We start from the raw sequence: 43,589 nt of genomic DNA, 5'->3' as shown, positions 1-43,589 counted from the left end.
GGAGGGCATCTCGCTACTGCTTCTGGACAACGTGTAAGACCGTCTAAGGGCACTGCCTTTAGAGGCGACGTTGGTTGAAAGAAGAATCTCCGCCGTTTTACTGCGGGGAGTTGTCAACTTAGCCCTTGTGCATTTCATTCAACTTGATTGAGGCATTCAGCTACAAACCTCTCAACCTTTGATTTTTGAGTATCGTTTGTGTACTCGGTGATAACGTACCCTTCATGGTTTCTCTTCGACTACGGTAAATCTACAGGATTAAGAGGTTTATAAATCAAAAATATCTAATAATTCTTGTGGGTTAAGCCTTTCACGCGATAAGAAACTGCATAATTTATTTCTTAATTATTTCTAAATATTTGCAAATTTGAGATTTTTGCTGTTTTTGCTTCACTTGTATCTATTTATATTTTTGACAATAGGTAGCTTCTTAAGTCAAAGCTGCTACTCTCTTGAGCGCAGCAAGTTGATGACTATGTATTCATCACCGAGCATTTTGTCAAAAATACTGCTTCTTCAGAATTTCCTCAGAATTATCTTTTAGTCTTTGATGCTAGAGAGTGACGAACTCAGGTATTAACTTTTTTGTTTCTACTATTGCGAGTGGATATGCACTCTCGCTTTGACTTGAGAAAAAACGAATAAAAATCGGTTCAACAAAGCAATAAATAGCGTATCAATTCTTTTAGAAGGTAGATAAATTTATGTCAGTTCAACTTGGAGTTCAAAAAATCGAAAATAGCTACTCTCTACCATACAAAAATTTGAGTTTGCTCAATCAAAAACAACCAAATTTTGCCAAGCAGACAATGAATTGCCCTCTATGTGGCTATGCCCGGACTCGCAAGCACGGTAAGACTAGTAAAGGCAGTCAGCGCTTTTTCTGCCCCAGTTGTCGCCAAACTTTTAGTGAAACATTAAATACCCTTTATTATCGCCGCCAAGTTAATAAAGAAGACATCCAAATTGTCCTGCAATCTTATGCAGAAGGGATGAGCTTTAGAGGCATTAGTCGGATTAGCGGTTTAGCTTACAACACTGTAGTCAGAATTATTCAGGCTGCTAACCAAAAGACAAATCCTGCTAATACAGAAGATTAATTATTAACTAATAAGTTATTCAACCACAGCGTCAATAAACTACCTGTTTTCAACCCAAGGAAACGCTTACGCTGTATATGTGTTTGAATTTTGGATTCCGCGAAGCGGTACTAGTGGCTCATCGTCAAAGTTTTGATGATTTGGCTGCCAACACAAAACGTGTTGGGTAAATTCATCGGCTGAGTTCTGCAATTAGAAATCATTCTCCCCATGAAATTAATGCGATGAACCACTGGCTTATTCCAAATTTCAGAGATTTTCTGATTGAGCGTTCAGATCCCTCGCAGTTTGGCTAATAATGAAGAAAGATTAAGTTTCGTTTAGCAAACTCACAATGAGCCAAACTGCCCTGAATTTGATTGCCATATCTATTTTTTTGATGACTCTCTCGGCGTTGTTGGGGCCATTACTAAACATTTCGCCAACATTACCAGCGATCGCCACCTTTACAATTTTAGGAATAGCAACCTTCGATAGTTTCAGTTTGCAGGGAAGGGGTGGTTCGCTGCTGTTAGATTGGATTGCTGGTTTTTCTCCTTCCCATCGCGATCGCATTATCCATCATGAAGCTGGTCATTTTCTCGTCGCCCACCTTTTAGGTATTCCCGTTACTGGCTATACTCTCAACGCCTGGGAAGCTTGGAAACAGGGACAACTCGGACAAGGTGGTGTCAGTTTTGATGATAGTGAATTAGCGTCAGAATTGGAATTAGGTAAAATTAGCGCTCAAAGCTTGGATCGCTACTGTACTGTATGGATGGCTGGAATTGCTGCCGAAAATTTAGTTTTCCAAAATGCTGAAGGTGGTGCTGACGATCGCCTCAAGCTCGCAGAGGTGTTGACAAAATTAGGCTTTTCTGGTAATATAAGCCAACAAAAACAGCGTTTTCATGCACTACAAGCCAAAACTCTGTTACAAGAAAATTGGTCAAGTTACCAAGCTTTAGTCACAGCTATGCAGCAACGTGCCTCAGTGGCTGATTGTCAAAAGGTAATTGGTTAATGGTCAGTTGTTAGAGACGCGATTAATCGCGTCTGTACAAGTGTCAGTTGTCAGTTGTCAGTTGTTATAAATGCCCAATGCCCCATGCCCCATGCCCCATGCCCCATTATGATGACGCAGCTTTAAGATAGGGCATATCAGATAAATCATAGGAGCTAATCACTTTATTTCTGCCTGTGGATTTAGCTTCTAGGAGACATTGATCGGCACGATGTAATAAACTGATACCTTGCTCATCATCATCGCTTTGTAGGGAAGCTGTACCTAAGCTAATGGTGACGTTAATAGTTTGATGGCTGTTGATCGCAAAGGGTTGTTCGCTGACTATGCGATTGAGACGCTTGGCGACAATGAAGGCTTCCTCTCCAGTTGTATTGGCTAGAAGAATCACAAATTCTTCGCCGCCATAACGGAAGGGTGTATCTTGAAAGCGTAAATTATGTTTTAACCGAACACATAATAACTGTAAAAGGCGATCGCCTACTAAATGCCCGTAGGTATCATTAACTTTTTTAAAGAAATCTACATCTAAAATAATTAAACTAAAAGGAAGGGTTTGTTCGCGGGCTTTTTTAATTTGTCTGGGTAAGTCCCATTCTAAAGCACGACGGTTATTGATTTCGGTCAAAGAGTCAGCTAGAGCGATCGCGGAAAGTAAATCGTTCGTGCGAATTAAATCGCGGTACTTTTTCGCTTTGCGCAAACCAACTGTTAATTGCGCCAGAATCAGGCGATGATTAGCAGTCACCTCGGCTAAGGTATAATCTGTTTTACTTTCTGGAAGTTGCCAAATATAAGCATCAGCGCCTTGTTTTAAGGCTGAGGAAGTCATTTCTAATTCCCACTCCCAGCCATATTGATCTCTATCAATTATCTGCTGACAACGATCTTCTAGAAGAATGCAGTATATCCAAGATAACTTTGGCTGGTCTTTCAACCAACTGCACAGATCCATACTCCCATCTCGGCTAGCCTGGATAAATATAATATCTGGCGGTGATGCTTGAATATAAGAAATTGCTCGATCGAGATCGCCAACTACCTCTACACTAAAAGCGGTTGCATAACGGATCTGATCTGGAAGCGTGGAGATAAATTTATGACTTCCAAAGACCAGAAGGGAAATATTCATTGCTTTGCTTTTTGCCCTATTTGAATTTTCAAGATATGAACCTGTTAAACTAAGCGCTTACTTAATTAATACTGAATACGTCCGTATTTTTGGCTAGGGAAGATTCCCCTGTGATTAATTGTTGTACTGCAAAATACATAATTGATTGACAATTTTAATCTCCTTTTAAGGATTGACCTCAACTTCAGTTACTTGCTGATTAACTTCTGACCCTACTTTCGGCTTTTCTATATTTTTTTTAAAACAGTAAAAATACTGAATCTTATTGTTGGAGACAAAAGTTTTTCTGTATTTTCCTGGGATGAGACATTGGGAATAATGATGATAGCTATTAGTTTCTAATAACCAGCATATATTAAATCAAAAAAATTACTGAGCTTGAATATTTAAAACTTTATAAAGTTTAGATTCCCCGTAAAAACCGATATCTTCATTGGATTTACATAGTTCTATATCCTTGAAAACACGTCATTAACCCATTGAATATCTCTAGGATCTAAAGGCGAGAGCTATAGCTTTATCCTTGTACATCTAGGATTAAGTGATGATTTTCAATATAGCAAACATCAGTTGTGTAGTTCTATATTATTTATTAGTTATTCATCAATTTTTTAAAAAGACTTCAGTAAATATACATAAATCCTGACTCCGTACTCTTCCCTAAAAACAAAATTATATTATTTAAATACACGATCGTCCCCCCCGATTCAGGACGGACGATCGCAACTAGGATGTATGTAAATCTCATGAGATTTCAATCGAGTTTTGGCAACAAGTGTGGTAATAATTAATAACCAGCTATTTTGTAGCCAGCAGCAACAATTATTTGCTTAATGGATTCCTCAGAAGCTGCGGATTCTACGCTGACAGTTTTAGCTTGGACATCCACATCTACTTTTGCATCTGGTTCCATCACATGAATAGAATTCTCAATTTTTGCGGCACAGTCTTCACAAGCTATGTCCGGTACATTCAGTTTTAATGCCATTGCTGACCTCTGAAACAAAACTTAATATCTTCTTAATAATCAATCTTAGCCTTGATAATGTGCTGACTCATCGTCCTCAAGTTAGGTGCATGTATGGAACGTAGGGTATAGATTTTCTGGTATGGTGTACTGTTGACAGTTGACGGTTGACTGGGAAGAGAGTTTTTCTTCCTGGTTTGTCTGGACAAGTAAATTGACCAATAAAATAGGAATTGATTTATCTGTCGGCTGTACTTAAGGCTAAACTCGTAAGCAAAAACCTGTAGTAGCAATCCCTTACTGTCTAGGCGTGGGGATTGTGAATGCGGCATACTTTCTCTGTAGAAGAAACGATCCTTTGTCGGCCTTCCCAATTTTATTGAGATTATTGTTGTAAAACCCATGTCTTCTAATCCCCAGTCCCTCAGTGGTAACGAAATTCGCACCTTATTCTTGAACTTCTTTGCTGAACGAGGACACCAGATTCTCCCAAGTGCTTCTCTTGTACCTGAAGATCCGACGGTGCTGCTGACGATCGCGGGGATGCTACCATTTAAACCGATATTCTTAGGGCAACGCACGCCAGAATTTAATCGCGCTACCACATCGCAAAAGTGTATCCGCACCAATGATATTGAAAATGTCGGACGCACCAAACGCCACCATACGTTTTTTGAGATGTTGGGTAACTTCAGCTTTGGTGATTATTTTAAAGAACAAGCGATCGCTTGGGGATGGGAAATTTCTACCCAAATCTTTGGTTTCTCCCCCAACAACCTTGTCGTCAGCGTGTTTGAGGAAGACGACGAAGCTTTTGCCATTTGGCGCGATCAAATCGGCGTTCCCGAAGCCAGAATCAAGCGCATGGGTGCAGATGATAACTTTTGGGCATCCGGCCCCACTGGCCCATGTGGCCCTTGTTCTGAGATATACTATGATTTCCACCCAGAACGGGGTGATGAAAACATTGATTTAGAAGATGATTCCCGGTTTATCGAATTCTACAACCTGGTATTCATGCAATATAACCAGGATGCAGAAGGGAATTTAACACCTCTGCAAAAAAAGAATATTGATACTGGCATGGGTTTGGAAAGAATGGCGCAAATCCTGCAAAAAGTAGCGAATAATTACGAAACTGATTTAATATTCCCGATTATCGAGACAGCAGCTAAAATTGCGGGAATTGACTACCATAAGAGCGACGAGAAAACCAAAGTCTCCCTAAAAGTCATCGGGGATCACGTGCGTGCTGTCGTCCACATGATCGCTGATGAAATTCGCGCTTCTAATGTAGGACGGGGTTACATATTGCGGCGCTTAATTCGCCGGGTGGTGCGTCACGGGCGATTAATTGGGATTGGTGGTGAATTTATTACCCAAGTTGCAGAAACTGCGATCGCACTTTCGGAATCAGCTTACCCTAATGTCAGACAACGGGAAGCCGCAATTAAGGCAGAATTGCAACGAGAAGAAACCAATTTCTTAAGAACTCTCGACAGAGGCGAAAAACTGCTTGAGGAAATTATTCAACAGGTGAAACAGCAAGGAAAAACCGTAATTAGCGGTGAAAGTGCTTTTACCCTGTATGATACCTACGGTTTCCCCCTAGAACTTACCCAAGAAGTCGCTGCGGAAAACAACCTCACCGTTGATGAAGCCGGATTTGATGTGGAAATGCAAAAGCAGGTGGAACGTGCCAAAGCAGCCCATGAAACCATCGATTTAACCGTGCAGGGTTCTTTGGATAAACTGGCAGAACATATCCACGCAACGGAATTTTTAGGTTATACCCAGCCAGCAGCCACGGCGAAAGTGGAAGTATTGCTCGTGGGTGGTGTGGCGCAAGAAGCAGCCGAAGCGGGTACAGATGTGCAAATTGTCCTGAATCAGACCCCATTTTATGCTGAATCTGGGGGACAAATTGGCGATCGCGGTTATATCACAGGCGATGGTGTTTCGGCTTCGCTCAACACAGGTGTGGTGATTCGCGTTGATGATGTGAAAAAAGAATCTGATTTCTTTGTGCATTTCGGACGCATCGAACGCGGTACAATCCGAGTAGGAGATACTGTGACTGCACAAATCGACCGCGCTTGTCGGCGTCGTTTGCAAGCTAACCATACAGCAACTCACCTGTTACAAGCAGCGTTAAAGAAAATTGTCGATGAGGGTATATCTCAAGCAGGTTCCTTAGTTTCCTTTGATAGATTGCGCTTTGACTTCAACTGTCCCCGTGCGTTGACAGCAGAAGAAGTCCAGCAAATAGAGGAACAGGTAAATACTTGGATTGCGGAAGCACACAGTGCAAAGATAGAAATATTACCTTTAGCAGAAGCCAAAGCTAGAGGCGCTGTGGCTATGTTTGGCGAGAAATACGGCGAAGAAGTGCGAGTAATTGACTTTCCTAGCGTATCAATGGAACTGTGCGGTGGAACTCATGTAAGTAATACTGCGGAGATTGGCGTTTTTAAGGTAATTTCTGAGGCTGGTGTAGCTTCGGGAGTGCGGCGGATTGAAGCTGTTTCCGGCCCGGCGGTGTTGGATTACCTGAATTTGCGGGATAAAGTAGTTAAAGATTTAAGCGATCGCTTTAAAGTTAAACCCGAAGAACTACCAGAGAGAATCACAACTCTGCAAAACGAACTGCGAACCAGTCAAAAACAACTGGATGTATTGAAAGGACAATTAGCGATCGCAAAATCCGACAGCTTGCTGCAAACAGCCGAATCTGTAGGCGATTATAAAATCATCGTCGCCCAATTGGATGATGTCGATGCCGAATCCTTGAAAACCGCAGCCGAAAGGTTATTACAAAAACTAGGTAACGGTGCGGTAGTGCTAGGTTCAGTTCCCGAAGCTGGGAAGGTGAGTATAGTAGCAGCCTTTAGTGCAGAGGTGAACAAGAAAGGTTTGCAAGCAGGTAAATTTGTCGGTGCTGTTGCCAAAATTTGCGGCGGTGGCGGTGGTGGAAGACCAAATTTAGCCCAAGCCGGCGGACGCGATGCGAGTAAGTTACCAGAGGCTTTAGAACAGGCGCTGAGTGATTTAAAAGCTGGATTGAGTTAAATCGTCTGATGAAAGGAAAGGGAGAAGTACTTTGCTAGCTTTTCTCCCTTTTCGATAACAATCTTTAAGTTTTTCATATTCCTGAAGATACACTTCTAAGATTCGTGGGTTATCGTTACTCATAAGGATTTCCTAACAGACACAGTGAATATTTTAGAAATAAATTGAAAATGAAAAGCTAACGGTTTAGATTTCTTGGTTCAAGAGGTCGGTCAAGAAGAAAATGTCTGGTATAGCCAGCCGCAACTGAAGCAGCATAGAGATGCCACTCACTATTTTTGCTAGAATCAGCAAAATCGGAAATTGCTCTGATAACCAAGTGGCGTACTCGCTCAAAGCTTTGCCAAGCAGCCTTGCTTACACCGTATCCTTCCATTTCAATTGCTACTATTTTTCTATGCCCAGCAGCTATAGCATCACGCATTGTTGCGTCAGCTATTACCCTTTCTCCAGAAGCAATTATCCCAGGATGAATCTTCGGAATAGTGTCCGTATCGTCAGGTCTTAAGACTGAAATAATTCCATTCCACTTAGGAAGAGAAATAATTCGGCTCCATAATGTTGGATCAACAGGATATTGGTATGGTTCAGGTTTTAAACCATCAGGTGTAATTTTTCCTCGTTCATAGTAGTAAACAGCATTTCCCACAACAATATCCCCTAATCCTTGCTCCTGAGTTGCTGCTGCTGCTATGCCAACCATTAACATAGCTGCTGGATGCCAGTGATGAATTGTGTCAGACGCTAAAAGCGCTACATCCACATTAGCCATATCAGGAGATTGTGCAACTACGATTTCATAATAATCACCGTTTTGAAGTTCAATGCGTTTGCGCCAGTATACACGCGAACCTTCTTTAACTCGATTTTCTGGCGTAATTTGGAAAGCTTCACATACAGCCTCTCTTTCTGTTTCAATAGCTGTAATAATTGCAAAATCTATCAGAGGTTCTTTAGAGTTAATTTTTGCCTCTTGATATTCAGTGTTCGGCTGCTGTGAAGAAAGTGACATTTTATTTTTTATTTGCGATTGTTTAGGTTTTGCTTTTACTCCAAGCATATCAAGCCACTCTTCAGTAGTAACAATATTATCGAAAGCCTCTTCTGCTAGTGGATCTATTACTTTTTCAATAAGGGAACGTTTCTCATATAGCTTTTTCTTTATACTTTCTTCTATGGTGTCTCGCATCCAAAAGCTATAAACAGTTAATTTATTTGCTTGTCCAATTCTGTGCGCTCTATCTTCTGCTTGCTGCATTACCGCTGGATTCCACCAATGGTCGAAATGTATTACATAAGATGCTTCAGTTAGGGTTAAACCAAAGCCAACAGCCTTAAATGTGCCTATAAATGCACAAATATCTGACCTGTTTTTAAAATCACTGATAGCTTGACTTTTATGCTGTTCAGACATGCCACCTTTATATGAAACAAAGCCAATTCCTTTTTTTCGTAAAAGGTTCTCCAGCTTATCAATTCCTTCTGGCACATACTGAGAAAAAATCAAAACTTTTTCACCATTTGCAGCTATTGTTTCGATATACTCAATTAAAATCTCAGTTTTTGGGCTAGTTGATTTGCTATTAGCAAAGTTACAGATTTGCTTTAGCTTAGTAATCAGCGCAAAAATATGAGTTCTAACTTGAGAATCAGTTTCAGTGTGGATAGAAGTTTCAAGTTTACTGCGACCAACATTTAAAGCATTTTCGTACTCTGCTTTCTGATCAGGATCAAGTTCTAGCCAGTCTTCTTGATGAATCTTTTCTGGTAAATCCTTCAAAACATCTCGCTTTAACCGGCGAAGCATATATGGCGCAATAGAAATTTTAACTTGCTGTGCTGAATAATCAATTCCTGATTGAAAAAGACCTGGTTTGACAAATTCAAAGATTGATATTATGTCATCAATGCTGTTTTCTATAGGTGTACCAGTTAAAGCAAAACGGTATTTAGGTAATAATTTACGCACAGATTGTGATAGCTTAGAACTTTTATTTTTTATTTTTTGAGCTTCATCTATGACTACACAATCAAATTTTCTACAATCAGTTTCTTTTAATATTTGATCTCTTAAGTCGTTGCGAAGAGTTTCATAAGTCGTAATGTAAATATGAGCAGGTGTTTTCCAATCAATTTTACGTTGTTCGCGATTATCTCTAATAACTGTAACTAAAAGTTCCTTTGCCCAATTGTAAAGATGTCCATCCCAACCTTCTGATTGTCCTGTTTCTTCACTCAGGTAAGCACTACCAACAACTGCTGGAGGACAAATTATCAAAGCACAACGTATTTTTCTTTGCCTAAAAAGAATACGTAAAGCGTTTACTGTTTGAACCGTTTTTCCGGTTCCCATTTCGTCAGCGAGTAAAGCAGACGTATTTTGAACCAAGAAGTTGATTCCCTCTACTTGATAATTACGCAATTGTCGAAAAAAATCGATATCAGCAAAGTCAAAAAGTAGAGGTGGACAGAGTGATGGATAAAGTAGGTTCCATTTATCTAATCCTACAACTTGGGAAGAAGCCTTACGTATTTTTGGAATGGATTGTAATTTATCTGTTTGACCTTTAACAGGACTATAAAAAATTTTACCTTCTATATTTGGTTCTTTAATTGGTTCAAATAAATTATCTGAAAAACATATGTGTTTAAGTCTAAATATATCTTGATAATCTACTATTTGAGGATAAAGGATTGATATTACATAAGAATAATCATTTATTTTAAATAAACTGAAAGACCAATTTACGAATGGTTCATAAGTGTTGATTATTGATAATGGTTCATGATTTGTAAATATTTCAGGATAAACAAGCAACAAATTATCTGAAATTACTATCCGTGAAATACTCAAGCAAATATTATCTGATACTAAAACAGGTGTTATCAGGCAATTTTTTCTATGATGATTGGGAAGAGATATCTTCCAGTCTTCAACCGTCTTCTGAGGTAGAATAGTAAATTTTGAAAATAATTTAATTGTTGTTATAGCAAGAAATTTTAATACCATTGAGATTATGATAAGATTAAGCTTTTATTTGTTCGCAAGTATTATAAATTCTTTGAAATGGTTCGAGTAAGTCTCTAGATGCATACATTTGTTCTAAATGCTTTTTTGCATCTATTAATTTTTCTTCTAATTCTTTTATTGTTGTGATGCGTAGTGTGGGAAACTTAGAAGATGTTATTTCTTGAATAGAGTTTGTTTTATATGTTATGTCCTCTTCTTTGAGTATTTGGATAGCAGGAATTTCTTGTTTTTTATTAATATCCATTAATAAGGTTTCTTCAATCATAACAATATTAGGTTTTTCTTGTAGAGCTTTAAGTAAAGGAATTGCTATTAGCTCTACAAGGATATAATCATATAAAATTTCCCCATAAAGCGTTCTCTGGATTTTTGTAGGACGCACTGGTTCAGTCACACGAAACTCCAGTGGTTTTGTTTCTTTATCTGTGACTAATACTGCTCCTCGCATCGCATCCTGATCAACTTGATGTTTTGCAAGAAAGGCTATTTTGAAGTTGTCCATAATGTAAATTGATGTTACTTTATACTAGTAAAAGTAATGTAAGTGATTCGTCTAAAAGTATTATATACTACATCTGTCTCAAGAGATGCTGAATGCATTTTAAGGGGAAAAATTATTCTAGACACTTAGCTGCGAAGCGCGATCGCAATTTTAATAGTATCTGTGTACTAAAGAGATAAAACTTCAGTTATAATAATATATATAAGTTCCTCTAAAAACTTGCTAATTGCACATCTGAGTTATGATTGATTGCCTCAATGTAGCTCGTTACTTTATCGTCAAAGCTTATGAGGATGGTATAGAAGCTGAAATGACCAATATGAAGGTGCAAAAGCTACTATATTATTCACAAAGTTTGCATTTGGCACTGTATGATGAGCCATTATTTGATGAAGAAATCCAAGCTTGGCGATATGGCCCGGTTTGTCCGCCTGCGTACAGATTTTATAGTGAATTTGAAGCCAATCAGTTACCTGTTCCTAGTAAAGATTTTTTATTACAAATTTCTGATGAACAGAAAAAACTTTTAGAAGAGATTTGGGAACATTTTGGCGGCTATCATGCATATCGATTGAGTGATATGACTCATGGAGAGTTTCCGTGGAAAAAGGCTCGTAAGGGTTTACCACCTCAAGCTAGTTCAACTGAGCCAATTCGCTTTGAGGATATGAAAGCTTTGGGTTATCAAAAGCTAGACATCATCGAGAGAGAAAACCCTGCTTATGAATCGGTAATGTCTAAAACTGTAGAGGAAGCTATTAATTCGGAATCCTCAACTCGTGTTTCTAAAGGAGAAGTGCGTGACTGGCTTAAATCCCTTCTCGATTGAGGAATCTGATAATTTTAGGCGTTCTTTTAAGAAAATTGCCAAAGCTTTAGGAAGCGATTTTGTTGAGCTTTTAGGGGAAGTTTTAGAAAATTTAATTAACGATCCTTATCCGGTAAATTCCCGGAATGAACCTTTACCCGCAAAGATTCAGTTACCTGAAGGATGGACATTTCACAAACTAGAGTTAAAGGCTGGTAAGGGAGCTTCTGGGCAAGTAAGATTGATGTACTTGGTGAACACGATTGACCAAGTAATCAAACTCGTCTGGATTTATAATCATGAGCAGTTTGCAAAACGTCCAGCCGAAAAAGACTTAAAGGGTATTATCAAAGAAATCTTAGAGTCTTAATTATAAAAAAACTGCGATCGCATCATGCATAAACAGCTTTTGAAACCCCTGAAAATACCAAATGAGAGTGCATTGTCAAATATCAGGATGTAGGTTGGGTTGAGGAACGAAACCCAACAATATAAAGTATTGTAATTGTTTGTATAACCAAAAAAATTAACAATTAAATAAACCCATCATGCGGCGAGATACCATTTTTTACAAATTATTCAAGCAATTTCCTGGCTTATTGTTTGAATTAGTAGACGAACCACCCCCAGAAGCAGACAATTATCAGTTTGAATCGGTAGAAGTGAAAGAAACCGCATTCCGAATTGATGGAGTATTTCTACCTCCAGCTAACGCAGCTTCTCAAGTAGTATTTTTTGCCGAAGTGCAATTCCAAAAAGATGAAGATTTATATTTTCGCTTCTTTTCGGAAGTATCCTTATTTCTGCACCGCCACCCCATCCGTTATCATGACTGGATGGGCGTGATAATTTTTGGCTCTCGCAACTTAGAACCGTCAAATTTAAGGATTCATCGTTCTTTATTAGCAGGCGATCAAGTTCAGCGAATATATCTAGATGAATTGGGCGATGTACAACAGCAACCATTAGGATTAGGCTTAATGTTGCTGACGATTAAAGAAGGAACAGAAGCCATAGAAACAGCTAGGTTTCTACTGGAACAAGCGCAGGAACAATCAGAAATAGCGATAATAGATTTAATTGCGACTATTATTGTTTACAAATTTAGCAACCTTAGTAGAGAGGAGATTATAAATATGTTAGGACTAGATGTAGAAGAACCAAGAGCTTTGCGAGAAGCGAAAGAAGAAGGGCGAAAACAAGAAGGTACATCCCTGGTAATCAGACAGTTAAATCGACGGTTGGGTGGAATTCCTGAGCAGTATTTGTCACAAATTCAACAGTTGTCTTTATCACAAATTGAGGCTTTAGGTGAGGAGTTGTTAGATTTTTCGACTGTGGCGGATTTGGAAAGATGGTTACAGTCTAATTTAGGTTAAAAATGGGCATTGGGCATTGGGCATTGGGCATGGGAGAGCCAAGCACTGCAAATAGCTGACTTTTGCATAAGCTCTCAAACATGAGATATATATCACAGTAAATCTTCGCAGACAATCTGCATTGTAGCTATGCGTCGTCGTTATCGCCCAATCGCTTCTAGTCTCCAAAGTCTAAGTGTTGCATCTTTGGCGCTGTACCTGACATTTCCCTTGGGAACATTCATTGCGCCATTGAGAATATCGCCGGTATTGGCGCAAAGTTCCAGCGATCGCCAAATCGAAGCTGATAAACTACTCAAACAAGGTGAAGATTTAGTCAATCGCAATCAATCTCAAGCAGCTTTACCACTGTTTGAGCAAGCTTTGACAATTTATCGTCAAATCAAAAACCGACAGGGAGAAGGAAGAACTCTCAAGGGGATAGGGAATGTTTACTATGATTTGGGCGACTACAAACAAGCAATTACCTATCAACAACAAGCTTTAGACATCGCTCAAGCTATCAACGATCGCGATTTAGCAGCTAGAGCCTTGAATAATCTCGGTAGTAATTATAGAGCTTTGGGGGATTTGCCGCAAGCGATCGCCTATTATCAACAAGCATTAGCGATCGCGCGTCAAATTCAGGATCTCGAACGAGAAACCAATACATTGGAAAATCTCGGTTATGTCTATGCTACTGTCGATCTGACTCAGGCGATTGATTTTTTAGCACAAGCTTTGGTACTGTTACGCAAACAATCTGCTGATTCTCCACAAAAGCAGCTAAATCTCCGCAAGCAGGAAACGGATATTCTCATCGCTTTGGCGAGGAATTATTATCTCTTTGGTGTTGACAAAGGTATAGGTGAAGGAAAATCACCTGATGAAGCTTTCAATAAAGCAATTGAGATTTATCAACAAGCGGTGAGTCTAGGGAAACAAACAGGCGATCGCTCTCAACTTGCAAACGCACTCTTAGGGCTTGGTAATATGTACAATGCCAAGAGTAAGTATAACGAAGCTGTCGCCACACTCCAGCAAGCTTTGCAGATTTTCCAAACAGATAAAAAATCACCAATTAAACTGCGCGATACTTTATCTAAATTAGGTGAAGTTTATCAAGGTTTGCGTCAACCAGAACAAGCATTAACATATTATCAACAAGCATTAGAAATTGCTAAACAAATCACCGCTAGTTCTCCTTTTGCGAATCTAGAAAAAGATAAAGAGCAAGGATTAATCATGGTTAATCTTGCTAATATTTATGCAGAAACAGGTAAGTATGAGAAAGCGATTCAAAATTATCAAGATGGGTTAGTAATTTTACAATCAAGTCTCAAGCAAGCTGAACAAATTACCGATCCGGCGAAAAAGTTTTTGCTGGATTTAGCCAAGCAACAACTGAATCAAGTAATTAAATTTAGTTATGTACGCATGTGTGCTATTTATAAAACTTTAGGTCAATCAGCAGAAGCTAAACAAGCTTGTGCAGGAACTTCTCCTAATGTTAAAAGTCTCACATCTGCAAATAAAACTTCGCCAGAATTAGAAGCAGCGCTGAAAAAATTAAATCAAGCACAAGCATTAGGAAAACCGGAAATGATAGCCTATGCTTTAGCTGAAATTGCTGATGCTTACGCCGATTTACAAGAAAGCGATCGCGCTTGGGAATACTATCAAAAAGCTATTGCATTAGCTGAAGAATATCCGCAGTTTCAGCAATACATCTATTTTAAAGTAGGAGGTTTTTACGAAAATCAGAAAAAATACGATTTAGCGATAAAATTTTACAAAAAAGCGGCATTATCTGCGAGAAAAGCCCAGCAGAAATTTGATGAAGTTTTTATGTTAAATCAACTTGCAAATACTAGCTACACAGCAGGTAAGCTAACAGAAGCAACAGAGGCTTTATATGAGGCGATTAAAGTTTATGAAAGTCTGCGTATAGACCTCACAGATAAAAGTCAAATCTCTATTTTTGAAACCCAAGCTCAAACTTATAGTTTATTACAGAAAATTCTGATTACACAAAATAAAGTTAACGAAGCTTTAGAAGTAGCTGAACGCAGTCGTGCTAGAGCATTTGTCAATTTATTAACTTCACGACTTTCTGCAACGCAAAATCGGCAATTAACTGCGGATTTACCAACAATTGAGAAAATTAGAAAAATTGCTCAAGTGCAAAATGCAACAATTGTGTCATATTCGCTGGTTAATTATTCCCAAAATAACGATAAAAAAAAATTGCAAACATCAGAAATATATATTTGGGTAATTAAACCTCAGGGTGAAATCACTTTTAAATCAGTTAATCTGCAATCTCTCAATCAACCTCTGACAGATATTATTAATCAAAGCCGTGTATCCCTTGGTGCAGGTGGTAGGGGAATTAAAATCGAACCTAATGATGAATCTTTGCAAAAACAATACTTACAAGAATTATATCAAATACTCATTGCCCCAATTGCGTCATTACTGCCTAATAATCCCAATGAAAGAGTAATTTTTATTCCTCATCAATCGCTGTTTTTAGTTCCCTTTCCTGCATTGCAAGCCAAAAACGATAAATATTTAATTGAAAAACATACTATTTTAACTGCACCAGCAATTCAAGTTTTAGAATTGACTCGTCAACAAAGACAAAAAGTTAAAGGTAAAGATGTATTAGTGATTGGTAATCCTACCATGCCAAAAGTAGGAACTCCATCGGTGCAATTACAACCATTGTCGGGTGCAGAAATAGAAGCTGTAACAATTGCTAATTTACTCAAAACTCAAGCTATTACTGGCGAAGAGGCCACAAAAACCGCTTTCAAACAAAAGTTAGCTTCGGCGAGAATCATTCATTTAGCAACACATGGATTACTCGACGATCCTACTAAGGGTATCAAAACTGCGATCGCACTTGCTCCAACTGCTAACGATGACGGTTTGCTCACCCCTGCGGAAATCGTCAATTTACCCATCAATGCAGAACTGGTAGTTTTGAGTGCTTGTGACACTGGTAGAGGCGCAATTACAGGTGATGGCGTCATTGGTTTATCCCGTTCCTTAATTACTGCTGGTGCTACCAGTGTCATTGTCTCCTTATGGTCAGTTCCCGATTCACCCACCTCAGAATTAATGACTGAATTTTATCAGCAATGGCAGCAAAATCCCGATAAAGCCGTTGCATTGCGCAACGCCATGCTAGACACCATGAAAAAATACCCCAATCCTGTCAACTGGGCTGCATTTACCTTAATCGGCGAAGCGATTTAAAAATTGGGCATGGGGCATTGGGCATGGGGCATTGGGCATGGAAGGAGAAGGGGCAGCTGCGACAATTGTAGAGACGCGATTCATCGCGTCTCTATTGACATTGACCACCCCAAAGATAGATAAAATATTTGCAAATTTTAGCCACAATTAATATATAATTTTGCGCCATTGCTTATCAATATCATAATTGATATTTTTTGCCCAAAAAATATAGTAATTAGCTATAAATTGCCTAAAAATCTAGTAAATTCCCAGTTGATTGATCAACCACTATCAAGATAGCAGACTGATACTGCCATCTCAGCTTTTATTAATTAAATTAATAGCTTGATAATTGCCAGATGGTATGGTAGTTTTATTTTCCAACAAACAAGTGGAACTAACAAAACCAGTACAGCAAAAATCTATCTGTCAATAGGGATAGATAAAAGCACAATACTTGATTTTGTCTCTAACCACAAGCTTACTACCAAAGTGGTAAATATTTTAACTGTGTAAAGTTTACTGGTAAATTTAACTATTAGCTTGACACAGATACTGACAGTAGTAAAATCTACTCTAAATAAACCAACAATCAGGGCGGTGAGTTAGTACTGGTGTGGAATACCACAAATTCTACACACTAAGTTTTGCATCTATTCGGATCACACATTTCCAGGATAGTATATATGACTTAGCGATGCCTGATTCGATATCCATATTGAATTTTTGAATGTTTATGGACCAGAGTCCACAAGACGGTAGTATTAGCCTCCTCTGAGCTGGCGGGAAAGTCTCCCAGCGCGGGGGAGACCATTAGGAGGGAGGTATTATGCTCATGCAAGATTTGCGCAATTCTATTGTTGGGGTTGCTGACTTAAACCAACTCAAATGGGATTTGAATCATTTACAACCCGTTGATGTTGGTGAATATATTACAAAACTGCCTACAAATCAGCGAGCGATCGCCTTTCGCTTGCTCAATAAAGCCCAAGCAATTGATGTTTTTGAATATCTACCAACAGAGGTACAAGAAGAACTAATCAATTCGCTCCACGATGTTCAAGTAGTACAAATTGTTGAGGCGATGAGTCCTGATGAAAGGGCAGAATTATTTGATGAATTACCAGCCGGAGTAATTAAACGGTTATTACAAGAATTAAGCCCCGAACAAAGACAAGCAACTGCAACAATTCTCGGCTATCCTGAAGGCACAGCTGGGCGGGTAATGACTACAGAATATGTCCGGTTGCGGGAAGGATTAACTGTCGGTGAAGCTCTAAGTAAAATCCGTCGTCAGGATGAAGATAAAGAGACGATTTACTATGCTTATGTCACAGATGATAACCGCACGTTGGTGAGAGTAGTTTCTCTGCGGCAATTATTATTTACTTTTCCTGATGTCTTTATTAGAGATATAGCTAGCGATCGCGTAATTAAAGTCAGAACCGAAACCCCCCAAGAAGAAGTGGCGCAAATTATGAAGCGCTATGACTTAATCGCTATCCCGGTTGTTGATAGGGAAGATAGATTAGTGGGGATTATTACCATTGATGACGTAGTTGATATTTTAGAAGAAGAAGCTACAGAAGATATTCAAAAATTAGCCGGTGTCAGTGGTGATGAAGCAGCTTTATCTTCACCTTTACTGACCATTCGCAATCGCCTACCTTGGTTGTTGGGAATTATGGCTTTGTATATTGGTGCAGCTAGTGCGATCGCACCTTTTCAATCAGTAATTTCCGCCGTCCCTGTTCTCGCTGTCATCATGCCAATTTTTTCTAACACTGGCGGAACTGTGGGGATTCAAGCATTGACAGTCACAATCAGAGGTTTAGGTGTCGGTGAAGTTACAGCCAAAGACACCCTGAAAATTCTTCGTAAAGAACTGCTTGCGGGTGTAGGTACAGCCATAGCTTTAGCCATAACCATGATTATGCTTTCCTTAATTTGGGCACAACCGCAAGAACGATGGGTAGCGTTAATTGCTGGATCGGTGATGGCGACAAATACCCTAGTAGCAGTCACCCTGGGAACTTTACTACCGATGGGTTTGAAACAGTTAAAGCTAGATCCGGCTTTAGTGAGCGGGCCATTAGTCACCACTATGTTAGATACAATAGGCTTTCTAACTTTCCTCTCCCTGATTTCTGTAGCTTTAAACGTCTTCCATTTACCAACCTAGTAGGGGCTAGGAGCTAGGAAGGGGGACAAGGAGGACAAGGGGGACAATTGTAGAGACGCGATTCATCGCGTCTGTGCCCCATGCCCAATGCCCCATGCCCCATGCCCAATGCCCCATGCCCAATACCTAATTCCCCTTTCCGAAATTCATCAATGTGCAAGTGTATTCACTAATATCAGGTTTCTAAGTTGAAGACTTATGAATCGCTTTGCATCTTTGATTATCGCAGGAACAATCGCATCTATAGCCACGTTGGCGATCGCTCAAACTACTGACGCTAATACATGCACAATCTACCAAAATTGTCAATATCGTACATTTGACACATATCAGCCTCAGATTCAAAGCAGTGTCAACAAAAATATCTACAAAACTAGTATTTTGAGCGTGTTTATCATTCTTGTCACTACAAAAATAGCTAATACTGCTTTAGAGTCTTGGCTGAAGAAATCATAAAGAGGGCATGGCATTGCCACTGCCCCTACAATCAACGATATCTGTACCTCACTAACTGGCAATTTACTGTATTTATTTCACAAATTAAGTATTAATCCTATATCTATCATCAACACTATTTAATTTGAGGCTACCTTTCGTCGAATTTAGGAATAGTGAAGTAAAAAGTACTACCTTTGCCTAAAGCACTTTCTACCCAAATTTTGCCCCCATGCTGTTGAACAATACCGCGACAGATAGCTAATCCTAAACCTGTGCCACCTTTTTGTCGAGAATCGCTAGCATCAACCTGTTGAAATCGGCCAAAAATACTTTCTAGCATCGTCTCAGGAATGCCTCGCCCTTGATCTTGAACTTTAAATAAAACGCGATCGCTTAATTCTTCTACAGTTACAGTTACTTGGCTATTAGCTGGAGAAAATTTGATTGCATTGCCAATTAAATTCACCAGGGTTTGCATAATTCTGTCTGAATCTACCCAAATTTGCACAGAACTGGGCACCATAACTAAAGAAACATCATTTTCTGTGGCTAGCGGCTTCACAGCTTCTACAGATTGGCGCAGAATCGTTGCAGTATCGCACCACTGCTTGACTAAATTAAATTTGTTGGATTCTAAATGTTCTAAGTCTAAAATGTCATTAACCAACCTCACTAGGCGTTCTGTATCGCTGTAAGCAATATCTAACATTTGTTGAGCTGTTTCTGGTTGGGTTTTGAGAACTCCAGAGGATAGCAAACCTAAAGCACCACGAATAGAAGCTAAGGGTGTGCGTAATTCATGGCTGACAATGGAGATAAATTCTTTCTTCATTGTCTCAATCGCTCGACTTTCTGTAATATCTTCAATTGTGCCAACATAGCCCATTAATTCATTGCTATCCGCCAGCAAGGGAACGATGGTAATGCGACAAAAACGCCAAGTTGCATCGCGCAGAATGTAACGGATTTCAGTATAGAATTCTTGATTTGCTGTGGTTAATGCATGTAACCGGGGTAAAAATTCGGCTAAATCTTCTGGATGAATAAATTGCATCCAGCGATCGCCTAGAGATTCTGCAAAGCTCAAGCCGCAAATTGCTTGAAAGCGGGGATTGGTATAAATATTTTTACCTTGAGCATCGGTTCTAAAAATGCCGATGGGTGCAGAATCGCTGAGAGTCCGGAATAAAGTTTCGTTTTGACGCACTGCTTCTTCTGCTCGTTTGCGATCGCTAATATCAATGCTGACACCAATTACTACCCAGCCATCACCAGTTTCTTGACGATAAGCAGAATAAGTAGTAGAAATCCAGCGCAGAGAATCATCTTTGTGGCGGAATCGATACTCTATAGTACAAGCACCTTCAGAAATACTGTGGAGAAATCGCGAATATCTGACTTTTTCTCGATCTTCCGGAAATACTCTGGAAAGCCACAGCATTTTGTCGGTGAGGAGTTCTGCGGGAGTATAACCAAAAATGATTTCGCTAGCTTTAGATTGATACTCATATTCCCATTCCTGGCTGCTAGTCATGCGAAAACTAAAAATTGAAGCGCTAGCTGTGGAAAGAATATTATTTAAACGTTTTTCGGAAGTTTGCAAAGCTAGCTCTAAGCGTTTGCGATCGCTAATATCAACGCTAACGCCTGTGACAATCCAGCAATCAGCCGCTTCATCTCGATGGGAAGTGTAAGTTGCAGAAATCCAACGCAGAGAACCATCTTTATGATAAAATCTAAATTCTACATTAGTAGTCCGTTCCGCAAAAATATCTCCGAACAAAGGGTAGAGAACTGTATCCCGATCCTCAGCAAATACCTGTGACATCCACAGCTGCTTATCAGAGATAATTTCTTCTGGGCTATAGCCAAACAGACTTTCGCTACCAATAGACTGATATTCATATTCCCAGTCGTAATTTGCAAAGGCGCGAAAACTGACAATAGAGGCGTTAGCTGTAGTCAGGATACTTTGTAAGCGAATTTCCGAAGCTCGTAAAGCTAGTTCTAATTTTTTGCGATCGCTAATATTAAAGGCAATACCTTGGAGAATCGGAGTTTTACCATCTGGCGCTATGACTAAGCTAGCTTGATCGCGAACCCAAATGATTTGCCCATCGCGAGTTAACATGCGATACTCAGCCAGTAAAGGTTCTCCCGTCTTAATTGTATGTTCAAAACTATTTTTGACGCGATCGCCATCGTCTGGATATATATAATCTGACCAAGTATTTAAATGTCCCGCAACCCATTCTTCAGCAGGAATCTGCAATAACTGGTAAATTTGCGGACTGATGTAAGCAAATTCAGCCGTAGCTGTAATTGGTGCAGTATATACAACTCCGGGGATTTGTTCCAATAAATTTCTGTAGCGTAATTCCGCTTGTCTGAGTTTTTCTTCTGCTTGTTTGCGATCGCTAATTTCTATGCTGCTACCAATAATCCGATACACCCGTGATTGTTCGTTAAATAAAGGCGTTAAACTAGTAATCCACCAAGTATCTTCTCCTTGAAATGGTAAACATTCCTCATAGCTAATCGTTTTTCCTGCTGCAATACAAGCTTGATAATGCTGGCGAATTGATAATGCAATTTCCGCAGGAAAGATATTTTCTGGAGTTTTACCTTGGATCTCTAGAGAACTGATACCTGAAAGTCTTTCCGCCAGTGGATTCAACCCTGCAAAGCGAAAGTCATTATCTTCAAGAATATCCACCACAAAAATACATTGTTCAACACCGTTATAAATACTGCGTAAAAACTTTTCTTGTTCTTGCAAAGCTTTTTGTGCTAAGAATCTTTCTGTAATATCTTGAGCAGTGCCATAAATCCGAATTACCTGCCCATCAGCGTTAAATTCTGCTTGTCCGGTACCTTCAATATAGCAGGGAGGCTTACCGGTTGCGGTGTTACGTCGCAGGATGAGTTTATAGGATTCCCCTGTGGTAATTGATATTTCCACAGCTTTGGACAATCTTGCCGCAGATTCTGGGTGATACAATTCTAAAAGATCCTCATAATTAGGTTCCCCTAATCCTGGATCTCGCTCAAAGATATGAAATAATTCTTCTGTCCAAGTAATTTTTTGTCTAATTAAATCAAATTCCCAATTGCCAATTTTTGCTACTTTTTGCGCTTCTGTAAGTAAAGCCTTACTTTTACGCAGAGTTTCTTCAGTATTTTTTAAGTCAGTAATATCAAATCGGATACCATCCCAACAAATCCGCCCATCATCCATCCGGCGAGGCGATGAGCAGACACGCACCCAACGGATATCTCCCTCTGGGGAATATTCCCTTACCTGGACATCAAATACTGACATATTAGCGGCAGATTCCTGCTGCTTCTGGAGCATATAAGCCAGATCTTCTGGGACAATAATGTTAAAAAGTAGGCTGGAATCAGCTAAGATGGCTTCGGGTTTAAAGCCATTTGTTTGTTCAACACCAGCACTTACATAATAAAAGCGATTGCTACCATCTAATTCTTGCACTAACTGGTAGATGTAGCCCTTGGGAACGCGATCGCCAATTCCTCTGAGAAAAGCTTCTCGTTCTTGTAAAGCTAGTTCGGCGCGTTTGCGATCGCTAATATCGCGGTGAATACCAATCATTCTTAATGGCTGACCGCAATTATCCCACATCACCACCTTGCCGTGGTTAGCAATCCATTTCCACTCGCCGGATTTAGTTTGCATTTGATATTCAAAGCTGTAGGGAATCGAACTGTCTTGGAGGTGAGATTGCAAAACATTCATCACCCAGGATCGATCGTCGGGATGAATCAATTGTTCCCAAGTACTCAAATTATGGTATAATTCGTCGGCGCTATAGCCAAGCATTTCACACCAGCGATCGCTCAGATAAACTTCTCCCGTCAGCAAATTCCAATCCCACAGTCCATCTCCTGAAGCTGCTAAGGCTAATTGCAATCTTTCTTCACTTTCTCGCAAAGCTGCTGCTGTCTGCGCTTGCTGCTGATGTTGTATTTCTACCAGCTGTTCGTAACGTGCAATTTTCTGGGGTAGCGCTTGTTGAATACTTTGATGTGTAATCACACCTAAAAGTTGTCCTTGCGCATCCAAAACTGGAAGATGGGATATTTGCTGCTCTTGTAGTAAAGAGATAACGCTATATATATTGCCTAACTCTGATTCTTTCACAGTCATGACATCACCAGTCATGACATCAGCTAGGGTAGTTATAGTCAAGTTTAACCCTGAGGCGATCGCCTTGACTAACTCCTGTGTGGAGAAAATTCCCAGAATTTGATGTTGCTCTACAACTAAAACATAGCTTGTGCTTTCCTGGCTCATCATTTGCACCGCAAACTCAACTGATGTCTCTGGTGCTAAGGTGATTGCACGCTTTTGGATAAATTGAGTTTGGGAAAATGGCGGCATAATACGGGAAATAGCAATGTGCGAAAATATTTTGTTTACAGCCAACTATAGCTGTCATACAGAAGGCGGATATTTAATTTAAGCTCGACATTTAAGAACTGACAAACACATTTAAGCATTTCCCAGACAGAATTTGATTCCAGGCGCTTCAAACATGCTCAGGAGCGAGGGGTTAGGGGCTAGGAAGGGGGACAAATAACAATTGTACAGACGCGATTAATCGCGTCTCTCATGTACAGACGCGATTAATCGCGTCTCTAACAAATGACCAGTTTTTCTTATACATTGTATTAGGCTTTACTATGAACTGAATAATTAGCAAAGTCAACAATCAACTTTGCTTACCAAGCATGGATTTACGCAAATTCTGTATCTGCTGTAACAAAAATATTTGAGCAAAAGATTAAGTATAAGTAACTACAATACATAAAGTGTTTTTGTACCAAAATTAACCATGAGACTGGATGTTGCTAGCAATTAACTGCGTATACCATGACAGAGTAATTACTTATTTAGGCATACGTATATAAATACGCTTAGATATTAATAATAATCAAATATTGATGCATTTCCAGATCTATCAAACTGCATATTCTCAAAAACCATATTTAATAGCAGCCGCTCTATCGCAAGCATTAAAATTAAATATCACGTTAGATATATAAATAAATTAAATCTAAATAGTAAGAAAAAACTTTATTCCTCGCAGCAGATACATAAAACCATTTGACGTATTAATTTAGAATAAAGTTTAATTAAAGTCTTAAATGATTGCCTAAAACTGCTAGGCAGAAATGTTGGATTGATTTGTCTGAAACTTTTTTAAATTCAAGAACAACAACAAACTATGAACGCTACCTCTGAAAAACGCATTGCTTTAATTTCAGTTCACGGCGATCCAGCGATTGAAATTGGTAAAGAAGAAGCTGGCGGACAAAATGTTTATGTGCGCAAAGTTGGTGAGGCTCTAGGGCGCTTGGGATGGCAAGTTGATATGTTTACCCGCCAAGTAAGTGCAGACCAACAACAGATTGTGCAGCATAGTGAAAATTGTCGTACTATCCGCTTTCAAGCAGGCGCTTTAGAGTTTGTCCCCAGAGATAATCTATTTGATTATTTACCAGAATTTATTGAGAAGTTTTTAGCATTTCAAAAAGAAAATAACATCACCTATCAATTAATTCACACTAACTACTGGCTTTCTAGTTGGGTAGGAATGCAACTGAAGAAGATTCAAGGAAGCAAACAAGTTCACACATATCATTCTTTAGGAGCAGTTAAATACAACACTATTGAGAATATTCCCTCAATTGCAACTAAAAGATTAGCCGTAGAAAAAGAAGTTTTAGAGACAGCTGAAACAATAGTGGCGACGAGTCCCCAAGAAAAACAACACATGCGATCGCTCGTTTCCAAAAAAGGTAATATTGACATTATTCCCTGCGGTACAGATGTGCAGCAGTTTGGCTCGGTCGATAGAGAAACAGCAAGAGCGAAATTAAATATCGACCCAGAAGCGAAAGTTGTGTTATATGTGGGCAGATTTGACCCCCGCAAAGGCATAGAAACAGTAGTGCGTGCGGTGGGTGCATCCCAGTTGCGCGAGTCGCAAAAACTCCACTTAATTATTGGTGGTGGTAGTACTCCAGGTAATAGCGACGGTATCGAACGCGATCGCATTGAAGGTATAATTAACGAATTAGGTATGAGCGACATCACCAACTTACCCGGTCGTCTCTGTCAAACAGTTCTACCCACTTACTACGCTGCTGCTGATGTTTGCGTTGTTCCCAGCCACTATGAACCCTTTGGACTAGTAGCTATTGAAGCAATGGCGAGTGGAACCCCAGTAGTCGCCAGCGATGTTGGTGGGTTGCAATTTACTGTAGTTCCCGAAGTCACTGGTTTATTAGCACCACCGCAAGATGTCCCCGCCTTTACAAAGGCTATTGACCGAATTCTCATGGATCAACAATGGCGCAATGAATTAGGTCAAGCTGCTAGAGAACGAGTAATTAACAAGTTTAGCTGGGATGGTGTAGCGGCTCAACTGAGCGAACTCTACACCCAACTGTTAGCACAGCCTGGAACAAAATCTTTAGTGCAGACTTTAGAACAAACCTTAGAACAACCTGCTGTACCACCTGCGGTGGAATCTACCAAGCAACCAGCTTTACTCAGCTAGGAATTTTCTCAGCAGTTGCTGTTAGTCAAGATCCCCCACTTCTTGAAGGATGCTGCTGGTGAATTAGTGGTAAAACCCCTCACTTATCCCAAAATCCCGCCGTCACCCTAGAAGGGTGCGGCTAACCGAACAAAGCCTGCCTCCGCAGGCTGTATTTCTCTAGCCTGCGGAGGCAGGCTTTGTAGCGTTAGCCACAGGCTTATAGCCTGTGAGCGGTGTGTCGGGTAAGCGAGAGAACAGTTTATATCAAGTGTTGATGGGTCTGACCCCTAATTCGCTAGCTGTATCCTTGAAAAAGTCGGGGATATTGCAACTCAAGTAGATAATTGCCAACCTAAAGTTGTCGCCACTAAATCTGACAGCCGCAAAGGATCGAATGGTTTAGAAATTACCCCTGCAACTCCCAAGCGAGAAAATTCATTTAAATCTACCTTCTGTACTTTAGCTGTTAGCAAAATTACCGGAATTTTTTTAGTAGCTAAATTAGCTTGTAATCGATTAAACAATGCCAAACCATCAATGTCTGGCATCATCACATCTAAAAGAATAGCATCAGGATGTTCGTTATCGGCTAAAGTCAAGCCTTCACTACCAGACTCAGCTATCAGTACTTGCCAACGACCGATATTTTCTAAACAAGCTTTAATGACAGTACAGAGATTCTTTTCATCATCAATTACTAAGATGCGTTTTGCTGGCATATTCTTTAACAGACTCGTGCTGATTATTGATGTAATAACTTTTTACTTAAATGTGTTCTTTCTAACCTATTTAATATCCGGGCAACTAATTCTGGTTCGATAATTGGTTTTCTCACATAGTCATCGGCTCCTACTGCGTATACTTTATATAGTATTTCCGATTCAAAATGAGCGGAAAGAAATAATATTGGTAAATGGTTCCAATAGCTATCATTACGGATAACTTGGCATAAATCTATACCATTAAAATCTGGCATTTCAATATCTAATATCAATAAATCAGGTTTAGTCGATTCTAAAATTTCCCAAAAGCGTTGCGATTCTTGTAATGGTGTGACTTGCAGCCCCCAAGGAGATAGTAAAGTAGTTACTTGGTGAAGAATCACCGGATCGTCATCCACAACTAAAACTTTGGCATCGGTGCTAGTTTGTTGGTTGAGCGCAACATTAACTGCTGTGAGAACTTCCACAGCAGACATCGTTTTATTTAAAAAGCTATGTGCGCCTAAACGTGCAGCTTCTACTCTATTAGGTAGTTGATTGCTACTAGTCAACACAAGAATAGGAATGTCTGGGTGATTTTGGGTGATTTCTCCTAGTAAGGTAAAACCATTTTCCTCTTGGTCAGGAAATGATAAATCTAGTAAGATAACTTCGGGAGGATTTGAGGCTATCTTGGATCTGGCTGTTTTTGGCTCGCCTGCTACCTCTACTTGAAAACCCCAAAATACCGCTTCTAATTTAATTCTTTCAGTTAGGGTAGTATCGTCATCGACAATTAATAGTCTTGCTGATGTTATGGCCGTTTTGCTAGCACTGGCTGGTGAAGATGGTTGCTGTTGTAATGTCTGTTTCAACAATTTGACTAATTCGGTTAACTGCAAAGCTGTACTTTGCGGTTTATCGGTGTGGTTTTCTAACAACTGTTCGATTTCTCGCGCTACGTTGGAACCCTCTACATAGCCATAACAACCTAAGGAACCTGCAAGGCGGTGAGCCTCTGCTTGTGCTTGTTTAATTATACGTTTATCTGGACTTTTAGTTGATAATTGCGCGATCGCCTGTTGCAATAAATCATACTTTTCCGAGAAACTCTTTTGAAACTCTTCCCGCATTTTGGCGACTACAGCCATAATCTTGGCTTCCGCTTGGCTATTATCCTGTTGCGGTTCGGAAGTTACATTGGTTTTTCCTTCGGATTTTTTTTGTTCTTCCTTTTTTTGTTCTTCCTTGAGGCGGTAACCCAAGCCATAAACTGTTTCGATTAAATCTACCTTCATCCCCACAGCTTTGAGCTTTTGACGCAAACCCTTAATATGGGTTGTCACCGCTTCTTCACCAGGAAATTCATCAGCTGACCAAATTCTATCTAATAGAACGCTTCTACTAAATATCCGCCGGGGATTTTCTAGGAAAAGTTCTAGTAAGCCATATTCCTTCGGCGTAAGGTGTAGCCGTTTCCCCCCATAGGTAACTTCTTTACTATTAGGATCTAATTGTAAATTCTCCCAAACTAACAATTTAGCTACCGTTGTCCTACCACGCCGCATTAACGCGCGAATTCTGGCGATTAGCTCTGGTAATTCAAATGGCTTGACAATATAATCATCAGCACCAGCTTCTAAGCCAATGACGCGGGCGCTAATGTCTTTGTTAGCCGTTAGCATCAAAATCGGCATTTCATAGCCTGCTAGGCGAATTTGCCGACAGAGATTGATTCCATCTAGTCTAGGAAGAATGACATCCAAGATTAGCAGGTCATATTCATAGGTTTTGACCAAATCTAAACCACTTTGACCGTCGTTAGTAGTCTCAATCTGGTAATTCAGAGTCGAAAAGGCCTCTACCAGCAACGAAGTTATCTGTTTGTCATCTTCTATTAAAAGAATTTTCACAAAATTTTCCCTGAAACAGGTATTAAATTTTATAAGTAATAATTTTAACTAGGAAATAGGAAAATGACAGAACTTTAGTAGCTGTCTCCTCCGTTAGCTTGTCTGTTAGGAATCTCCTGTTCTGTAACTTGGCTGTGTGATGATACCAAGGGTGTTCGCTCGGCACAAATCCTAGTATAATCATGCTTCTGTATGCAATCTTCTCAAGATGAGCGATCGCTATATTATGAGTTAAATTTCTCGGTTAATAACTCTCGGCAGAGAAAAATAAATTTTAATAAATTTTAAAGACTTTTTTGGGCAGAATATGTGAATATGTGCTGCAAATTCCAAATCAGGTTTTATCACCTACTATTCCTCCGATCGATGAATAAACTAGCCGAGTCATCGAATCATTGGACTAAACTTTGTCACTGGTTACAGCTAAAAACTAGCAAGCTACTAACCGGCGACAACTTGAGAAATATTAATTTGCTTGGATAGTTAATCAGATTTTTTCTATTTGTTATCAATACTGGTTAGCATTGCTTACAGGAATCCATGTTTAGTCAAGCAGGGAAACAGGTTTTTGCAGAAAAACTTATTTTTGATTATACAAAAACTGGACTCCTCCAGAGCAATGCACACACAAGCAATAACCGCTTGAACAACTCATCACATCACAAACATGCAAATTTAACTTGCATTTAGACAATTAAAAATTAAAAATCAGTATTTTTGTGATTTTTAATTTTTAATTAGACTACTTGAGAGATTAATTTGTTGTTTGTGCCGCCAACATTTGTTTGAGCTTTTCTAATTCAGAAGCCCAACGGGGATCTGGACGAATCGCATCAGAATCAGATGTTGAGGTAGTTTCGCGTCCAGCATTGCTGCTACCACCGCGCCGAGACTTCTTAGAACTTTTCTCACGGCGACTACCTTCTTTTTGTGCTGGGGGAGCTGAGTTACCGCCACCAGCATGTTGTACTGGTTTGGGTGGTTGCTCTTCTCCTTCTTCTCCCTTATTGCGAGGTAATGCTTTTTCTAGCTTAATGGGAGTTTCTTTGAACAGCTGACCGTTATATTTTTCAATAATTTGATCGGCTTGTTCGTCATTATTCACCGTGAGAAAACCAAAGCCACGACATTTACCTGTCTTGCGGTCTTTGATCAGTTTAGTGGTGACTGCATCACCTTCAGCAGCAAAAACTGCTTGTAGTTCTTGACGATCTATTTCTTCTTTTGGCAAATTGCCTATATATAGGCGAACAGACATGAACTATACCTCCAGAGTTGAATGAAAATGGCAAGGTGATAAAACAATGAATTGGCTGTGGCTTGAAATACATGCTATTCAGCAAAAAGTGCCATAACCCATTTTTTTACTCAAAACTGTCAACCTATACAATACAATTTTTCGTTGGGATCAAGCTTGCTTAATACAAAAGCGCACACAACGCTAATTTTACATACCACCTTAATTCTAAGAATTATAAATCTAATAGCTTACCACCCGATCGAGTAAACTTTTTTTGATGTACACCTGTTTGCCGAATAAAACACCATTCCTTACATTATCATGGTATTTTCTACGTAGCTAGTTCAGTGCAGACATTTCTAGCATACTCGTCACGAAAATTGTAACAGAAATTACTTTTTTTTCTCAACATGGTGATATTTGGAAACAAAAACCAGCCTGTGGCTGGTTAGGTTACTGCTGTGTTGGGAGAATAACAAAGATAGATATATTGGCGCAAGGGTTGGCGATAAATAACTCAGCAATCTAGCTTAGTTATGTTTATGGGTTGGGATTATGTAAATAAATGTAACACTGGCAGAAAGATTTTGCAATGTTTCTTTACATAATGGGGCATTGGGCATGGGGCATGGGGCATTGGGCATTGGGTGAATAGTGAGCAGAGGGAGAAGAGACGCAGAGGGGCAGAGGGAGAGCATCTATATAATTTTCCTCCTCTGCACCCCTGCTTCCTCTGCTTCCTCTGCTTCCTCTGCTTCCTTGTCTCCCTTTCCTTGTCCCCCTTCACCCCTTGAGAAAAATAAAGGCTCCCCAGGCTTGGGCGGCTACTGCGAGGATAGTTGACCAAATGGGATGGGCGCTGTTGATGATTTGACCATTTTGTGTTTGGATGGTTTGGATATCAATCCAAGGGGTTGCGCCGCGTCGGAACCAACCGACAATGGTAATTTGGCGGCCGATTAAGTCTTGGGGATTGATTGATTGTCCTAGCCAGGGGATATGATGCAATTTCACTAAACCAATGTGCGATTGCAGCATTAAGTCTTGTCCCAGGCTGTTACCTACACCCGGACGACCGATGAGTCTACCTGCAAGGCACACATTTATGCTATCGATGGGAATAGCAGATGGATTGGCTAAGAGGTTAGGTAAGCGATCGTCGGTTTGCAAATTAGCAGGTCTAATATCGGGAAATAAAGAATTCATCCGCAAAATCATGCCGATGCTAAAGCCGATAAGTAAACAACCTGTAACAAATGACCAATCTTCATAGATCCATTTCAGGTTTAAAATCTTCATGGCGTAGGCAATTTGCCACACCAACCAAATTAAACCTGCAAATAATAAACCCAGAGGAATACCCAGCCAAGGAGCTATTTGTAAGAGAAAAGGCTGATGGTTACCGCGTAAGGCTTGTTCGTTGACTAAATGTAGTTCGGTTTCTAAATGCCAATGGCGGGCGATTTTGCAGAGGCGTTGAATGCGATCGCCAATTAAAGGGTGACTATTATTAAATGTAAACCAACGGCGATAGGGGTTAAAATTATCCCACATCAACAGGGATGTAAACGGAATATGTCCGGCTAAACTCCCCATAGATATACTTTGTTGATAGCTGACAGGCGCGAGGAGATTCAAGCTTTCTAACTGCCAACTGGTGTGTTCTTGTTTGCCAATATCGCCAGCGACACCAATGGTAATTTTCAGTAAGGCGCGAATTAGGGCGTTAGGATTGCCAGTAATTTCCGCAGCCGTGCGATCGCTATAATAAACTCGCAACTTAGATAACCATAAAGCCGGGCCTGTCAGCAAACACCAAATACCGTAGGTGAAACTTGCTAAAATTATCCCTGGCCAGCGACCAAAACCAGAAAATTTATTACCCCATTCCGAAAATAGCTGATATAACCTGTAAACAGGCAAAGTTACCAGCAGTATCAAAGACATGACGAGATAATCTTTCTGGATAATTTGCCCTAGCTGGGTGGCGTAGATAACGGCAATTTCATCATCGGCTAATTGCTCTAATAATCCTTGACTGACGACTATTCGGGCATTACGGGCGAGATTACCATAAGTAAAAGCAATAGGGGCGTTTATGGGCAAAATTCGCAGTTTAGGAAACTGCCAACGGCGTTGTTGACAAGCGCGCTGGAGTACGCGAATAGTTTCGCGACTGTGACCATTTAAAACTTCTTTAGATAACTCGCGTTGCTGATAAAATTTTCCTAATAGCCAATCTAATAACCAAGGTGATAAAGCAATTGCGATCGCTAAAACTACAAGTACAAGTACAGTCGGATTGCGATTGAATAATGGTAATGGGCGTAAGTGAGCTAGCTTGATGAAAATTTGATTGGTTAAAGTCATTGTCAGCTGAAGCATTTCCCTGATGACCCAAAACAGAGCCATAAAGGTACCAGCTGCCAGTAATTTTAAAGGTAATAAATTAAGTTTATGCAGGGGTTGCCAAACTTTCGCCCTGGGAGCATGTCGCCAATAAATTTGAAATGATTTAGCTGCTGTGCGATAACCAGAGGCGACTAAACCATTGACGCCGATAGTTTCTACATGAGAATTTCTCAGACTACCTGCGGGAACGGCGGAACTATTGGTTTTTGTAATTGTTTGCTGTGATGCATTAGTTCCATTACTATGGGTACTATCGGCAGTGACATGTCCATTGGCAGAATTTTTGGCTGTATTTTGCCGTTTTTGGCGTTTTTTTAAATGTCCAAGTGCGCGTTCTGCCCATTCTTGCACTTGGGGATTAGGACTATCAAGCAGATTTTGACAAAGGGCGATCGCTTTAGAAACTTGACCCATGCGCGCATAAGCCATGACTAAACCGACTTGAGCCTGTAAGCCAGCAGTAGTATTTTTTTGACTACTAGCAACAGGCTCTAACTGGGCGATCGCCGTTTGATAATTCCCCTGCTTGAGAGCAACTAAACCAGCCTCCAAAGACAATTCGGCATGTGAAGGCATAGAAATTCTGGCACTCCCATCTGTTCTAATTAATCCAAGGTAACGCTTTAGCGCCTAAATTTAGATACCTGCTGTGGCAAATCACATCCGGAATTATCCAGTGTTAACTTTCTATAGGTTGTTTACCTGCTCCGAAGGAACAGGTAACGGGTAACGGGCAATAGTAGACTGTCTAGACTAAAGTAGTGCATTAGTCAAACTCTTGTGGGGTGGACATCTTGTCCGCCCAGGACGGGCGAGACGCCCATCCCACAAGAAAATTATATTGCCACATTTTAGCCTAGACACGCTAATAGGCAAGATTTTTAGCGAGATGGGGAAATTGTTGATAGTTATTTCCTTTCACGCCAGGTTTTGGCACAACCAAGTATGAAAATTTATTTTCCCTGTTCCCTGTTGCCCTTTAACCTGCCCCCTGCCCCTTTTCCTCTTGTTGACCAGAATAAACTGGGGCGATCGCGCTTAATGCCAACTCTGGATGATCGCCCTGTAATTGTTGACAATTCCATTCGTTGCGGAATAGCAATACCGGGCGTCCCATGCTGTCTTTAACGGTGGTGGTATTAAAAATACGTCCCACCTTATTTAAAGCTTCCCAGCCACCTTCTACCCAACGAGCGACGCTGTAGGGCAGCAAATCGAGGATAGTTTCCACCCCATACTCATTTTGTAAGCGAAACTGTACGACTTCAAACTGCAATTGACCGACAGCCGCTAAAATGGGGTCGCGCTTGGCTTCATCGGTGGAGTACATAATTTGTACTGCACCTTCTTCCCGCAATTCGGAAATGCCTTTTTGAAATTGCTTAAATTTAGAAGGGTTAGGATTTCTCAGGGTAGCAAACAATTCCGGGGAGAAGTAGGGAATGCCTTCATATTCCAACTTTTGCCCGGTGTAAATTGTATCCCCAATCGCAAATACACCAGGATTATTTAAACCAATTACATCCCCAGGATAAGCTTCATCAATGGATTCTCGTTCTTGGGCAAATAATTTTTGCGGGCGGGACAGGCGAACTACTTTACCAGTACGGGCGTGAGTTACCGTCATATCCTTTTCAAACCGACCCGTACAGACGCGAATAAATGCCACGCGATCGCGGTGTTTCGGGTCCATGTTAGCTTGGAGTTTGAAGACGAAGCCAGAAAATTCTGGATAAGTAGGGGGAACTTCACCAACACTGCTATTGTGGCTACCGGGTTTGAGAGCGTATTCTAAGAAGGAATTTAAGAATAGCTCCACCCCGAAATTAGTCATGGCACTACCAAAGAACACTGGCGTCATTTTGCCTTGATGTACCAAATCTAAATCAAGTTCTGGGCCGACACCTTCTAACAGTTCTAAGTCGTTTTTCAGTTGGAAGTAAAGATCCTGTTCTAGGAGTTCTTCAATTCTCGCATCGCCCAAATCGACTATGGTATCTCTAGCTTCGCGGCTACCGTGGGCGCTACGTTCAAACAAGTGAATTTGTTGTTTATCGCGATCGAATACACCTTTAAAGCGATCGCCCATGCCAATCGGCCAATTCACCGCATAGGTCTGCAATCCTAATTCTTGCTCGATTTCGTCCAATAATTCTAAAGGTTCTCGCCCCGGACGGTCGAGTTTGTTTACAAAGGTAAAAATGGGAATACCGCGTAACTTACAAACTTCAAATAACTTGCGAGTTTGCGGTTCCAAACCTTTCGCCACATCAATCAGCATCACCGCATTATCGGCGGCGGCGAGGGTGCGATAAGTATCTTCACTAAAATCTTGGTGTCCGGGGGTATCTAATAAATTTACCTGACAGTTACGATAGGCAAATTGCAGTACTGTAGATGTAATGGAAATACCCCGTTGCTGTTCCATTGCCATCCAGTCAGAGGTAGCTTTACGCTGCGCCCGTCGCGCCTTCACCGCTCCAGCTTCGTGAATTGCTCCTCCGTATAACAGTAACTTTTCTGTCAGCGTCGTTTTCCCTGCGTCTGGGTGAGAAATAATTGCAAAGTTGCGGCGAAGTTCAACTGCTTGTTGCAAATCTACCTGTAGTTCAGTTGACATATTTGTATTTGTCTGCTTCCTGTTAACTTAATGTAATTTTTTTTTAACTTGGTAAGTCTTTTAATCTTAGAACAAGGACGGACGCGATCGGGTCGATTGGGGAGGCAAGGGAGACAAGGGGGACAAACAATTCAAAATTCAAAATTCAAAATTCAAAATTAAGAATTCTATTTGGCTTTTGCCCAATGCCCAATGCCCAATGCCCACTCGCCCTGAGCGAAGCCGAAGGGATGCCCAATGCCCATCACCTAAAGAATCTATTAACTTACAGTTAAATGTATAGGTTTATGGAAGAATATATGGCAGCATTGCTTGAGCTACACTTTGGATTTATAACTCCCCTAACAGTTATCGGGTATCTACTCAACTAAAGGCTGACTATTTGGCTCATTTTTGTGGTAATTAGCCCTAGTAAGTACTTCAAAGATACAAAATTGATTGCTTGAAGTCTTGACTACAAACTGAATCACTCAATGAACCTTACCATTATTACGTTTTGTTTCAGAATCTTTTAACGTCAATAGTGGTAATTATAAGTGATTAATTTTCGTTTGGTAATTGACAATTGTTTGCTTATCTGTAAGGCAAATAATTCTTATTTCTCCCTCTTCTTCATTCCTTAGTCATTAATATTGACAAATGACAATTGTATAGACAAGGGTTCATCGCGTCTCTGACCAATGACTAATGACAAATTCATGGCAGATATTTGAGGGGATTTGTAATCTTTTTTTTGTAGCTTGTCTAACAGATGTCTGCCACGCTGTACAATACGAAATTGCCCCACAGCTTCATCAACAGTAGGGCAAAGGACAGTTAAGCACTGCTCGTAGTCTGTCCTAGCTGAGTAAGGTTTTTCCTTGCTTTTGTGACGCTTTATTTTGTGTCCATTTGCGTTGTAATTCTTCATAAAACTTTATGTTTCCAACTCACCGCCCCCGCCGTCTGCGTACCCATCCCCAACTGCGCCGGATGGTACGAGAAAACAGTTTATCGACAAGTGATTTAATTTACCCCTTATTTGCAGTACCTGGTGAGGGAATTGCCAATGAAGTTAAATCAATGCCTGGAGTTTATCAACTTTCGGTAGATAAAATTGTCGAAGAGGCGAAGGAAGTTTATGACTTAGGAATTCCAGCGATCATTCTGTTTGGTATTCCTGCTGATAAAGATGTAGATGCTACTGGTGCTTGGCATGATTGCGGGATTGTACAAAAAGCAGCTACTGCGGTGAAGGAAGCAGTACCAGATTTAATTGTGATTGCTGATACTTGTCTGTGTGAATATACTAGTCATGGTCATTGCGGCTACTTAGAAGTAGGCGATTTAACAGGCAGAGTATTAAACGATCCAACTTTAGAATTACTCAAGAAAACAGCAGTTTCTCAAGCGAAAGCTGGCGCGGATATTATTGCACCTTCGGGGATGATGGACGGTTTTGTGCAAGCTATTCGTGCTGGCTTAGATGAAGCTGGTTTCCAAGATACGCCGATTTTATCTTATGCGGCTAAATATGCCTCTGCTTATTATGGCCCGTTTAGAGATGCGGCGGAGTCTACACCACAATTTGGCGATCGCAGAACTTACCAAATGGACCCTGGTAACGCCCGCGAAGCAATTAAAGAAATTGAATTGGATATCGCTGAAGGTGCTGATATGCTAATGGTGAAGCCAGCTTTAGCCTATATGGATGTGATTTGGCGAGTTAAGGAAGCCAGCAACCTACCAGTAGCTGCTTATAACGTTTCTGGCGAATATTCTATGGTGAAAGCTGCTGCCCTCAACGGCTGGGTTGACGAACAGCGCATAGTCATGGAAACTTTAACCGGCTTTAAACGTGCTGGCGCAGATTTAATTTTGACTTACCACGCCAAAGACGCAGCCCGTTGGTTAGAGTCTAGCAGGTAAATTAGAGAGAGCGATCGCTCTTTTGTTAACTAATCTCACGCATAGGTACAAAGGTGCTAATTAGATTGAGTATCTTGGTATCTCAGCGTGAGATTATTGTGGGAATATATTCAGGTTTTTGTTGAAGAATAAACTTAACAGCATATTTCAGGTAAATGAGGTACGCGCTTTGGGGCATGGCAGTGCCAGTGCCCCTACAATCAACGATTATCTGTACCTCACCAACTTGCAATTCGCTGTAAATTCTTGGTCAAACTTGTGTCAAGCTGAAAAAACTAAAAAAGCCCCATTAACTATACAGCTTGAGGGGCTAGTAAAACTTTTACTGGCATCACTGAACTACCACACTTTCATAAGCGATTCCAGATGCATTAAGCAATAAATCTCAACAATTAAAATGTTTAGGTGATGACTGTCGATTATTTATTAGAAATTTACCGAGTGAAATCCTTACAGACACAACATTTACCCTAATTAGAATATTTACGGACATGAGCAATCGCGGACATGAAAACAAGTCAAATATATCCGCGATAGTACATAAATATCGGGTGGTTTCATTTGCCAGATTCGCGGGCGATCGCTTATAAAAGAATATAGTTAATAAAATTTCCGTAATCGACATTTAATGTCAGCCGATTTAATAAATACAATCTAAGTTTTTCTAGGGAGCATGAGATATGGATATGCAAGTCCTGAGAGAACGCGCTGGCCTTAGCCGTGCAGAGGTTGCCTTCAGGCTTGCAATCAGTGAAACTAGTGTGCGCAACTGGGAAGCTGGGCGTACTGAACCGACAATGACACCGAAAAAATATTTAGATGCGTTGCGTCTATTTAAATGCACACCAGAAGAGTTAGCAGCAGCTAGCGAAAAATCAATTAACCAACGCCATAAACGCAAACCAGGTAGACCAAAACGCTTCCCAGAAGTTGTCACGCAAGTAGCTGATTCGCCAGTTTGTACTTAGCTTAGGGGCTAGGGACAAGGGAAGGGGGACAAGGAGGACAAGGGAGACAAGGAATATTAGATTTTAGATTTTAGATTTTAGATTTTAGATTTTAGATTCAAACCCAATCCAAAATCGCAAATCCGTCTTGAAAAGTTCAGATCGCCGGAAGCCGGCGCTCCGACTTTTCGCAAAATCCAAAATTGTTTCAATGCCCAATGCCCAATGCCCAATGCCCAATGCCCAATTACAAATGACTTTTTCAACTAGTGCGATCGCTGACGGTATTTGCCACGGCGGCGCGATAAGATTCTATAGCAACAGTTGTATTTAAGATTTAAATGGCAGAGACTCTTTTCTTTAACGCCCTCCGTGAAGCCATTGATGAAGAAATGGCGCGTGATTCTAGTGTATTTGTGCTAGGTGAAGACGTAGGACATTATGGCGGTTCCTACAAGGTTACCAAAGACCTGTATAAAAAGTATGGCGATTTAAGAGTTCTGGATACCCCCATCGCCGAAAATAGCTTTACAGGTTTGGCTGTGGGTGCAGCGATGACTGGTTTAAGACCAATCATCGAAGGTATGAATATGGGTTTCTTGCTGTTGGCATTTAACCAAATCTCCAACAACGCGGGAATGCTGCGTTATACTTCCGGCGGTAACTTTAAAATCCCGATGGTGATTCGCGGCCCTGGTGGTGTAGGTAGACAGCTAGGTGCAGAACATTCCCAACGCTTAGAAACTTACTTCCAAGCAGTTCCTGGGTTAAAAATTGTCGCTTGCTCTACACCTTACAACGCTAAAGGTTTATTGAAAGCAGCAATCCGCGATGACAATCCCGTATTGTTCTTTGAACATGTTTTACTTTACAACTTAAAAGAAGACCTGCCAGAAGAAGAATATGTATTACCTTTAGATAAAGCAGAAGTTGTGCGTCGCGGTAAAGATGTCACAATTCTCACCTATTCACGGATGCGTCATCACGTGATGCAAGCTGTGAAAACTTTAGAAAAACAAGGTTACGACCCCGAAGTCATTGATTTAATATCACTGAAACCTTTAGATTTTGATACCATCGGTGCTTCGATTCGCAAAACTCATCGCGTCATTGTTGTAGAAGAGGCTATGCGTACAGCAGGTATTGGCGCAGAAGTTATCGCTTCCATTAATGACCGCTTATTTGATGAGTTAGATGCGCCTGTATTGCGTCTTTCATCTCAAGATATTCCCACACCATACAACGGCAACCTCGAGCGTCTGACAATTGTTCAACCAGAACAAATTGTAGAAGCCGTACAGAAAATGGTGGCTATGCGCGTTTAATAATAAAGGCAGAGGGCAGGAGGTGAGCCACTGCGGTGGACGGGTTTCCCGGCATAAAGCAAGTGGCGTTAGCGCAGCGTTAGCGACGAAGGAGCGTCACCCGAAGGGCAGATAGCAGAAGGAATGAAGTTAATCAGCATTCAATTTGCATCATCCCTAGCCTCAGAAAGATGCAGGGATGCAATTGACAGGATTATTTAGCTTACTGTCCTCTGTTTTGTGCGATCGCCAATGGGAAATTTGCTGGCTCTAATTCAGATATGAGGTGAAATTTCCAGGTGAACCAAACCTTCTGCCCTCTGCCCTCTGCCATCTGCCTTCTTTTACAATAAAAGTTACCACTCTTAACCAATAACTCATAACGATGGAAAAGAACGCTATTATAGCGTTTGTCAGTTGCGAGTGATGGTTATGGTATGCAAAAACAGCGATCGCTATTAGCGTTGATTGTCGTTTTGATTATTGCTGCTATTGCGGTGATTCTCACAATTCCCATTCCCTTAGGGTTGGATTTGCGGGGAGGTTCACAGTTAACAATTCAGGTGAAACCGACGGCAGAAATTAAGCAAATCACCGAAAATGAATTAGAAGGTGTGAAGAAAGTTGTCGAAGGCCGGATTAACGGACTCGGCGTTTCTGAACCAGTAATTCAAACTGTGGGTACAGATAAAATTTTAGTGCAACTTCCAGGGGTAAACGATCCAGAACAAGCTGAAAGAATTCTTGGTGGTACAGCAGAATTAGAATTTCGCAAACAAAAACCGAGTACAGAACCTCAACTATTTGCTTTTAGAGCTTCGCGAGCTGAATTGAAGAAAAAGCAAGATGAATTGAGAAATAGCAAAGATGCGGCAGCGATCGCGAAAAATCAAGAAGAGTTGGAGAAAAATAATCAAGCGATCGCGGAATTATTTGAAAGTACCAATCCGCCCCTCATTGGTAAGTATCTAGAAAATGCCTATGGTGAACCCACCCAACAAGGTAATAATTGGAATGTGGCCATTCGCTTCAAACCCAAAGGTGGCGAACTGTTTGCGGAACTGACAAAAAATCTCGCCGGTACTGGACGGGCGATTGGGATTTTTCTCGATAATGAATTAATCAGTTCTCCTAGCGTCGGCCCAGAATTTGCAGCTACCGGGATTACTGGTGGTTCAGCTGTAATTACAGGTACTTTTACCCCCCAAGAAGCCAATGATTTAGGCGTACAGCTACGCGGTGGTGCATTACCCGTACCCGTAGAAATTGCCGAAATCCGCACAGTTGGCGCTACCTTAGGTAAAGACAGTATTCAAAGCAGTATTTATGCGGGGATTGGCGGTCTAATTTTAGTCTTAATCTTTATGGTGGTCTATTACCGCCTACCGGGTTTAATTGCCGATGTCGCCTTGATTGTTTACGCTTTGTTAACCTGGGCTAGCTTTGCTTTGTTAGGTGTCACCCTGACTTTACCAGGCATTGCTGGGTTTATCTTGAGTATTGGTATGGCAGTGGATGCCAATGTACTAATTTTTGAACGCACAAGAGAAGAATTACAAGCAGGTAAAAGCTTATATCGTTCTGTAGAATCTGGCTTTTATCGCGCCTTTTCTAGTATTCTTGATGGCAACGTCACCACAGTGATTGCCTGTGCTGCACTATTCTGGTTAGGTTCTGGCTTGGTTAAAGGTTTTGCTGTCACCTTGGCTTTAGGGGTAGCGATGAGTATGTTTAGTGCTATTACCTGTAGCCGCACCTTAATGTTTGTCGCAATTTCCATTTCCTCACTACGCAAACCAGAATTATACTGTCCCAACCTGCCAACATCAAATAAGGCAGAGGTAGCGCCATGAAACTAAGTATTAACAAATCGCGATCGCTTTGGTGGACTGTTTCGTCTGCCATTACCATAGCGGGTATTGTCGCAATGGTAATTTCCTGGCAAAATCCCAACATTAAAGCACCCCTGCGTCCCAGTTTAGATTTTGTCGGCGGTACAAGATTGCTCTTAGAACGGGACTGTGGTAAACCTGGTAACTGCGACCAACCAATTGATATTAATGTCGTCAGAGATGTAGCTAAGGCTAAGGGACTGGGAGATAGCAGTATCCAAATTGTCGCAGACAGAGAAACTAAAGCCGAAAATGGCATCTTAATCCGAACAAAAACCTTAGATCGCGAACAGCGTATTCAGCTACAAACTGCTTTAAGCGAAAAAATTGGTGCTTTTGATGACGCCAAAAACCAAATTGATACCGTAGGCCCATCTTTAGGACAAGAGTTGTTTAGATCGGGAATCATTGCCCTGATTGTTTCATTTATAGGTATCATTGTTTACTTAACATTTCGCTTTCAGTTGGACTATGCTGTATTTGCCATTGTGGCGCTATTTCATGATGTGTTCATTACAGCCGGGATTTTTTCGATATTTGGTTTAACAATCGGTACGGAAGTAGACAGTTTGTTTGTTGTTGCTCTGTTGACAATTACAGGATTTTCTGTGAACGATACCGTAGTAATTTACGATCGCATTCGCGAAACCCTGAAAATTAATCCCAACCGTCCCATAGCGGAAATTGTGGATGATGCGGTTAACCAAACCTTAGGCCGATCCATCAACACCACATTAACAACTATGTTGCCGTTGTTAGCTATCTTATTTTTTGGGGGAGAAACCCTGAAAAACTTTGCCTTAGCTTTACTAATTGGCTTCGGTGCGGGGGCTTATTCGAGTATTTTCATCGCCAGTACTTTACTAACTCTCTGGCGAGAACGTACTGGTAAATCTAGTGGCGGAGCTAGTGCGGAGATGCTCGATACTTCTGCTGGTTCCCAAAATACCTAAACTTGCCGCTATTTTCTAGTTGGGTGAATTTGCGATAAATTGGATGATTTGCGATTGGTGGCATATCTTCAACAACAGTATCCCCAATCAAAAATCGCAAATCCGCAATTCCCATTAATATCACCCATATTCTCCCGTTTTCAGCCCTATGGATCAATCGGAACAACCGTCACTTAATGGCGATAACTTGCACAATCCTGACCCAACTTTTGCTCAACAAGTGCAAAGGCTACATCAGCTGACAGTCTACGGTAGATGGTTGTTTGTCGGTTGCTTGTGGCTTACCATCGCGCCTATTTGTTTGTGGAACCTACAAGCAGAAATTGCTTTATGGCAACAATACTTTACTTGGGTAGCAGTGAGGTATGGGCTTGCATACCATCCACTGTCTACCTTTGGTTTAGCCTTTTGTATGGGAATGACAGCAGCTGTTTTAATTTGGCAAAGTCGCAATATTTTGATGGGACTACCAGAAAAGGAACAGCAACAATTAGCAAAGCAAGTATTTCGCATCCGTCAGCAAGGACCTAGTCATCCTCTGTGGAAGTGGGTATGTCAGCCAGTAAAAGAAATTAAAGATTAATTATTCAATTTGGGGTAAGTAGGACGGTGCTATTAAACATAACTTACAAAAAATAAATTACCTATATTTCGTAGTGCGAGCAGCGTTCGACTGAGCGCTCACGCCGAAGTCTTGCTCGCTTTTGAACACCAGCGAGCAAGATGCTCGCACTACAAATTTATTGGATATTTAAAAAATTGGATGTCCCTTGTCTTCCTTGTCTTCCTTGTCTCTTTTGTTTGCATATCAAATAGGACTGCTATAGTTATGCGATCGCTTCCCCATAAGCAGAGCCAAAATAGACGCTGCATATTTAGCAAAATCTGTAAAAATAAGGTTGAAGGTAGTAAAAATACTGCTCTGGGTGTTGTCAATGAACTATTCTCAAATTCAATTTAGCGATCGCAAGTCGGATATCGATCTCGAACAACTGCAACAGCTATTTAATCTCTCGGCTTTTTGGGCGAGAGAACGGAGTATTGAAGATTTGAGTATAGCGATCGCCAATAGCGAACCTGTAATTTCTCTGTGGGATGAGCAACGGCTCGTAGGCTTTGCGCGAGCTACTTCCGATGTTATCTATCGCGCGACAATTTGGGATGTGGTAATTCATCCAGAATATCGCGGTCGGGGATTGGGTAGCAAATTAGTGGAAACAGTCCTCAGCCATCCCCGCGTGAGGTCGGTTGAGCGTGTATATTTGATGACGACTCACCAACAAGAATTTTATGAAAAAATTGGCTTTGAATGTAACAAAACCACGACCATGGTATTGGGTTTAAATAACAAAAATATAGTCAGAAATAGTCAGATATTAACATCTATGGTATGATTGCCCAAATGAAATTATCTGACTAGACCAAATCACCCATGAATCAGTTATCAGACTGTGTGGAGTCAGAATGCGATTAGTTGAGCGACATATAATCAAGCAGAATCATAAATGGTTCAAAAAAATTGATCAAATGTCATTCTTGTCAAAGAACCTGTTCAACTGTGCTGTTTATCTATGTCGTCAAGCTTTTTTTAGTGGTCAACCAATACCAACATTAAATCAAATATATCACTCACTGAAAAAGAGTGATGATTATAAAGCTTTACCTAGTAAAGTTGCTCAACTGGTATTTAGACAAGTTGATAAATGCTTTAAATCTTACAAATCAGCGAAAGCAGAATACAAATTAAATCCAGAAAAATTTTTAGGTGAACCCAAGTTACCTAAATACAAACATAAGCTTCATGGGAGAAATATTTTAACTTTTAATAATCAGGCTGTTTCCAAAAAATCCTTAAAAAAAGGTTTAATCTCCCCTTCGGGATTAGCAATATCTGTGAAAACCAAACTTACACAAATTGAATCCTGTAGAATCATCCCAAAAAATAATGTCTACATCATTGAGGCAGTTTATGAGCAAAAAGAAACCACCAGAGAGCGCAATAATAGAATAGCAGCGATTGATATAGGTTTAAACAACTTAGCTACTGTTAGTAGTAATTGTTTAGAATTTAGACCTTTTATTATTTGCGGTAAAGCTATTAAATCTTGTAATCAGTTTTATAATAAAGTTAAAGCAAGTCTCCAATCTCAGTTACCGAGCAGTCAAAAAACTTCTAGAAAAATAGAAGTATTGACACTTAAACGCAATCACAAAGTGGATTATTACCTCCACACAGCTAGTAGATTGATTATTAATCAGCTAGTTAGCCAAAACATTACACATTTGATTATCGG

Annotated in this window: 27 protein-coding genes and 1 pseudogene; 18 read left to right on the top strand and 10 right to left on the bottom strand. The window is 40.5% G+C overall.

Features of this window, described 5'->3' with window-relative positions:
- Positions 1-809: 809 nt before the first annotated feature.
- Positions 810-1,076, top strand: a pseudogene (locus AACW45_RS32265) (transposase); the annotation flags it as partial.
- A 358-nt stretch (positions 1,077-1,434) separates the two neighbouring features.
- The gene (locus tag AACW45_RS32260) at positions 1,435-2,103 is read left to right on the top strand and encodes an ATP-dependent Zn protease (RefSeq protein ID WP_190637124.1); all 669 of its coding nucleotides are present in this window, start codon (positions 1,435-1,437) and stop codon (positions 2,101-2,103) included.
- A 106-nt stretch (positions 2,104-2,209) separates the two neighbouring features.
- On the opposite strand, the gene AACW45_RS32255 is transcribed toward AACW45_RS32260, so the two are convergent.
- Positions 2,210-3,235 carry a diguanylate cyclase gene (locus tag AACW45_RS32255; protein ID WP_190637123.1) on the bottom strand — a complete coding sequence of 342 codons (1,026 nt, stop codon included), beginning with the start codon at positions 3,233-3,235 and terminating at the stop codon, positions 2,210-2,212.
- 787 nt (positions 3,236-4,022) lie between these two features.
- Positions 4,023-4,223 (bottom strand): heavy-metal-associated domain-containing protein, encoded by a 201-nt coding sequence (locus AACW45_RS32250; protein WP_190637121.1) that lies wholly within the window; start codon positions 4,221-4,223, stop codon positions 4,023-4,025.
- Between the two features lie 381 nt (positions 4,224-4,604).
- Between AACW45_RS32250 and alaS the strand changes: the two genes are divergently transcribed.
- Positions 4,605-7,271, top strand: coding sequence for an alanine--tRNA ligase (gene alaS, locus AACW45_RS32245; RefSeq protein WP_190637120.1), 2,667 nt, complete (start codon positions 4,605-4,607; stop codon positions 7,269-7,271).
- 178 nt (positions 7,272-7,449) lie between these two features.
- Here the strand turns inward: alaS and AACW45_RS32240 are convergent, their stop codons facing one another.
- Both AACW45_RS32240 and AACW45_RS32235 read right to left on the bottom strand, forming a co-directional pair.
- Positions 7,450-10,281, bottom strand: a complete 2,832-nt coding sequence (locus AACW45_RS32240; RefSeq protein WP_190637118.1) for an SNF2-related protein — start codon at positions 10,279-10,281, stop codon at positions 7,450-7,452.
- A gap of 16 nt (positions 10,282-10,297) precedes the next feature.
- Positions 10,298-10,804, bottom strand: coding sequence for a hypothetical protein (locus AACW45_RS32235; protein ID WP_190637115.1), 507 nt, complete (start codon positions 10,802-10,804; stop codon positions 10,298-10,300).
- Between the two features lie 241 nt (positions 10,805-11,045).
- Here AACW45_RS32235 and AACW45_RS32230 point away from each other — a divergent pair, with 241 nt between their 5' ends.
- The 6 genes from AACW45_RS32230 (at position 11,046) to AACW45_RS32205 (ending at position 18,854) form a co-directional block, all read left to right on the top strand.
- Positions 11,046-11,633, top strand: a complete 588-nt coding sequence (locus AACW45_RS32230; protein ID WP_190637113.1) for a Panacea domain-containing protein — start codon at positions 11,046-11,048, stop codon at positions 11,631-11,633.
- The gene (locus tag AACW45_RS32225; RefSeq protein WP_190637111.1) at positions 11,605-11,982 is read left to right on the top strand and encodes a hypothetical protein; all 378 of its coding nucleotides are present in this window, start codon (positions 11,605-11,607) and stop codon (positions 11,980-11,982) included. Before AACW45_RS32230 ends, AACW45_RS32225 begins: the two co-directional genes overlap by 29 nt.
- 178 nt (positions 11,983-12,160) lie before the next feature.
- Positions 12,161-12,991 (top strand): Rpn family recombination-promoting nuclease/putative transposase, encoded by an 831-nt coding sequence (locus AACW45_RS32220; protein WP_190637109.1) that lies wholly within the window; start codon positions 12,161-12,163, stop codon positions 12,989-12,991.
- Between the two features lie 129 nt (positions 12,992-13,120).
- Positions 13,121-16,234, top strand: a complete 3,114-nt coding sequence (locus tag AACW45_RS32215) for a CHAT domain-containing protein (protein ID WP_190637107.1) — start codon at positions 13,121-13,123, stop codon at positions 16,232-16,234.
- 811 nt (positions 16,235-17,045) lie between these two features.
- Positions 17,046-18,398, top strand: coding sequence for a magnesium transporter (gene mgtE, locus AACW45_RS32210; RefSeq protein ID WP_190637105.1), 1,353 nt, complete (start codon positions 17,046-17,048; stop codon positions 18,396-18,398).
- Between the two features lie 198 nt (positions 18,399-18,596).
- On the top strand, positions 18,597-18,854 hold the full coding sequence (locus tag AACW45_RS32205; RefSeq protein ID WP_190637103.1) for a hypothetical protein: 258 nt from the start codon (positions 18,597-18,599) through the stop codon (positions 18,852-18,854).
- A 130-nt stretch (positions 18,855-18,984) separates the two neighbouring features.
- On the opposite strand, the gene AACW45_RS32200 is transcribed toward AACW45_RS32205, so the two are convergent.
- On the bottom strand, positions 18,985-23,238 hold the full coding sequence (locus AACW45_RS32200) for a PAS domain-containing protein (RefSeq protein ID WP_190637101.1): 4,254 nt from the start codon (positions 23,236-23,238) through the stop codon (positions 18,985-18,987).
- An 847-nt stretch (positions 23,239-24,085) separates the two neighbouring features.
- Here AACW45_RS32200 and AACW45_RS32195 point away from each other — a divergent pair.
- The gene (locus AACW45_RS32195; protein ID WP_190637099.1) at positions 24,086-25,423 is read left to right on the top strand and encodes a glycosyltransferase family 4 protein; all 1,338 of its coding nucleotides are present in this window, start codon (positions 24,086-24,088) and stop codon (positions 25,421-25,423) included.
- A gap of 314 nt (positions 25,424-25,737) precedes the next feature.
- Here AACW45_RS32195 and AACW45_RS32190 read toward each other — a convergent pair whose 3' ends face one another.
- The 5 genes from AACW45_RS32190 to prfC form a co-directional block, all read right to left on the bottom strand.
- The gene (locus AACW45_RS32190; protein ID WP_190637097.1) at positions 25,738-26,124 is read right to left on the bottom strand and encodes a response regulator; all 387 of its coding nucleotides are present in this window, start codon (positions 26,122-26,124) and stop codon (positions 25,738-25,740) included.
- 23 nt (positions 26,125-26,147) lie between these two features.
- The gene (locus tag AACW45_RS32185) at positions 26,148-28,019 is read right to left on the bottom strand and encodes a response regulator (RefSeq protein ID WP_190637096.1); all 1,872 of its coding nucleotides are present in this window, start codon (positions 28,017-28,019) and stop codon (positions 26,148-26,150) included.
- Between the two features lie 754 nt (positions 28,020-28,773).
- The gene (locus AACW45_RS32180) at positions 28,774-29,277 is read right to left on the bottom strand and encodes an RNA recognition motif domain-containing protein (RefSeq protein ID WP_096646868.1); all 504 of its coding nucleotides are present in this window, start codon (positions 29,275-29,277) and stop codon (positions 28,774-28,776) included.
- A 765-nt stretch (positions 29,278-30,042) separates the two neighbouring features.
- Positions 30,043-32,247, bottom strand: a complete 2,205-nt coding sequence (locus AACW45_RS32175) for a zinc metalloprotease HtpX (protein WP_190637094.1) — start codon at positions 32,245-32,247, stop codon at positions 30,043-30,045.
- 403 nt (positions 32,248-32,650) lie between these two features.
- Positions 32,651-34,291 carry a peptide chain release factor 3 gene (prfC, locus tag AACW45_RS32170; RefSeq protein ID WP_190637092.1) on the bottom strand — a complete coding sequence of 547 codons (1,641 nt, stop codon included), beginning with the start codon at positions 34,289-34,291 and terminating at the stop codon, positions 32,651-32,653.
- Positions 34,292-35,209: 918 nt separating this feature from the next.
- On the opposite strand from prfC, the gene hemB reads away from it, so the two are divergent.
- The 8 genes from hemB to AACW45_RS32130 all read left to right on the top strand — a co-directional run.
- Positions 35,210-36,199: a porphobilinogen synthase gene (gene hemB, locus AACW45_RS32165; protein ID WP_096646872.1), complete on the top strand. Its 990-nt coding sequence runs from the start codon at positions 35,210-35,212 to the stop codon at positions 36,197-36,199.
- 680 nt (positions 36,200-36,879) lie between these two features.
- Positions 36,880-37,167, top strand: a complete 288-nt coding sequence (locus AACW45_RS32160) for a helix-turn-helix domain-containing protein (protein WP_096646873.1) — start codon at positions 36,880-36,882, stop codon at positions 37,165-37,167.
- 320 nt (positions 37,168-37,487) lie between these two features.
- Entirely contained in the window at positions 37,488-38,471 is a 984-nt protein-coding gene (locus AACW45_RS32155; protein WP_096646874.1) for an alpha-ketoacid dehydrogenase subunit beta, read from the top strand.
- Between the two features lie 416 nt (positions 38,472-38,887).
- Positions 38,888-40,303 carry a protein translocase subunit SecD gene (gene secD, locus AACW45_RS32150; RefSeq protein WP_190637128.1) on the top strand — a complete coding sequence of 472 codons (1,416 nt, stop codon included), beginning with the start codon at positions 38,888-38,890 and terminating at the stop codon, positions 40,301-40,303.
- Positions 40,300-41,295 carry a protein translocase subunit SecF gene (gene secF, locus AACW45_RS32145; protein ID WP_190637090.1) on the top strand — a complete coding sequence of 332 codons (996 nt, stop codon included), beginning with the start codon at positions 40,300-40,302 and terminating at the stop codon, positions 41,293-41,295. The genes secD and secF overlap by 4 nt, the downstream gene beginning before the upstream one ends.
- Before the next feature lie 148 nt (positions 41,296-41,443).
- The gene (locus tag AACW45_RS32140; protein ID WP_190637088.1) at positions 41,444-41,878 is read left to right on the top strand and encodes a hypothetical protein; all 435 of its coding nucleotides are present in this window, start codon (positions 41,444-41,446) and stop codon (positions 41,876-41,878) included.
- Positions 41,879-42,230: 352 nt separating this feature from the next.
- Positions 42,231-42,689 (top strand): GNAT family N-acetyltransferase, encoded by a 459-nt coding sequence (locus AACW45_RS32135; RefSeq protein WP_190637086.1) that lies wholly within the window; start codon positions 42,231-42,233, stop codon positions 42,687-42,689.
- A 70-nt stretch (positions 42,690-42,759) separates the two neighbouring features.
- On the top strand, positions 42,760-43,589 hold an 830-nt coding region (locus AACW45_RS32130), incomplete at its 3' end, for an RNA-guided endonuclease InsQ/TnpB family protein (protein ID WP_190637084.1).

This window comes from Calothrix sp. FACHB-168 (assembly GCF_963889195.1).
Classification (GTDB): Bacteria; Cyanobacteriota; Cyanobacteriia; order Cyanobacteriales; family Nostocaceae; genus Aulosira; species Aulosira anomala_A.
The sequence above is the reverse complement of the archived record's forward strand: the minus strand, read 5'-3'. Positions and strand labels throughout refer to the sequence as shown.

Bases quoted from the DNA above. Each gene is read 5' to 3' on its own strand.
- AACW45_RS32220 (WP_190637109.1), top strand. From the start codon at position 12,161: ATGCGGCGAGATACCATTTTTTACAAATTATTCAAGCAATTTCCTGGC.
- AACW45_RS32190 (WP_190637097.1), bottom strand. From the start codon at position 26,124: ATGCCAGCAAAACGCATCTTAGTAATTGATGATGAAAAGAATCTCTGT.
- AACW45_RS32260 (WP_190637124.1), top strand. From the start codon at position 1,435: ATGAGCCAAACTGCCCTGAATTTGATTGCCATATCTATTTTTTTGATG.
- AACW45_RS32240 (WP_190637118.1), bottom strand. From the start codon at position 10,281: ATGGTATTAAAATTTCTTGCTATAACAACAATTAAATTATTTTCAAAA.
- AACW45_RS32255 (WP_190637123.1), bottom strand. From the start codon at position 3,235: ATGAATATTTCCCTTCTGGTCTTTGGAAGTCATAAATTTATCTCCACG.
- AACW45_RS32230 (WP_190637113.1), top strand. From the start codon at position 11,046: ATGATTGATTGCCTCAATGTAGCTCGTTACTTTATCGTCAAAGCTTAT.
- AACW45_RS32160 (WP_096646873.1), top strand. From the start codon at position 36,880: ATGGATATGCAAGTCCTGAGAGAACGCGCTGGCCTTAGCCGTGCAGAG.
- AACW45_RS32195 (WP_190637099.1), top strand. From the start codon at position 24,086: ATGAACGCTACCTCTGAAAAACGCATTGCTTTAATTTCAGTTCACGGC.
- AACW45_RS32140 (WP_190637088.1), top strand. From the start codon at position 41,444: ATGGATCAATCGGAACAACCGTCACTTAATGGCGATAACTTGCACAAT.
- AACW45_RS32135 (WP_190637086.1), top strand. From the start codon at position 42,231: ATGAACTATTCTCAAATTCAATTTAGCGATCGCAAGTCGGATATCGAT.
- alaS (WP_190637120.1), top strand. From the start codon at position 4,605: ATGTCTTCTAATCCCCAGTCCCTCAGTGGTAACGAAATTCGCACCTTA.
- AACW45_RS32180 (WP_096646868.1), bottom strand. From the start codon at position 29,277: ATGTCTGTTCGCCTATATATAGGCAATTTGCCAAAAGAAGAAATAGAT.
- secD (WP_190637128.1), top strand. From the start codon at position 38,888: ATGCAAAAACAGCGATCGCTATTAGCGTTGATTGTCGTTTTGATTATT.
- secF (WP_190637090.1), top strand. From the start codon at position 40,300: ATGAAACTAAGTATTAACAAATCGCGATCGCTTTGGTGGACTGTTTCG.
- hemB (WP_096646872.1), top strand. From the start codon at position 35,210: ATGTTTCCAACTCACCGCCCCCGCCGTCTGCGTACCCATCCCCAACTG.
- AACW45_RS32200 (WP_190637101.1), bottom strand. From the start codon at position 23,238: ATGCCGCCATTTTCCCAAACTCAATTTATCCAAAAGCGTGCAATCACC.
- AACW45_RS32215 (WP_190637107.1), top strand. From the start codon at position 13,121: ATGCGTCGTCGTTATCGCCCAATCGCTTCTAGTCTCCAAAGTCTAAGT.
- AACW45_RS32250 (WP_190637121.1), bottom strand. From the start codon at position 4,223: ATGGCATTAAAACTGAATGTACCGGACATAGCTTGTGAAGACTGTGCC.
- AACW45_RS32235 (WP_190637115.1), bottom strand. From the start codon at position 10,804: ATGGACAACTTCAAAATAGCCTTTCTTGCAAAACATCAAGTTGATCAG.
- prfC (WP_190637092.1), bottom strand. From the start codon at position 34,291: ATGTCAACTGAACTACAGGTAGATTTGCAACAAGCAGTTGAACTTCGC.
- AACW45_RS32155 (WP_096646874.1), top strand. From the start codon at position 37,488: ATGGCAGAGACTCTTTTCTTTAACGCCCTCCGTGAAGCCATTGATGAA.
- AACW45_RS32205 (WP_190637103.1), top strand. From the start codon at position 18,597: ATGAATCGCTTTGCATCTTTGATTATCGCAGGAACAATCGCATCTATA.
- mgtE (WP_190637105.1), top strand. From the start codon at position 17,046: ATGCTCATGCAAGATTTGCGCAATTCTATTGTTGGGGTTGCTGACTTA.
- AACW45_RS32175 (WP_190637094.1), bottom strand. From the start codon at position 32,247: ATGCCTTCACATGCCGAATTGTCTTTGGAGGCTGGTTTAGTTGCTCTC.